This is a genomic window from Candidatus Accumulibacter cognatus, from assembly GCF_000584975.1.
GTDB classification, from domain to species: Bacteria; Pseudomonadota; Gammaproteobacteria; order Burkholderiales; family Rhodocyclaceae; genus Accumulibacter; species Accumulibacter cognatus.
Map to the genome: position 1 here is coordinate 1 of NZ_JDST02000008.1, position 57,671 is coordinate 57,671.

Annotated in this window: 44 protein-coding genes, 1 tRNA gene and 2 pseudogenes (1 of these 47 running past the window's edge); 19 read left to right on the top strand and 28 right to left on the bottom strand. The window is 60.1% G+C overall.

Going from position 1 to position 57,671, the window contains the following annotated elements; genetic code table 11:
* Positions 1-25: 25 nt before the first annotated feature.
* From AW06_RS01955 to AW06_RS01965, 3 genes are all read right to left on the bottom strand, one after another.
* Positions 26-1,123 (bottom strand): methyl-accepting chemotaxis protein, encoded by a 1,098-nt coding sequence (locus tag AW06_RS01955; RefSeq protein WP_034944785.1) that lies wholly within the window; start codon positions 1,121-1,123, stop codon positions 26-28.
* A 233-nt stretch (positions 1,124-1,356) separates the two neighbouring features.
* Positions 1,357-4,176, bottom strand: coding sequence for a response regulator (locus AW06_RS01960; RefSeq protein ID WP_273704294.1), 2,820 nt, complete (start codon positions 4,174-4,176; stop codon positions 1,357-1,359).
* Between the two features lie 16 nt (positions 4,177-4,192).
* Positions 4,193-4,648, bottom strand: a complete 456-nt coding sequence (locus AW06_RS01965) for a rhodanese-like domain-containing protein (RefSeq protein ID WP_034944788.1) — start codon at positions 4,646-4,648, stop codon at positions 4,193-4,195.
* A gap of 334 nt (positions 4,649-4,982) precedes the next feature.
* Between AW06_RS01965 and AW06_RS19685 the strand changes: the two are divergent.
* From AW06_RS19685 to AW06_RS01980, 4 genes and pseudogenes are all read left to right on the top strand, one after another.
* A pseudogene (locus AW06_RS19685) lies at positions 4,983-5,123 on the top strand (nuclear transport factor 2 family protein); the annotation flags it as partial.
* A 116-nt stretch (positions 5,124-5,239) separates the two neighbouring features.
* On the top strand, positions 5,240-6,406 hold the full coding sequence (locus AW06_RS01970; protein ID WP_034944791.1) for a nucleotide pyrophosphatase/phosphodiesterase family protein: 1,167 nt from the start codon (positions 5,240-5,242) through the stop codon (positions 6,404-6,406).
* A gap of 72 nt (positions 6,407-6,478) precedes the next feature.
* Entirely contained in the window at positions 6,479-6,862 is a 384-nt protein-coding gene (locus tag AW06_RS01975) for a YajD family HNH nuclease (protein WP_034944796.1), read from the top strand.
* 189 nt (positions 6,863-7,051) lie between these two features.
* Positions 7,052-7,900, top strand: coding sequence for an HDOD domain-containing protein (locus AW06_RS01980; protein WP_034944799.1), 849 nt, complete (start codon positions 7,052-7,054; stop codon positions 7,898-7,900).
* A 179-nt stretch (positions 7,901-8,079) separates the two neighbouring features.
* Here AW06_RS01980 and AW06_RS01985 read toward each other — a convergent pair whose 3' ends face one another.
* On the bottom strand, positions 8,080-8,589 hold the full coding sequence (locus AW06_RS01985; protein ID WP_171047380.1) for an adenylyltransferase/cytidyltransferase family protein: 510 nt from the start codon (positions 8,587-8,589) through the stop codon (positions 8,080-8,082).
* A 136-nt stretch (positions 8,590-8,725) separates the two neighbouring features.
* Here AW06_RS01985 and AW06_RS01990 point away from each other — a divergent pair, with 136 nt between their 5' ends.
* Entirely contained in the window at positions 8,726-11,665 is a 2,940-nt protein-coding gene (locus AW06_RS01990; RefSeq protein WP_034944802.1) for an HD domain-containing phosphohydrolase, read from the top strand.
* Between the two features lie 756 nt (positions 11,666-12,421).
* On the opposite strand, the gene AW06_RS02000 is transcribed toward AW06_RS01990, so the two are convergent.
* Positions 12,422-13,327 (bottom strand): LysR family transcriptional regulator, encoded by a 906-nt coding sequence (locus tag AW06_RS02000; RefSeq protein ID WP_034944808.1) that lies wholly within the window; start codon positions 13,325-13,327, stop codon positions 12,422-12,424.
* A 117-nt stretch (positions 13,328-13,444) separates the two neighbouring features.
* Between AW06_RS02000 and aceB the strand changes: the two genes are divergently transcribed.
* Entirely contained in the window at positions 13,445-15,043 is a 1,599-nt protein-coding gene (aceB, locus tag AW06_RS02005) for a malate synthase A (protein WP_034944812.1), read from the top strand.
* Between the two features lie 4 nt (positions 15,044-15,047).
* Here the strand turns inward: aceB and hemH are convergent, their stop codons facing one another.
* Positions 15,048-16,151, bottom strand: a complete 1,104-nt coding sequence (gene hemH, locus AW06_RS02010; RefSeq protein ID WP_034944815.1) for a ferrochelatase — start codon at positions 16,149-16,151, stop codon at positions 15,048-15,050.
* The gene (hrcA, locus tag AW06_RS02015; protein ID WP_034944818.1) at positions 16,151-17,179 is read right to left on the bottom strand and encodes a heat-inducible transcriptional repressor HrcA; all 1,029 of its coding nucleotides are present in this window, start codon (positions 17,177-17,179) and stop codon (positions 16,151-16,153) included. Before hrcA ends, hemH begins: the two co-directional genes overlap by 1 nt.
* A 73-nt stretch (positions 17,180-17,252) precedes the next feature.
* On the opposite strand from hrcA, the gene AW06_RS02020 reads away from it, so the two are divergent.
* A complete protein-coding gene (locus tag AW06_RS02020) occupies positions 17,253-18,179 on the top strand; it encodes an NAD kinase (protein WP_273704295.1) in 927 nt (308 codons plus the stop codon).
* A 35-nt stretch (positions 18,180-18,214) separates the two neighbouring features.
* Positions 18,215-19,870, top strand: a complete 1,656-nt coding sequence (gene recN, locus AW06_RS02025) for a DNA repair protein RecN (RefSeq protein ID WP_034944897.1) — start codon at positions 18,215-18,217, stop codon at positions 19,868-19,870.
* A 170-nt stretch (positions 19,871-20,040) separates the two neighbouring features.
* On the opposite strand, the gene AW06_RS02030 is transcribed toward recN, so the two are convergent.
* A complete protein-coding gene (locus tag AW06_RS02030) occupies positions 20,041-20,349 on the bottom strand; it encodes a transcriptional regulator (RefSeq protein WP_034927245.1) in 309 nt (102 codons plus the stop codon).
* A 253-nt stretch (positions 20,350-20,602) separates the two neighbouring features.
* Here AW06_RS02030 and AW06_RS02035 point away from each other — a divergent pair, with 253 nt between their 5' ends.
* Positions 20,603-21,883 (top strand): aspartate kinase, encoded by a 1,281-nt coding sequence (locus AW06_RS02035; protein WP_034944820.1) that lies wholly within the window; start codon positions 20,603-20,605, stop codon positions 21,881-21,883.
* Positions 21,883-21,976 (top strand) — tRNA-Ser (locus AW06_RS02040). The genes AW06_RS02035 and AW06_RS02040 overlap by 1 nt, the downstream gene beginning before the upstream one ends.
* A 541-nt stretch (positions 21,977-22,517) precedes the next feature.
* On the opposite strand, the gene AW06_RS19690 is transcribed toward AW06_RS02040, so the two are convergent.
* From AW06_RS19690 to AW06_RS02070, 11 genes and pseudogenes are all read right to left on the bottom strand, one after another.
* Complete coding sequence (locus AW06_RS19690; protein WP_273704296.1) at positions 22,518-22,745, bottom strand: hypothetical protein; 228 nt, start codon at positions 22,743-22,745, stop codon at positions 22,518-22,520.
* 53 nt (positions 22,746-22,798) lie between these two features.
* Complete coding sequence (locus AW06_RS19695; protein WP_273704297.1) at positions 22,799-22,921, bottom strand: hypothetical protein; 123 nt, start codon at positions 22,919-22,921, stop codon at positions 22,799-22,801.
* 9 nt (positions 22,922-22,930) lie between these two features.
* Positions 22,931-23,200, bottom strand: a complete 270-nt coding sequence (locus AW06_RS21420; RefSeq protein WP_337958724.1) for an Rpn family recombination-promoting nuclease/putative transposase — start codon at positions 23,198-23,200, stop codon at positions 22,931-22,933.
* Positions 23,089-23,334, bottom strand: coding sequence for a hypothetical protein (locus AW06_RS21425; protein WP_337958723.1), 246 nt, complete (start codon positions 23,332-23,334; stop codon positions 23,089-23,091). Before AW06_RS21425 ends, AW06_RS21420 begins: the two co-directional genes overlap by 112 nt.
* A 146-nt stretch (positions 23,335-23,480) precedes the next feature.
* Complete coding sequence (locus AW06_RS19700; protein WP_273704313.1) at positions 23,481-23,771, bottom strand: DUF4351 domain-containing protein; 291 nt, start codon at positions 23,769-23,771, stop codon at positions 23,481-23,483.
* Between the two features lie 77 nt (positions 23,772-23,848).
* A complete protein-coding gene (locus AW06_RS19705) occupies positions 23,849-24,169 on the bottom strand; it encodes an Rpn family recombination-promoting nuclease/putative transposase (protein ID WP_273704298.1) in 321 nt (106 codons plus the stop codon).
* A 76-nt stretch (positions 24,170-24,245) separates the two neighbouring features.
* Positions 24,246-24,428, bottom strand: a pseudogene (locus tag AW06_RS19710) (Rpn family recombination-promoting nuclease/putative transposase); the annotation flags it as partial.
* Positions 24,429-24,603: 175 nt separating this feature from the next.
* Entirely contained in the window at positions 24,604-28,680 is a 4,077-nt protein-coding gene (locus AW06_RS02055) for a hypothetical protein (RefSeq protein WP_034944823.1), read from the bottom strand.
* A gap of 314 nt (positions 28,681-28,994) precedes the next feature.
* Positions 28,995-30,353, bottom strand: coding sequence for a tetratricopeptide repeat protein (locus tag AW06_RS02060; RefSeq protein ID WP_273704299.1), 1,359 nt, complete (start codon positions 30,351-30,353; stop codon positions 28,995-28,997).
* A 220-nt stretch (positions 30,354-30,573) separates the two neighbouring features.
* On the bottom strand, positions 30,574-32,553 hold the full coding sequence (locus AW06_RS02065) for an adenylate/guanylate cyclase domain-containing protein (protein WP_034944830.1): 1,980 nt from the start codon (positions 32,551-32,553) through the stop codon (positions 30,574-30,576).
* A gap of 13 nt (positions 32,554-32,566) precedes the next feature.
* Positions 32,567-33,898 carry a FecR family protein gene (locus AW06_RS02070; protein ID WP_034944833.1) on the bottom strand — a complete coding sequence of 444 codons (1,332 nt, stop codon included), beginning with the start codon at positions 33,896-33,898 and terminating at the stop codon, positions 32,567-32,569.
* A gap of 167 nt (positions 33,899-34,065) precedes the next feature.
* Between AW06_RS02070 and AW06_RS02075 the strand changes: the two genes are divergently transcribed.
* The 6 genes from AW06_RS02075 to AW06_RS02100 all read left to right on the top strand — a co-directional run bounded on the left by AW06_RS02075 (position 34,066) and on the right by AW06_RS02100 (position 42,027).
* Positions 34,066-34,698, top strand: a complete 633-nt coding sequence (locus AW06_RS02075; RefSeq protein WP_273704300.1) for a hypothetical protein — start codon at positions 34,066-34,068, stop codon at positions 34,696-34,698.
* Positions 34,699-34,767: 69 nt separating this feature from the next.
* Complete coding sequence (locus tag AW06_RS02080) at positions 34,768-36,507, top strand: type I secretion system permease/ATPase (RefSeq protein WP_034944902.1); 1,740 nt, start codon at positions 34,768-34,770, stop codon at positions 36,505-36,507.
* Positions 36,508-36,553: 46 nt separating this feature from the next.
* A complete protein-coding gene (locus tag AW06_RS02085; RefSeq protein ID WP_034944904.1) occupies positions 36,554-38,281 on the top strand; it encodes a type I secretion system permease/ATPase in 1,728 nt (575 codons plus the stop codon).
* Between the two features lie 37 nt (positions 38,282-38,318).
* Positions 38,319-39,668: an HlyD family type I secretion periplasmic adaptor subunit gene (locus AW06_RS02090; RefSeq protein ID WP_034944906.1), complete on the top strand. Its 1,350-nt coding sequence runs from the start codon at positions 38,319-38,321 to the stop codon at positions 39,666-39,668.
* Between the two features lie 2 nt (positions 39,669-39,670).
* Entirely contained in the window at positions 39,671-40,999 is a 1,329-nt protein-coding gene (locus AW06_RS02095) for a TolC family outer membrane protein (RefSeq protein WP_273704301.1), read from the top strand.
* Positions 41,000-41,016: 17 nt separating this feature from the next.
* A complete protein-coding gene (locus AW06_RS02100) occupies positions 41,017-42,027 on the top strand; it encodes a glycosyltransferase family 2 protein (RefSeq protein ID WP_273704302.1) in 1,011 nt (336 codons plus the stop codon).
* A gap of 33 nt (positions 42,028-42,060) precedes the next feature.
* Here AW06_RS02100 and AW06_RS19715 read toward each other — a convergent pair whose 3' ends face one another.
* The gene (locus tag AW06_RS19715; RefSeq protein WP_273704303.1) at positions 42,061-44,910 is read right to left on the bottom strand and encodes a glycosyltransferase; all 2,850 of its coding nucleotides are present in this window, start codon (positions 44,908-44,910) and stop codon (positions 42,061-42,063) included.
* 344 nt (positions 44,911-45,254) lie between these two features.
* Here AW06_RS19715 and AW06_RS02110 point away from each other — a divergent pair, with 344 nt between their 5' ends.
* From AW06_RS02110 to AW06_RS19725, 3 genes are read left to right on the top strand one after another with little or no spacing between them, the layout of a single operon-like run.
* A complete protein-coding gene (locus AW06_RS02110) occupies positions 45,255-46,070 on the top strand; it encodes a hypothetical protein (protein WP_273704304.1) in 816 nt (271 codons plus the stop codon).
* Between the two features lie 4 nt (positions 46,071-46,074).
* The gene (locus tag AW06_RS19720; protein WP_273704305.1) at positions 46,075-47,223 is read left to right on the top strand and encodes a class I SAM-dependent methyltransferase; all 1,149 of its coding nucleotides are present in this window, start codon (positions 46,075-46,077) and stop codon (positions 47,221-47,223) included.
* Entirely contained in the window at positions 47,201-48,307 is a 1,107-nt protein-coding gene (locus AW06_RS19725) for a glycosyltransferase (RefSeq protein WP_273704306.1), read from the top strand. Before AW06_RS19720 ends, AW06_RS19725 begins: the two co-directional genes overlap by 23 nt.
* On the opposite strand, the gene AW06_RS02125 is transcribed toward AW06_RS19725, so the two are convergent.
* The 8 genes from AW06_RS02125 to AW06_RS02160 all read right to left on the bottom strand — a co-directional run.
* Positions 48,276-49,370 (bottom strand): acyltransferase, encoded by a 1,095-nt coding sequence (locus AW06_RS02125; RefSeq protein ID WP_034944843.1) that lies wholly within the window; start codon positions 49,368-49,370, stop codon positions 48,276-48,278. The two genes, AW06_RS19725 and AW06_RS02125, sit on opposite strands and share 32 nt — an antisense overlap.
* Positions 49,355-51,067 (bottom strand): PIG-L family deacetylase, encoded by a 1,713-nt coding sequence (locus AW06_RS19730; protein ID WP_273704307.1) that lies wholly within the window; start codon positions 51,065-51,067, stop codon positions 49,355-49,357. The genes AW06_RS02125 and AW06_RS19730 overlap by 16 nt, the downstream gene beginning before the upstream one ends.
* Positions 51,068-51,092: 25 nt before the next feature.
* The gene (locus tag AW06_RS02135; RefSeq protein ID WP_273704308.1) at positions 51,093-52,061 is read right to left on the bottom strand and encodes a GNAT family N-acetyltransferase; all 969 of its coding nucleotides are present in this window, start codon (positions 52,059-52,061) and stop codon (positions 51,093-51,095) included.
* A 20-nt stretch (positions 52,062-52,081) separates the two neighbouring features.
* Positions 52,082-53,296 (bottom strand): ABC transporter ATP-binding protein, encoded by a 1,215-nt coding sequence (locus AW06_RS02140; protein WP_034944849.1) that lies wholly within the window; start codon positions 53,294-53,296, stop codon positions 52,082-52,084.
* 186 nt (positions 53,297-53,482) lie between these two features.
* On the bottom strand, positions 53,483-54,025 hold the full coding sequence (locus AW06_RS02145) for a cyclic nucleotide-binding domain-containing protein (RefSeq protein WP_273704309.1): 543 nt from the start codon (positions 54,023-54,025) through the stop codon (positions 53,483-53,485).
* Positions 54,026-54,056: 31 nt separating this feature from the next.
* A complete protein-coding gene (gene glmS, locus AW06_RS02150; RefSeq protein ID WP_034944852.1) occupies positions 54,057-55,886 on the bottom strand; it encodes a glutamine--fructose-6-phosphate transaminase (isomerizing) in 1,830 nt (609 codons plus the stop codon).
* A 7-nt stretch (positions 55,887-55,893) separates the two neighbouring features.
* Positions 55,894-57,246, bottom strand: coding sequence for a bifunctional UDP-N-acetylglucosamine diphosphorylase/glucosamine-1-phosphate N-acetyltransferase GlmU (glmU, locus tag AW06_RS02155; RefSeq protein ID WP_034944924.1), 1,353 nt, complete (start codon positions 57,244-57,246; stop codon positions 55,894-55,896).
* A 338-nt stretch (positions 57,247-57,584) separates the two neighbouring features.
* Positions 57,585-57,671, bottom strand: the 3' portion of a protein-coding gene (locus tag AW06_RS02160) for a glutamate synthase subunit beta (protein WP_034944855.1). Its footprint extends 1,356 nt past the window's final position; 87 of the gene's 1,443 nt are visible here — the last part of the coding sequence; its start codon lies beyond the right edge, outside the window; the stop codon is at positions 57,585-57,587.

The following is a 57,671-nucleotide window of genomic DNA, read 5'->3' on the forward strand; positions in this document are numbered from 1 at the left end:
CCGGAACGATGATCGAGGCCGACAGTCAGACAACTCGCGCGCCCTCCACGGCAATGTTCTCGAGCTCCTGGAGTACCGTTTCGCTGGCTCGCTCCATCAGTTGAAGGCTGGTTACAGTACTTTCGAACTCACCGGCCAGATAGTGGCCGACGGCCTCGCGGCCGGCAGCATGGACCTGTCTGTGCGGCGCTTCGAGCCTGGTATAGGCAGCGAGCTTCGATAGGAACTGCCGTCCGTCTCCTTCGTAATACCACTTGCCGAGCCGGCAGGAGGTATGACTGGAAAAATCCCCTGCCTGCTTTTGTGAAAGTCCAATCATCACCTTGTAAATCTCCAGTTTGTAGATCAGGTGATCCACCTTGGCTACCTCGACGAAAGTGCACAGTGCCGTGGCGCTTATCGTGGTACGAGCTTGTTCGGCGAGAGCGGTCAGGGACTCCATCTTGCTTGTCGCCGCGAGAGCATCTGCCTGGAAAGACGAGGCCTGCTCGGGAGAGATCTCCATGGCCTTGCTGGCGTTGCTTGTCTCCGCCTGGATCGCGGTGACCAGATGCAATATTTCGGCAGTCGCCGTTGCGGTGCGTTCGGCCAGTCGACGCACCTCATCGGCGACGACCGCGAAACCGCGCCCCAGATCACCCGCACGAGCGGCTTCGATCGCTGCATTCAGTGCCAGGAGATTGGTCTGGTTTGCGATGTCCCGGATCAGGTCCACAATGCCGCCGATCTTGGTGGCTTCGTGACTCAGTCGGCGGACAATCTCCCCTACATGCTCTGTATTGCTCGTCATCAGGCGGACGTTATCGCAGACGGCCTTGACAGTGCCGACATTTTCAGACGCCTGGATCGATGCACTGTCGGCCGTGCTTGCCTCACCCTTCATTGCGCTCGCCAAGTCGGCCAGAGAACGTTGCGTTCCCTCCGCTGTGCGTGCAAAGTGCACGAGGTTGTCAAAGACGCCAGCATGGAAGGCAAGCTGGGCATTTGCCCGATCTCGCTCCGCTCGCAAGGCCGTGCATTCGTCGTCCAGTTTGTTCAGCCTGCTCGCGAATGTGCGCTCCTGTTCCTCAATCGTACGCTGCAATTGAGCGATTTCTTGCTTGAGCTTAGCGGTGCCGAACACGGTGCTTACTCCCTCATCGCAGTTAAGCGTCCGATGCTCCATGACCCTTGGGCATCGTCGTTCTCGAAAGAGAGACATCACAATGCGCGCAGGCCGCGAGCGGATGCTGGACCGCCATTGTCCCAGAAATCCACGTTGATGAGGTCGGTATTCTCAAGTACCGCGAAGCAGTCGCCCAGGCGAAACCTGTCTACGATTGCCCCCGAGGCCCGAAAGACAGCTGGCTGGATCACTCATGTCTCAAGGCCGGCACGTTCCGCCTTGGCGCTGCAACGGTGATCGCCGAGTGCCGCGAGTACGCGTGGCAGTTCTTCATCAAGGTCGGTCAATAGCGTCTCTGCACCGTCCACGGTGGCATTACGGCCGAGCGCTTCCAGTTCCCTGAACAGCGCCGACAGTCGCTCCGCACCGACATTGGCGCCACTCGACTTGAGGGCATGCGCCGACTTGCGCAAGGCTTCAGCATCGCCGGCGTCGACCGCCGCTCGCAGTTGCGCGATACGGGGAGGTGTGTCGGTCAGGTAGGCGTCGATCACTTTCTGCACCAGCACGGCGCCGTTGGGCCCGGGTAGTTGGCGTATGGCGTCGAGGGCACGAGGATTGATCGGCTGGTCGGTGTCCGCGGCGGAGGGGGCGTCCGGCGTAGTCGGGAGCATCGCCGGACCGTCGGCGTATCCGGCGGGCGCGGGGTCGGTCTGCGCTAGCCAGCGCCCCAAAACGCTGGCGAGTTGTTCGCGCGTGAATGGCTTGCTCAGGTAGTCGTCCATCCCGGCAGCCAGGCAGCGTTCGCGGTCGCCCTCGACGGCGTTGGCGGTCAGCGCTACGACCGGCAGGTACCGGTCCAGCGTCCCCTCACGCTGGCGAGAGCGGATCGCCGCAGTGGCGTCGAAGCCGTCCATTTCCGGCATCTGGCAATCCATCAGGACCAGGTCGAAATGTTCCTGTGCCAGTTGCGCAATGGCTGCCCGGCCGTTGCTCACCAGAGTATGGTTTACTCCAATCGAGGCCAACATGGCGGCCACTACCTCTTGATTGACCGCGTTGTCCTCGGCAACCAGGACCCGGCCGGTGAGAGCGCTGGTCGGCACTGGCAGGGGTGAGGGTGTCGCGGTGGCGGGCACTGCCAAGGTCTGCTGTGAGATCGCCGTGGCGATGGCGTCGAACAGGTCGGACTGGCGCGCCGGCTTGCTCAGGTAGTAATCGACAGGCGCCGCCTGACGGTCCGGATCGTCTCCTCCAACGCTGACCGACGAGAGCATTACCAGTGGCAGGGCAGCATGACGTGGGTTGGACTTGATTGTCCGGGCGAGTTCAAACCCATCCATCGCCGGCATCTGCAGGTCGAGAATGGCCAAATCGAAGGGTTGGTCGATCGCCGCCGCGGCAGCGAGTGCCTGCAGGGCCTCACTGCCGCTCGCGGCACCGGTGTAGTGCATTGACCATCCGCTGATCTGGTGTGCGAGGAGTTCACGATTCGTCGCATGGTCATCGACGACGAGGACTCGCAGGCCGGCGAGGCGTCCGGCAAGGTCGGCGGTCAGGCGAGCGTCTGGATTCTGTTTGCCTAGCGGCAGTTCGAACCAGAACAGCGTGCCCCGCCCTGACTCGCTATGCAGGCCGATCTCGCCCTGCATGGCTTCGACTAGACCTTTGCTGATGGCCAGACCGAGGCCGCTGCCACCAAACCGCCGCGTCGTGGAGCTGTCGGCCTGGACGAAGGCGCCGAAGAGCCGCGCTTGCGCCTCCGCACTGATGCCAATACCGGTGTCCTGCACCTGGAAGCGAAAACGCGCCTGCTCTGCGGTTTCGTCTAACAGCTTGACGGTAATGACGATTTTCCCTTCGCTGGTAAACTTGACCGCGTTGCTGATAAGGTTGGTCAAGATCTGGCGGACACGCATGGGGTCGCCGATGACCGCCACCGGCAGATCGTGGGGAACGCTGCATACCATTTCGAGCCCTTTGACCGTAGCCGGCTGCGCAAACATGTTCGCCACATCCTCGGCCAGCTGGCGCAGGTTGAAGTTGATGCACTCGATCTCCAGCTTGCCGGCCTCGATCTTCGAGAAATCGAGGATGTCGTTGATGATGTTCAGAAGATGCTCGCCAGACTGATAGACCGTATCGGCGAAACGTCGCTGCTGGACGGACAGAGGCGTGCTACGCAGCAGCTCGGTCATACCGAGAATGCCGTTCATTGGCGTGCGGACTTCGTGGCTCATCGCCGCCAGGAACTCGCTCTTGGCTCGGCTGCCGGCTTCCGCGAGATCCCTGGCGTCGCGCAATTCGGCGGCCTGGACTGCCAGGTGGTGGTTGCGATCCTCGATTGTGTCGAGCATGGTGTTGAAGCCGTTGGCAAGTTCGCCGATCTCGTCGCCCGGGTCGACCCTGGCGCGTGTCGCATAGTCACCTTCCTGCGACACCCGGGCGGTGATGGCGAGCAGGTCCGAGATCGGCCGCATGATGCCGCGGTAAGTCCAGACGAATAGTGCCAGGAGTGCCAGCACCATGAGCACAGCAGCCACGGTTGCCGCCTCGGTCAGGCGGTGCAACTCGGCTGCGATGGCCTCGCCGACGTTGACGCGCCACGTTTCCATGTCTCGGGTCAACTCGTCAGCGTCGTGGATCAGCTTGCCGAAGGTGGCCATCGCATCTTCGTTTTCCACGCCGATCACCCGAATTCTGCTGAAGGCCTCGGCCGCGCGGCTGAACGCGTGCCAGCGGGGGGCGAACGAGTGCTCGATCTGTGCTTTCAGATCGGGATCGTCGGTAGCCAAGATCAAATCCGGAAGCGATCGGTCGAAATCGACGATGCGCTGCCGGGCCAGTACCTTGGCGGACAGGGTACCTTCGGTCAGGATGATCTCATCGAGCGCGCGCAGCGTAAGGTGCAGGCGGACGGATCCCTCGGCGGCCGCCGCGGCCATCGCTGAACTGTGCTGCATCAGGCGATAGCTGCGTGCGCCGGCCGCGGCCAGAATGGCAACGATCGCCAGCGACAGGATCCCGGCAATGATCAACCGACTGCGGATGCTGCGTCTTCTGGCGAACATGCGCTGGCCGCCAGAGTTAGTGCTCGACCGGCAGAGACTTGCCGACCCAGCCGGCAAAGCCGTCGCGCATCCACAGCACATTCCGGTAGCCCGCCCTGACTGACAGGACGGTTGCCTTGTAAGCCTTCCAGCCGCTGGGTCCATCGCTGTAGATGACGACGCTTGCGTTCTTGTCGGCGGGCAGCCTGGCGAGGTCGAAAACGTCCTGCGTCGCATCGAAGTCGACCTTGTACTCGCTTTTCTCCCTGTAGGACACCAGCGTGGCACCCGGTACGTGTCCTTTGCCGAAATTCAAGGGGCTGCGCGCGTCGACTAAGTTCGTAGCCTTCCTGTCGAGCAGCTTCTTTGCTTCCTCGACGGTGACGATCCGGGCGCCCTTGACGCTGGTTGGCGTATCGGGCCTGACATCGTCGGCGGCGGCGGGCGCCACGGCAAGGATGAGGATGGCTGCGAGGCTGGCTAGGGCATTCATCAAGATTTCCCCCAAAGAATGAGTCAGGTCCTGCTCGGGCCAATTGGCCCGAGCAGGCGCGAGCCACGTTTGTCGATGGCAACCGTGCTCTGGTGAGCAGAGCGGCCTACTTGTGGTCGTAGAACCCCCCACTAAGGTCAGATGTCACCGTTAACGGCAAACAGCACGGAAACTGAATGACGAAGATAACTATATAACTATACCAAGCTCGGTCATCAGTGACTTTAACTGTCCTTTCTCCTGGCATATAGAATTGGGAACATGACTTCTTCTTGGGACTTGCGGCCATGTTGAAATTGATATGTTCGCAAGCGGATGCGCGAGTCTTGGTGACCAGGGCAAAGTCTGCCACCACCGCGATTACCGGGATACCGGGGAGGAACTGGACATGAAACTGCCCGTGCTCGGGATCTTGATGCGTGCCTTGCAAGGGTACTGGCAGCCTGAAAGGGTCGGGCTGCGAGCCGGATGCTGATCCAGGAGGTGCGCATGCGATGCCAGGAGCAGAACCTGGCCGGATGCTGGTGAGTCCGGCTGCCAGGCGCTTGCGGCAACACCCAGCGCTGGCGCTTGGCGTAGAATGGCCGGATCATGAGTGCGACTCATCTTCCCGACTACGCTGGCGGCAGCATCGTCAATCTGATGCAGAGCATCGCCACGGCCTGCGGCAGCACCAGCAGTCCATATCCATCGCTACCGGCGTTGTCGGCGGTGCAACTGGGCCGGGCGCGGCATATCGTACTGCTGGTCATCGATGGGCTGGGGCAACGGACGCTGGCCAGACACGCCAGCAGCCCACATCTCCAACACCATCTGCTCGGCAGCATGACTTCGGTTTTTCCGTCGACCACTGCCAGCGCCATCACCACCTTCATGACCGGCCTCGCGCCGGCGCAGCACGGTCTCACCGGCTGGCATATGCATCTGGACGAGATCGACCAGACCCTGGCAATCCTGCCGCTGACACCCCGATTAGGGCCGTCCCGACTGTCGCCAGCCGCGCTGCCAGCGCGCCTGTTCGAGCATCCGTCGCTGTTTCAGAGGCTGGATCGCGAGTGCTGGGTAGTGGCACCACAGAGCATCGTCGGCAGCGCCTTCAACGCCTGGCACTCGCGGGCTGCGCAGACCCGTGCCTACAACTCGGTTGCCGAGATGTTTGCCTGTCTGGGCGAATTGCTGCAGGAAACGACCCGTTCGCGTTATGTCTACGCCTACTACCCCGATCTCGACAGCTGTTCCCATCATTACGGCACCGACAGCCGCCAGGCACAACAGACGCTGAGTGCAGTTGACACCCTGTTCGGTGAGTTGCTCCGCAAGCTGCGCGGCAGCAATACCTGGGTGCTGCTCACCGCCGACCATGGTTTCATTGATTCTCCCCCCCGCAGGGTCATCAGTCTCGACGACCATCCACAGCTCGCCGCACTGTTGCTCCGGCCCTTGTGCGGTGAGCGCCGGGTCGCCTACTGCTACGTCGCCTCGGCCAATCGGCCGGTTTTCGAAGACTATGTGCGCCGCCATCTTGCCCGCGCTGCCCACCTCTACACCAGCGACCGGCTGATCGCTGGCGGATGGTTCGGTCCTCCACCCTACCATCCGCGCCTAGCATCCCGAATCGGCGACTACACCCTGGTGATGAAGGACAACTGGACGATCAAGGACTGGCTGCCGGGAGAAAAGCAGTTTGCAATGCTCGGCGTACATGGCGGCATCAGCAGCAGCGAGATGTGCGTTCCGCTGGTCGCCCTGCTGGCCTGACGGTCATGGCTTTCCCATTAACTGCCGGGATCAGCGGCTTGCCCCGCGCCTAATTTCTTGAGGAGTCTAGCAATGGCCAATGACCATGCCAAAACTGCACATACCGATCGTCTGATCGCCGACGCCATCCGCAACCGCCTTGGCCGTGAAGCGGGCTATCGCGAACAGGCCCTGAAAATCTACCCATGGATTTGTGGTCGCTGCGCCCGAGAATTCACACACCAGAATCTGCGCGAACTCACCGTTCACCACCGCGACCACAATCACGACAACAATCCCAGTGACGGCAGCAACTGGGAGCTTCTATGCCTCTACTGCCACGATAACGAACATGCCAGGGAGCTCGACGCAGCCGCGGCCCGCCAGGTCGGAATCACTTCGCTTGGCGCGACTGCCAGGGCGCCGGCGACAGCGCAGCCGTTCTCTAATCTCAAGGAACTCCTGAAAAGCCGCTGACCCTGCCTCGCGAAGGCACGCCCGGATGAACACCGATTATCTTGTCATGGAGCAGGTCTGCGCGGCGGCCCCCTTGCTCGCCGTTTTCAGGCAGAATTCGATTGCTTCGTGCTAACCCCGTGATGCTTGGCAATTCTGCCAAACCACTCGGCCACCTCATCGTGCACAGCGTATGTGAGAACAATATTAGTGAGTAATCAAGACTGCTTCCGTATCCTTGAGGACATCGCCCGCGACCTTTCGGGCGAAGTCGTTTCTTTTCCGACTTTCCTCGACATCACCTTTCAGGTACGAACCGCACTCAGAAAACCCGATTTGACCATCCACCATCTGGGTACGCTGATCAGCGCCGAGCCCCTGATGAGCACCAAGATCATCCGTTTGGCCAATTCGGTAGCGATGAACCCCTCTGGAAAGGCCATCGTCGATGTCAATAGCGCGATTTCTCGAATCGGCATGGAGGCAGTGCGCAGCGTTTCCTTTGCCGTGGCGATGGAGCAACTGCTCAATTCCAAGAAGATGGCCCCTTTCGAAGCGCTGTCGCGGCGCCTATGGGAACACACCATGCAGGTCGCCGCGCTGGCACGCGTCCTGGCACGTCGCTTGACCCAGGTCAGTCCCGACGAGGCAATGTTCGCCGGCCTGGTGCATGACATCGGCGTGTTCTACCTGCTCTCGCGGGCAGTAAATTTCCCCACACTGGTCGATGACCCGGCTGAACTGCATGCGCTGCTGGTCGAATGGCATGACAGTATCGGGCACGCACTGCTGGCCGCGATGGGGATGCCGGAAGAGCTGCTGGTGGTGGTACAGGAGCACGAACAAGATCGAACGATCGATACCCTGAAAACGCTGGGGGACGTGCTGTTCGTCGCCAACAGGCTGGCCAATCTGCAACATGGCTGGCGGGACAGCCTGTTTTGCGTGCCGCTGGATCCCGCCAAGCTGTCGCAGCTATTTGACACCCAGGCGCTCGGTACCCTGCTTGCCGAATCTGCAGAAGACCTGGCTTCGCTGAAAAACGCGCTCTGCTCCTGAATTCGCCGACAGGCGCCTAACGGTCATGGCTTTTCCAGCCGCCCCGATCATGAAAGTCATGACCGTTTCCCTCTCCCCCAACCCCTCTCCCGCGAGGTGAGAGAAGAGGCTCGTGAGTCGCTGACGCGACTTTCACAGTAACGGGCCGCAGCGCAATCGATGGCTGTCAGCGCGGTGTACTATAGCCGCCGGATCTTGGCGAGCAAGCCGGTTGTCGATGTCTGGTGAATGAACGGCAAGGAGCGCACGCAACCACCCCAGCCGCTGACTTCCTCATTGCCGACGATTCTCTCGAGCGGCCAGTCGCCCCCCTTGACGAGGATGTCGGGACGGCAATCGAGAATGCGCTGCAATGGCGTATCTTCCTCAAACCAGGTCACCAGAGTGACCGATTCGAGAGCCGCGATGACTGCCAGACGATCACTCAAGGAATTGACCGGACGGTCATCGCCTTTACCAAGACGTTGGACCGAGGCATCCGAGTTCAGCGCAACGACCAGCGTCGCGCCGAGTGCGCGTGCTTCGGCAAGGAGGCTGACATGGCCGCGGTGCAGCAGATCGAAGCAGCCGTTGGTGAACACCAGCGGACGCGGCACGCTGTCTATGCGCTCGGCAAGTTCGCCGGGGGCAACGATCTTGTGTTCGAATGCCGGCAGGTGGGTCGATGGTTGAGGCATTGGATCGGGCATCCGTGACTCCGCAAAAGCGCACATCGTACAGTCTTTCGGAACCCGGCGTCGCCGATCATTTCGATCATTGGGCGCACGAATCCATGCTTTTTCGGTATCGTTCGCTATTCGGGACTCGCCACAGGGGCGCCTCCACATGCACCATCGCTACCCACTGCATATCCATATTTCGACGCTGTTTCTGGCGCTGATACTTCTCGTATGCGGCGTACTCAGCGGAATCGGCTACCAACTCAGCAGCAAGCTGCTGGAAGAATCCGCTGCCGACCTGACGGCGCGCATCAGCCGTGCAGCACTGCTTGAGATGCGGCGCATCATCGAGCCTGCTGAGGTGGCTACTCACCTGTTGAGCCTGCAGCGTGTGACCAGCGCGACCTCGCTCAAGGAGCGTCTTGACAGCCTGGAGTTCATGCGCCAGGCGCTCGACAGTTCGCCGGCGCTGTCTTCGCTCTACGTCGGTTACGACAATGGCGACTTCTTTCTGGTTGGACGTGTTGGCCATGGCAGCGCGAGCGAGGCCGCTCGAGTGCCGGCCGGCGCGAACTACGTCGTGCAGAGCATTGAGCGGGTCGCAGCAGCACCGCCGCGCGGACGTTTTATCTATCTTGACGCAGCCCTGCAGACCCTGCGGGACGACGATCGTCCGGACTACGCCGCGGCCTATGATCCGCGTGACCGCATCTGGTATACCGAAGGACTGGCCTCCCCAACGCAGGTCAAAACGCCTCCGTACCTCTTTTTCTCGAGCCGGCGGGTCGGCACGACACTGGCCAGTCGCGCCGGCGGCGGACGATCCGTGGTCGGTGCAGACATCCTGCTCGACACGCTCGGCAAGTCACTGGCCAGACAAAAGGTGACCCCGGGAAGCGAGATGGTGCTCGTCAACGCTCAGGGCTACGTGCTGGCCCACGAGGATGTTTCGCGAATGGTGCTGGCCTCGCCGGAAAGCAATGGCAAACCGTCGTTGGCGAGAATCGACGAGCTGGCTGTGCCGGTGCTGGTTCCGCTCCTGACCGTCGTCAGGCAGATGCAGGGCCAGGAGGCTGCCCATGCCCTTGGCGTCAAGGTGGGTGACAACGAGTGGAGAGTCTCGGTTAATCGCCTCATCCTCGAAGGAGTGCCACCACTCTACCTGGTCACTGCCATCCCGGAAAACGAGCTGATGGCCGGGGCGCGGCAAGTGATACGTCAATCGGCGAAGGCCACGCTGCTCGTTCTGCTGTTGTCGATTCCGCTCACCTGGCTGCTAGCACAGAGCATTTCGCGGTCGCTGCGCCGCCTGGCCAGCGAAGCCGAGGCGATTCGCCATTTCGAATTTTCTCGCCCGATCGTCCTGGAGTCTTCGATCAAGGAAGTCACCGAACTGGCTTTGACCATGGACGGGATGAAGAGAACCATCCATCGCTTTCTGGACATCAGCCAGACCGTCGCCGCCGAGCAGAATTTCGACCGCTTGCTGCCGCGCCTGCTCGCCGATACGCTCTCGGCCGCCGAGGCGCGGGCCGGAGTGCTTTACCTGGCCGAAGCCAGTCAGCTCAACCCAGCCGTGGCACTCGACGACAGCGGTTCGGCACTGGCCGGCGACTTGCCCTCGCTCGACGTCGCGCACACCGGCCCGTTGCTCGGCGCCGCATTGGCCGAAGGCATCGCCCGTGCCGGCCGACTACAGCCCGAAGATCTGGATAGCCTGGGGCTGGCGACTGCGAACCTGGCCCAGGCTAGCCACGCCATGGCCGTTCCGCTGTGCAACCGCAAGAACGAGCTGGTCGGGGCAATGATTCTGCTCAGCGAGACGGAAACCGACAGCCACCGCCTGAGTTTCGTCAAGGCGCTTTCCGGGTCGGCCGCCGTGTCGCTCGAAAGCAAGGCACTGATCAAGGCGCAGAAGGATCTGTTCGAAGCGTTCATCCAACTGATCGCGGCGGCCATTGATGCCAAGAGCCCCTATACTGGCGGTCACTGCGCACGCGTTCCGGAACTGACCAAGATGCTGGCACGCGCGGCGTGCGCTGCCAGTTGTGGTCCCTACCAGGACTTTCAGTTATCCGAGGATGATTGGGAAGTATTGCACGTGGCCGCCTGGCTACATGACTGCGGCAAGGTGACGACGCCCGAATACGTGGTGGACAAGGCCACCAAGCTGGAAACCATCCATGACCGTATTCACGAAATACGGATGCGCTTTGAAGTGCTCAAACGTGATAAAGAAATCAGCAGCCTGCAGGCCATTGCCGCCGGCAAGGACGCCGAGACGGTGCACCGCCAGCTTGCCGCCGAACTGCAACAGCTCGACGACGACTTTGCCTTCGTTGCCCGATGCAACGAAGGAGGTGAATTCATGGCGCCGGAAAGCATCGATCGCCTGCAGGCGATCGCCGCGCGCACCTGGCTGCGCACACTCGATGACCGCATCGGCATCTCGCAGGATGAGAGGCTGCGCAAGGCGCGCACATCTTGCTCCACACTGCCCGTTGCCGAAACGCTACTCGCCGACAAGCCAGAGCACTTCATCGCCAGGCGGGCGCAAGATCGCATGCCGAAAGACAACCGCTGGGGATTTCGCATGCAGGTCCCGCCGCTGCTATACAACCGGGGCGAGCTCTACAATCTTTCTGTCGCACGTGGCACCTTATCGACAGAGGAACGCTACAAGATCAACGAGCATATCGTGCAGACGTTGGTCATGCTTTCGCAACTACCTTTCCCAAGACACCTCCGGCAAGTACCAGAAATCGCCGGTGGGCACCACGAAAAGATGGATGGTAGCGGCTATCCGCGGCAACTCAGGCGCGAGCAAATGAGTCCGCTGGCGAGAATGATGGCCATCGCCGACATTTTCGAGGCTTTGACAGCGGTCGACCGACCCTACAAGAAGGGCAAGACGCTGTCGGAAGCACTGGCCATCATGTCCCGGATGCAACAGGAGCAGCATATCGATCCGGAGTTGTTCGCACTCTTCCTGCGCGCCGGCGTATATCTCGACTACGCACGACAATTCATGCAGCCAGAGCAGATCGACGCGGTCGACGTCGAAGCTTTGCTGACCGCAACGCCTCCCTTTCCAGCCGCCGTTTGACGCGGCCCTTGATCCGCGCGGATGCAGGTTTCGTCCTCCAGGAGCCGCGTACGCAACCGGGTGTGACATCGTCGAGCGCGGCGTTCGCCACAGACTGTCAGAATCATTCTGCAACCGCAGCCGATCAATCGCCGGTAGCGCCAAGGAACTGCCGCCCAAGCCGCTGTTCAATAAATACAGATTATATTAAGGCATAGTATTTTCTTATTCATCCCCCGCCAGACTGACACTTCAATTTTCTCGATTGGCTCTTGCCAGCGGTGCTGCACGATCCGGTGGCGCCTCCCGAAGGCTCTCCTGATGACAGATCATCATGCTGATATGCAGGACTTTTTATGTACTTGAGTGTTCAATGGGGCGAGGGGATGGTCTCGACGAAAGGTTCGAGGGAAATGACAGGGTGCATTGAAATAAATTGTGCCATTGGTCACGGATCATTTAATTAATTAATTTTATGATCTTCATATGTGGCACCTAATCCTTCTGTCTTCCCTAACCTTCACGTTCTCCCATGACTACGAAAATCTGCGTCAAGTGCAAGCAAGAAAAATCGGTACTGGAATTTCACAAGAATTCACGAAGTGCGGATGGCCTTCATTCCTACTGCAAGGAGTGCAACAAGGCTCAGGCACTCGCGCACATCCGGGCAGAAAAAGCCAGGAAGGCGCTGCTGCGAGCCGCCAAGCGAGCCGCCAGCAATGCGGGGTGATCCGGTGACCGGCCTGATACGCTGTTAGTTACGCGACAGACGGCAGTTCAGTGACCAAGCCCCCAATATTGCGGGTCACCGAAAGTCGTCTTGAGCTGATCGATGAACAGCCGAACACGCAAAGGCAAATGCCGGCGTTGCGGAAATACGGCGTAGATGCCGACACTGGGTGCCGCATGCTCGTCGAGCAGGGGAACGAGTCGGCCACTCAGCAAATCGTCACCTACCTCCCACATCGATCGCCAGGCCAGACCCTTGCCGGCCAGTGCCCAGGCGTGTAACACCGCTCCGTCATTGCACTCGAAGTTGCCCGACACCTTGTAATTCTTCACCTCACCTCCCACGTACTGGCGCAGAGCCCAGCCACGTTGTTGGCCAAGCGACAGGCAGTTGTGCAAGGCCAGTTCGGCCGGCGTACCAGGCGCACCGTATTCTGCCAGGTAGGCTGGGCTGGCAACGATGACGCGACGCATTTCGCCAAGTTTGCTGCTCGCCAGACTCGAATCGGCCATTTCGCCGATCCGTACCGCACAGTCAACACCCTCGTTGAGCAGATCGACGAGCCGATCGGTCAGGTCAAGCCGCACGGTGACTTGTGGATTGGCCTGCATGAAGGCAGCCACCTGCGGCGCCACATGCCGGCGCCCAAAACCTGCCGGGGCCGACACCTTGAGGTGACCGCTGGCACGAATGCCACCCAGTGAAACCGCCGCTTCGGCATTCGCGAGTTCGTGAAGGATGCGCTGACAGTCCTCAAGGAACGCCTGTCCTTCGAAGGTCAGTGAAAGCTTTCGCGTCGTGCGCAGCAGCAGCTTGACGCCAAGGCGTGCCTCCAGAGCATCGAGCCGGCGCCCGATCACTGCCGGCGTGATCCCTTCAAGCTGTGCCGCTGCCGAGAGGCTGCCACGTGTCGCTGCGTTAACGAAGGCCTCGATTTGCTTGATATGGTCCATCTCTCAGATTCGATACCAGAGGTAAAAGATAATTTGATTCCAATCGCTATTATCTTTGAATGCAGCCTCTAATAGAATCGTTGCATTGCATCATCAACCATCGACAGGAGTCATCGCATGAGTCTTAATCTACCCGCCGGCATGCAAATCAACGCACCGATCCAACCCGGTTACGAAACCATTCTCACCCCCGAGGCACTGGCTCTGGTCGCCAAACTGCACCGATCTTTCGAGGATCGCCGCCAGGAACTGTTGCAGGCACGCGTTGCTCGCCAGGAACGGATCGACGCTGGCGAGATGCCTGACTTTCTGCCGGAAACCCGGTCTATCCGCGACGGCGACTGGAAAATTGCACCGCTACCGAAGGCGCTCGAGCGTCGCCGCACCGAAATCACCGGCCCGGTCGAAGCCAAAATGATCATCAACGCCTACAACTCGGGTGCCGATTCGTACATGAGCGACTTCGAGGACTCGAACAGTCCGAAGTGGGACAACCAGATCCAGGGCCAGGTTAATCTCTACAAAGCCATTCGGCGCCAGTTGTCATTCACCAACGAAGCCGGCAAGAAATATACGCTCAACGACACCATCGCCACTCTGCAAATTCGTCCGCGCGGCTGGCACCTCGACGAAAAACACGTCACCGTCGATGGTCAGCGCGTTTCCGGCGGCATCTTCGACTTCGGACTCGTCTTTTTCCACAACGCCAGAGAGCAGATTGCGCGCGGCGCTGGCCCCTTCTACTATCTGCCGAAGATGGAATCGCATCTCGAAGCGCGCCTGTGGAACGACATCTTCATCCTGGCGCAGGAGCACATCGGCCTGCCGCGCGGCACCATCAAAGCCACCGTGCTGGTCGAGACCATCCTCGCCACCTTCGAGATGGAAGAAATCCTCTACGAACTGCGTGAACACTCGGCTGGCCTCAACGCCGGACGCTGGGACTACATTTTCTCGTGCATCAAGAAGTTCAAGAAGAACCCCGACTTCTGCCTGGCCAACCGTGGTGCGATCACCATGGAGGTTCCCTTCATGCGCAGCTACGCGTTGCAACTGGTCAAGATCTGCCACAAGCGCGGCGCGCCGGCGATGGGCGGCATGAGTGCGCTGATTCCGATCAAGAACGATCCGGTGGCCAACGAAAAGGCGCTGGCAGGCATCCGTCACGACAAGACACGCGACGCCAATGATGGCTTCGACGGCGGTTGGGTGGCCCACCCAGGGTTGGTGGCGATCGCTGCCGAAGAGTTTCAGAAAGTGCTCGGCGATCGCCCGAACCAGTGGGAAAAGAAGCGCGACGAGACCTTCAGGGCAGCGGACTTCCTCAACTTCCAGCCTTCACAACCCATCACCGAAGCCGGTGTGCGCAACAACATCAACGTCGGCATTCACTACCTCGGCAGCTGGCTAGCCGGTAACGGCTGTGTACCGATCCACAACCTGATGGAAGACGCCGCCACAGCCGAGATCTCTCGTTCGCAGATCTGGCAATGGGTGGTTTCGCCCAAAGGGGTCCTCGATGACGGCCGCAAGGTTACCGCCGAGATGGTGCGCGGCATGATCGCCGAAGAACTGCTCAAGGTCAAAGCCACCATCAGTGCTCAGGGAGAAGATACCGCCACCTACGATCAGGCAGCGGTCATTTTCGACAAGATGTCGCTGACACCGGAATACCCGGAGTTCCTGACCCTGCCGCTGTACGAAGCCATGGAATAGACCCTCAGGACAAGGCGCCCATGGCGCGCGCGCGCAAGGCGCCGAGTTCACGGCTGGCCGGATCCGGAGAGCTGCGGGTCGGCCAGCCCTGCAGATGGCTGGCGGCCAGGTCGGCAAGTGCGTGAATCCAGTCGTCACGCTCGTTGAGGCAGGAAAGGTAGTGGAATTCCCTGCCGCCGGCCTGCATGAACGCACTCCGGCCCTCGATGGCGATTTCTTCGAGCGTCTCAAGACAATCTGCCGGGAATCCAGGGCAAATCACATCGACCCGTTGCACGCCCTGTGCTGCCAGCGCCTTGAGGGTTGGTGCGGTATACGGCTGCAGCCATTCGGCACGGCCGAAACGCGACTGAAAGCAGACCTGGTATTGTTCCTGACCGAGACTCAGCGCCTCGGCAAGCAGGCGGCCGGTCTTGTGGCACTCGCAGTGGTAGGGGTCGCCCTTGTCCAGCGTGTAGCGCGGCAGCCCATGAAAGCTCATGACCAGACGATACGAACGGTCCGGCCGGGCGTGACTGCACCAGTGCTCGCGCACACTGGCTGCCAGTGCCGCGATGTAGCCAGGGTGATCGGCAAAATTCCTGACCGTACGTATTTCCGGCTGATTGCGCACGCGTTGCAACCAGGCGCCAGCCGCATCGAATGCACTGGCCGTCGTGCTCGCCGAGTACTGTGGATAAAGTGGTAGCAACAGAATGCGTGTGCAGCCTTCGGCCTTGAGACGGGAGAGCGTTGCCGGAATCGACGGCTCACCATAACGCATGGCGAAATCGACGAGCACCCGATGTCCAGCCTGCCCAAGCAAGCCACGCAGCAACTTGGCCTGTCGTTCGACATGCACGCGCAGTGGCGAGCCTTCGGCCATCCACACCGCGGCATACTTTTCCGCCGACCGACGCGGTCGAATGTTGAGAATGATGCCGTTGAGAATCAACCACCAGGCAGCGCGCGGGATCTCGACGACGCGCGGGTCGGAGAGGAACTCCTTGAGGTAGCGGCGCACCGCCGCAGCCGTCGGTGCTGCCGGCGTCCCCAGGTTGATCAGCAGGACGGCGCTGTTCGCGGATGAATCGTGACGGTAGGCCGGTTCCGGGAAATAACCTGGCATCAGTATCTGGCCTGATAGGTCAGCGCTGAAGAGAGCAGTCGGGCGGTAATTTCGACGATTGGAATGACCCGCTCGTAGGCCATGCGAGTTGGACCGATGACGCCCACCGAGCCGACCACTTCACCGTCCACTGCATAAGGTGCGGTGACCACGCTGCACTCATCAAGAGGAGCCAGTCCCGATTCGCCGCCGATGAAGATTTGTACCCCTTCGGCACGCTTCGAGAGATCGAGCAGTTGCATCAGCGAGGTTTGCTGTTCGAAGAGGTTGAACAATTCGCGCAACCGTCGCATGTTCGACGAGAATTCCTCGACTTCAAGCAGGTTGCGCTCGCCTGAAATGACATAGCGGTTGTCGGATTCACGCATTGCCTCGTCACCGGCCATCAGTGCAGCGGCCATCAGCGTCTGCAGATCGCCGCGCAGTTTCTGCAGGTCTTCCTGGAGGCGGCGACTGATATACTCAAAATCCTGGCCAACAAAATGCTGATTCAGATAATTGGTCGCGGTGACCAGTTCGGACGGTGTATAGGCGCGCCCCGGAAAGAGCAGGCGATTCTGCACATCGCCGTCAGAAGTGACCAGGATCAGCAGAATGCGCTTCTCCGACAGGCTGACGAACTCCATCTGACAGATCTTCGGCGTCAGACGGCGTGGTGCCAGGACGATGCCGGCAAAATGGGTCAGCCCGGACAACAAGTGCGAAGCCTTGCTGATCAATTGCGAAGGCTGCGAGGGAAGCAACTGTTCCTCGATGGCGTCGAGCTTGTCCTTTTCGAGCGGCTGGACAGTCAGCAGAGTATCGACAAAGAAGCGATAGCCGCGAGACGTCGGCACACGCCCGGCAGAGGTATGCGGGCTGGCAATCAGACCAATTTCCTCGAGATCGGCCATGACATTACGAACGGTTGCTGCCGACAGGTCCAGGCGCGAGTACCGGGACAGCGCACGCGATCCGACGGGTTGCCCTTCGGCAATATAGCGTTCGATCAGGGTCTTGAGGAGCGTTTTGGCGCGGTCATCTAGCATGGTTCGATTCTACAAAAATTCCATCATTCACGGGGCGCCGCGGAAGCAGGCTGAATTGTGGTTTAATTCGCGCATGAACAATGCCTTTCCAGAAGATTCGGCTGATTGCGCGCCGCCACCCCGGACGATTGCGCTAGTCGGAAAGTACCACAGTCCAGAGATTGCCGAGTCGATTCGCCTGCTGGCCAATTACCTGCACGAACGCGGCATGACCGTCTTGATCGAGGAAGAGACTGCCTGCAACGTCATCTCGCATCTGGAACTCGGGAGCTGGGCGAGCGGCAGTTTCACCTGGCTCGGTGCCCATGCCGACATCGCCGTCGTCGTCGGTGGCGACGGTACCATGCTTAATGCCGCACGCCAACTTGCCCGTTATCGGGTGCCTCTGGTCGGCGTAAACCAGGGGCGTCTCGGTTTCATGACCGACATCGCACGTAGCGACATGCTGACCTGCATGGACGACCTTCTGGACGGCAAGTTCGTTCCGGAGACACGCATGCTGCTCGATGCCGATGTCGTGCGTGGTGAGCGCAGTGTCGTTTCAAACCTGGCGTTGAACGATGTGGTGGTGGACAAGGGCGCGATCGGACGGATGATCGAACTCGAATTGTTCATCGACGGCGAGTTTATTTACCACCTGCGCTCGGACGGCCTGATTGTCGCCACATCCACCGGCTCGACGGCCTATGCGCTCTCGGCCAATGGCCCGATCCTGCATCCACAGGTTTCGGCCATCGCCCTGGTTCCGCTCTGCCCACACGCACTGACCAACCGGCCAATCCTGGTCGGTGATCGTAACGAAATCGAGATCAGGATTGTGCACGCCACCGATTCGCGTGCCCACTTCGATGGACAGGTGACGGTTGACCTTCGGAACGAGGATTCCGTACGTATTCGTCGCTCCGAATATTCGATCTGTCTGCTGCATCCGCCTGGTCACAGCTATTTCGCCATGCTCCGACAAAAGCTGCACTGGAGCGAGCGACCCAAGGAACATTGACCCACTGCCGTGACGACGAGATTGACGATCCCCTTATGCTCTGTCGTTTGACGATTCGCGACTTCGTGCTGGTCGACCGGCTGGAACTCGAGTTTCAGCAAGGATTTAGTGCGCTGACTGGCGAAACCGGTGCCGGCAAGTCGATTCTCGTCGACGCCCTGGCATTCGCCCTGGGTGAGCGCGCCGACGCGGGCCTCATTCGTGCCGGAAGCGAGCGCGCGGAGGTGAATGCCGAGTTCGACCTTGCGGCTTCGCCGGAGGCCACCGCCTGGCTACAGGCGCATGATCTGGATACGCCAGGCGTCTTGCTGCTGCGCCGCGTCCTGGATGCAAGCGGCCGTTCGCGTGCCTATCTGAATGGTTCGCCAGTGACCGTCCAGCAGTTGCGGGAGGTGGCCGAATCATTGGTCGACATCCACGGTCAGCATGCGCATCAGTCGCTGCTGCGCAGCGAAGCGCAGCGTGCTCTGGTCGATTCGCATGCCCGGCTCGAATCCCTGCTCGCCGAGGTGGCCACCGCATGGCGCAACTGGCGCGCGGCCAAGACGCTGTTTGATACCGCCAGCAGCGGCAGTGAGGCCTTGTCAGTCGAACGCGAGCAACTGGAATGGCAGGTTCACGAACTGCAAACACTCAACTTCTCGACCAAAGAATGGCAGCTTCTGAACGAGGAGCACAAACGTTTGGGCCATGCAGCCAGTCTGGTCGAAGGAGCACAGTTCTCCTTGCAGATCTTGGACGAGGGCGACGCCGCTTGTGAGGCCCAGGTCGCCGCCGCGATCAATCGCCTGGAGGGGCTTTGCGAGTACGATCCGGCGCTATCCGAAATCACCGACCTATTGCAATCCGTGCAGGCCGAACTCGGCGAAGCGGCCTCTGCCTTGAATCGTTACACCCATCGAATCGAACTCGACCCACGGCGTCTGGTGGAAGTCGAACAACGCATCGAAGCGGTCCTGGGTTGTGCGCGCAAGTTCCGCTGTGCACCCGATGACCTGACAATGCTACTGGCGCGCTGGCAGGAGCGGCTGAGCGTTTTGGGTGAGGCCGCCGACCTTGCCGCCCTGGAGGCGCGCGCCACGGCTGCCCGTGCGCAGTATGAACAGCTCGCGCAGCGTCTCTCCGGCAAACGCGCCCAGGCAGTCGAGGTACTCGGCCGCGAAGTCAGCCAGGTCATGCAACAGTTGGCGCTTGCTGGAGGCCGCTTCGAGATTGCCCTGTTGCCGGTCGAAGGAGGGAATGCCGCAGGGTTTGAACAGGTCGAGTTTCGTATCGCTGGCCTGGCCGGAAGTGAACCGCGGTCGCTGGCCAAGGTCGCTTCCGGTGGCGAAATCTCACGGATCAGTCTAGCCATTCAGGTGGTCACTAGTCAGGCGGCAAGCGTACCGACGCTGATCTTCGACGAGGTGGATGTCGGAATCGGCGGGGGTGTTGCCGAAGTCGTAGGCCGTTTGCTGCGTGAGTTGGGAGGCAAAAGACAGGTTCTCTGCGTGACACACCTGCCCCAGGTTGCCGCACGTGCCAACTGGCAATGGCAGGTCAGCAAGACGATTCGAGCAGGAGCGGTTCGCAGCCACGTTGCCACCCTCGAAGGAGATGCACGGGTCGAGGAAATTGCTCGCATGCTCGGCGGCATCGACATCACGTCGATCACCCGCCAGCATGCCAGGGAAATGCTGGGACTGCCTTGAGCAGCCTCAAGACGATGCGCGCTTGTCAGCACAGGGGCGACAAGCCAATGGCACGGCCACTGTCAGAAACCTCCCACAATCTCCTGTTTGACCACGGATATGCCGGCGCGCCGTCGGGCCCTGCCTCCCTGGAACAGTCCAGGAACCCGCAGAACATTTAGGCCGAACGTTCAGGCAGGCTTCTTGAGCTTGCTCTTGGCCGCTTTCTTGAGGGTCTTGAAGAGTTCCGGATCTTCCGCCTTCACGTATTCGAGAACCTCGATGTCTTCTCGTTTGAGGCGCTGAATGTCGATCTGCTCGACATGAACGAGCCTGAGCAGCTCACGCACCGGCTTGGGCATATTGCGGCCACTTTCATATCGCGAACCGCCACTCTGCGTCACACCGATCTTGGACCAGAACTGCTGCTGATTCAAACCAAGCCTGCGACGAATTTCGCGAGGATCAACCTTCTCAACGACTTTGTTGACGGTGCTCATGACTCTCCTTTCTTACCTTCACGCAAAGTGGACCAGCAGGAAGTCGACTTCCTGCCATATCTTCATACAATATGACTTTGGTAATACACGATGCACTATAAGCGATTCCCCCGAAATTTTGCAAGTGGCATTGCCATAGAACATCAGGCTAATGATGATCAGCTTGTCGGAAGTGCAGAAGTGCTTGCCTTTTGCGGCAAGGTCAAGCCAAGCATTAGAATACCGGCTTTTGCGTTTCTCAACTGGATTTGGGATGGCACTGATCGTTCAGAAGTTTGGCGGCACGTCGGTTGCTTCGACGGATCGCATCAAGAATGTTGCCAAGCGAGTCGCTCGCTGGCGGGCGCAAGGACACGACATTATCCTGGTTCCTTCGGCTATGGCCGGAGAGACCAACCGGCTGATCGGCCTGGCCAGGGAAATTTCTCCTGCACCGGATCCGCGCGAACTCGACGTGATTGCCTCAACCGGCGAACAGGTCACCATCGGCTTGCTGGCCATGGCCATGCATGCCGAGGGACTCAAAGCAAAGAGTTTTACCGGTTTCCAGGTCGGGGTGTTGACCGACAGCACTTTTACCAAGGCACGGATTCTGAAAATCGACCAGCACCGGATTCGTAAGGCCCTGGCCGATGGACACGTCGTGGTCGTGGCAGGCTTTCAGGGTGCCGATGAGCATGGCAACATCACCACCCTGGGTCGGGGAGGATCGGACACCTCAGCCGTAGCGCTTGCGGCAGCAATGAAGGCGGATGAATGCCAAATCTACACTGACGTTGACGGCGTCTATACGACCGACCCGCGCGTCGTTCCGGAAGCACGCAAACTCGACAGCATCACTTTTGAAGAGATGCTGGAGATGGCCAGCCTCGGGTCCAAGGTGCTCCAGATCCGCTCGGTCGAGTTTGCCGGCAAGTACAAAGTCAAACTCCGTGTGCTTTCCAGTTTCGAGGAGGAAGGCGAAGGTACGCTGATCACTGTTGAGGAAAAAGGAAATATGGAACAACCGATCATCTCCGGAATTGCTTTCAATCGCGACGAAGCCAAACTGACCGTACTGGGCGTTCCGGATCGTCCCGGCATTGCTTACCAGATCCTCGGGCCGATCGCCGATGCGAACATCGACGTCGACATGATCATCCAGAATATCGGCCGTGACGATACCACCGACTTTTCCTTCACCGTCAATCGCACTGACTACAGCAAGGCGCTTGCCATCCTGGAAACCGTCAAGGAAAGAATTGGCGCACGCGACATCACCGGTGACAACACCACCTGCAAGGTCTCTGCCGTTGGCGTTGGCATGCGCTCACATCCAGGCGTTGCGAGCAAGATGTTCGGTGCACTGGCCAAGGAAAACATCAACCTGCAGATGATCTCGACATCAGAGATCAAGATCTCGGTAGTCATTGAAGAAAGATACCTCGAACTTGCGGTGCGCGTCCTGCACAAGGCCTTCGGCCTGGAAAAACCTCCGAAGTCGAAGTTTGGTTTGACCGGCCGAGGTGAAACCGATATCATCACACCTTCCTAGGAGACGTGGCCGAGAGGTCGAAGGCACTCCCCTGCTAAGGGAGCATGCGGGCATAAACCTGCATCAAGGGTTCAAATCCCTTCGTCTCCGCCAGGACACCGGTTGAAAACTCTCTGCAGCAAAAACGAACACCCCGCTGAACGACCTGTTTTGCGGGGTTTTTCGTGTAAACCTCCTGACTCCGGGAATTTGGTTCGCTTTTTTCAAGTGAACGTTTCGATGTGACGTTTTACAGCGCTTCACTTAAATGCAGGAGATGAAGAGGGGGAACGACTGTGCTCGCCAGGAACTGAATGACTGCGGCAGGTTGCCCACTGGCATCAGGACAAAGGATCGTCGAAGACCTTCGTTGCCACTCACCAAGAAGCACCCGATCGTATCTGCGCTTACCACGCGCTCACGCTTACCGAACTTGAAAACCGCCACCTGCCCGAACCCTGGTGCAAGAAACTGCCGCGTCGCATTCCGGGTGTGCGCTTGACGTCTGGCCGCTGATCGGCAATATCAAGGCACGGGTCTCGACGAATTCCTGTGGGTGGATGCCCTGACGCGAGCGCAACGAATCTTGAATCCACACTGAGGGCGGCGGCATCGGTCTGTTCGTTGATGCCATCAATGAGCGGACAGCGACCTACTACCAGCGCTTCGGCTTCGTGCCATTACCGGATAACCCAATGTTGATCAGGGTGATGGTGTGAATGACGGATTGACGGCCCGCCATCCCAGAACAAGAATAGGGGGAACTCGTTGTCCGCCATCCCTCGACACGGAAAGTTGCGCCCGTATTGACCAGCGCCTTGGCCTGCACCTGCTGATTGGTGAAATGATTGGTTAATCGTAGCGCCGCATAGATAAGTCCCATCTCGCTCCCCAGAAACCTCGGTCATTTTTTCGTGCTTGTGTGCATCGGCAGGCTCAGTGCTGCGTCGGGCCGAAGAGGTCTTTCAGACCGGGGACAGTCAGAATACGGTACAGCCAGATTTCGATTTGCGCGGCCGCAGTGCTGGCAATCTCGCGGCTCACCTCGAAGTCGTCCATCGCTGCGGCTCAGTGCTGACTACCATTGTATAGAACGATGGGAAGAATTGGTGGCAATCGACCGTCGGCCAGAATCTCCCCTCGCTTGATCAGATCCTGGTAGAGCAGACCCTGATAGACCATCCTGCGCAGCGCCATGTATTTGTCGACGCTGCTCTGGAATTCCATCAACAGGTAGAGATAGACCCATTCGCCACCGAACTTGACCCGCCAGACAATATCGTCAGCGCGACCGCGGAAATCTTCGTCGGTGACGTAGTTGCCCGGGACTTTTTCCAGGGTGGTGTAATCCAGGATGTACAGCCGTCCGGGTTGTGCAGCCAGTCATCCTGAATGAACCCGATGAGCAGGTCGCGCACCATCTCCGGATGGGAAAACAGAAACTTGTAGCCGGTGTCGTGATCGTTTGCCATCGGGCCATTCTATTCTACCTGCCTCGATTCCGGTCTGAGCGGCAGCTACGGCAGAAAGCACTCCAGTGTTGCGGCTTACCTCGTGCCTGACCCTTTTTTCGGCCTGTACTCGACCGTCCTCCATGGCAATCGATGCCTTGGAAATGTCAGTGCTCAGTCGGCCCGAAGACATCCTCCATGCTGCGAGCATCAAGCACCCGATCCAGCCACGTCTCAATCTCCTCTCTCGACGCAGCGGCGATGTGGGAAGCCAGATCGGGAGGAAGCACGCCGAAGCGTCTGACGAGCAGGCGCTGCAGAGCCATAGCTACGCGTTTTTCCTCGCCTCTCGCCCCGTAGCCATGCGCCCATTCTTCAAGTCGTTCAGCCAACATGACTTTCAGCTCCTGTAAGACGTCGATCTCGGGTAAAAGGGTACGGTATTCTCCCTTGCGCATCAATGTCGCCCGGATCCAGATGGGGAACATCCGGCGCAGGTCGGGACGGTCGACGAGCCTCTCTTCGAGCAGCGCGATCAGGACGCCGAGGCTTCCTGGGAAGCCGGGTGTTCGATGCGGAAGACGGCCACCATGAGGTTCTTCAGCGAGGCCAGTTGGCTGTCGGTATAGGCGTTCTCGTCGACCAGCAGGTAGGAGAAGCGGGTCTTGAACTGCTCGACCAGGTCCGGTATCGGCGGGATCAGGTGGAAAACGTCGGTCCCGGCGGTCCAGCGCGGGCCGCCGTTGTAGAGAACGATCGGCAGGACCAGCGGCAGGCGGTCGTCGGACAGGAGCTGGCCCTGCTTGATCAGGGCCTGGTAGAGCAGCCCCACGTAGACCATCATGCGCAGCGCCATGTGCTTGTCCGACGGTACTCTGCTGGAACTCGATCAGCAGGTAGAGATAGACCCACTCGCCACCCACCCTGACCCGCCAGACGATATCGTCGGCCCGCTGGCGGAAGTCCTCACTGACGTAGCTGCCGGGGACGATCTCCAGCGTGCGGTAGTCGAGACTGTGCAGCCATTCGTCCGGAACAAAGCCAAGGATCAGGTCGCGCACCAGTTCCGGTGTCGAGAAGAGAAATTTGTAGCCGCTGTCGTGTCCGTTGGCCATCGGCGCATTCTACCTACGGTGCAGGTGCCTTGGCGTGATGGCCTTGCAAACCATTGAATCTGGTCCTCCTCTTCCGCTGACTGTTAAAAAAAGAGCCCCCCTGCCTTTTGGGCAGGGGGGCTCGGAGGCTTTCACCTGCACCCATCACCGAGGCGAAGGGTGTCTCTGGAGAGATTTAAGCGATAGCGGTGATGTCACCGGCCACAAAGGTGAGACCAGCAGCGAGACCTGTAATACCAGTCAGTTGGACCAGAACGTCGTTGGCACCCAGGCCAGCCACGCCGTCAGAGATAAACAGGTAGCTATTGACGCCGTTGTCATACACCGTGGAGGCTCCAGCCGCTCCCGCCACGCCACCAACAGCAGCGACGAAGGCAGCTAAGTTAGCCGCACCTGCAGTCACCAGACCTGCAGCGTTGATGGTCAGGCCTGAAGTCCCGGCCGTGGCAGCAGCAAGAGTTGTTGCGCCAAAGTCGATAATGTCAACAGCCGTGACATAGTCGGTGATGGTATCGAAGTTGGTAGCCGTCGGCAGGCCCGACGCACCCGCAGCGAACACGAAGGTGTCAGCACCAAGACCACCAGTCATCACGTCGGCACCAGCACCACCGGTGATAACATCAGCAAAGGCACCGGGATCACCGACGATGATGTCGGCACCGGAACCCCCTGTGATGTTCAAAGCAGCGCCACTAGTGTTGGTGATCGTCGTACCCGTGGAGGAGGTGGCAATCGTCAGCGTGGTCACACCGGTCACGGCGGTACCGTAGGTGATGGTATTTGCTGCAGTAGCCGGAGCAGTACTGGCGGTATCAACATACGCACTGAAATCCAGGATCTCGGTGTTGCTCACGTTAAAGACCTGTGTAGCCGTACCTGTCGAATCAGCAAAGGTAACGGTCGCGGCTGCAAACGTCACGTTGGCTGCAGTACCGCTGAAAGCCAGCGTATCCGTACCAAGATTCAGGTTGACGGTTTGTGCTGCGCCACCCACATTGATCCCCAGCGTAACGGAGTCGTTAGCAGCGAACCCGGCATCGCCAGTAATCGTCAAGGCAAATGCACCGGATACCGTACGGGCATCCATGAGGATACGAGATGGAGCGACTGGAGCCAGCGCAGTGCCCGCAGCATCGGTCATCAGACCATCGTTAGCCGTGACCAGCAGCGTTTCGATTTCAGTCAATGAAGCCGTGTGGCCGGAATCACTCAGGGCATCTGCAACAGCAGAGTTCAACGTCAGGTTGAGGGTCTGCAGAACAGCCTGATCGTTGTTGATGACGATGCTGCCAACGTTGGAAACGTTGGCAAGGTCAGCCGTGGTCACGGTTGCCGTGTTACGGACTTCCATCACATCAAGGGAACGGTTACCCACCAGCTGACGGGTCACGCCGGTCGAATCGACACCGACAGTGAGAACGATGTCACCACCGTCGATGATGTTGCCACCGTTCGTATTTTGATCGTTCACCACGAAGCGGTCAGCCGTTGCGCCCGCGCCTTCTTCACCGTCGTAAGTGAAGTGTTGGTTGGCTGACAGTGTCGTTGCATCCAGACGAAGTGCCGTGTTGGAAGTACGAACATCCGCGTTGGTTGCAGTGGAGACGGTAGAGTCATCATCGTTGTCGATGACGATCATGTTCCCGTTGGTACCGTTGGCGGTGATCATGTCGTTATCGATCTGCAGGAAGTACTGATTGCCTGCGCCATTACCCGCCAGATAGACGGTCTGGAAGCCAGAGACATTGTCCCACTCGGACTGTTGCAGAATGACATTGACACCGTTGCCGTCGATTACCAGAGTGTTATTACCGGCACCGCCGACCACTGTATCCGCATTGGTCAGGCCGGCTTGTGAACGGGTTGGTGAAGCAGCGGCGATATCGTCGAAAATCACCGTATCGTTACCAGCACCCATGGTGATGGCCTGACCACCGTTGGTGTTGGCCGCGGTGGTGCTGACACGAATGGTAACGTCGGAGGCTTCGTTGGCCGCATTGATGGTGCCCGCAACGAGGCGCACCATGTTGGTACTGGCACCAACATCCACCCAACCGAAGCCATCGACGGCAGTGCCGGTGACATCGACCTGCTTCAGACCGGTCACATTATTTGCCGCGATGATTGCTGCTTCCAAAGCTGCCTTGTTGGCAACCGTCGGATTTGCATCATAGGTCGTCTTGGCTGCCGCCAGCGCTGTCAGCAGTGCGTTGGGGACCAAAGCGCCACCAACAGCAATAGCCTGAGCATCGGCGGGAGCCAGCGTGGTATCCACATCCAGGTTCAGGAAGGTGCCCGCCACACCACCAGACAGGGTAATGGTGCCCCTGAGTCCAGCTGCAGTTGCCAGTTCGAGTTCCACGGTATTGGATTCCGTGTCGGAGTCGGTGACAGTCAGGCTTTCGACGCGTTCAACAGCGGCTGTTGCGGGCAAATCGCCGTTGGTTTGCAGGGTGAAATTGAAACGCGGATCGGTGTTGACGCCCTCATTGATGGTAATGCCCACCAGGTCGTTTGCGTTGGTTGAGGACTTGAGATTGGCGACCACGGTGGTGTCGATGATGCTACCGTTATTCGTGGTGCTGTGCTGAATCGACAGTCCGGCGCCCTGTGCTGCCGTCAGGTTGTTCAAGGTAACCGTGTAGTTGCCATTGTCCCAGGAAACCGGGGGATTGTTGATACCATTAACGTTATTCGAAGTATTGTCAATATTACGGATATTGATCGTGGCCGCATCGGTGATCTTGTCCATATCCATGGTCACGTTGCCCACAAGCTGGATATCCACCGCTTCAACTGCCGTCACACTACCCGTCGACACCCCACCGGTGTAGACCACGATGGTGTCAGTACCGAGACCACCAAGCAGGCTATCGCCAGCTTGTACGGTATCGTACAGATAGAAGGTATCGTTATTGGCTGTACCGGTAATGGACACGTTCTGTGGCAACCCGGAAGTACCTGCCTTGCCGGTGGTCAAAGTACCTGCAGCAATGTTGAGAGTCAGCGAAGCGGTACCGGTCATCCCGGACGCATCGATCGAAGCCAGGCGACCGTTGGCCTGCAGAACGCCGCCGCCATGGCTGATGGCTTCCACAAGAACGTTTGAAGCCTGATTGACCACGTTAGCGGTAGAAGCCAAGGTCAGCGATTGATCACCCGTGATGGTGATCGAGCCAGCAGTACCGGTATCCATCGGCAGGTTGAGCGTTCTCACGGTATTTGTGGAGCCATTGCTGACCAGACCAAGGGTCTCAATACCATTGGTGGCCACACCTAGCCCAGCGATGGTGACATTCTGACCGATGTTGAGTGTACCCAGGTCCACGCTGTTCAGCGTCATCGTGGCCGCATTCAGGCCCGCCAGGACGCCGCTCGCGTAGGAGAACTCGACCGTGTCGGCCTGGTTGGCGTTGGTGTTGGACAAGGAGAGGGCACCTACAGGCTGCTTGAGGTTGCCAACCTCGGCATTCTTAGCCTGGGCAACGCGAGTAATATTGACGGCATTAACGCCAGTAGCATCCTGCATGTCAAGGGCGGTGACGTTAGCACCCGAACCCGTGAAGGCGACGTTCACCACTTCAATGCCGGTCAATTTTGGCGTGATGATCGGAGCGCCATTGTCGTTGGCGTTACCCAGCGTAGCGTTGAGGGTTGGGGCGGTGCCCGTACCGGTCAGTTGGTCTTCGTCCTGCAGGGCGTTGATCCGGTCGTCACCGCCGGGGGTGTAGACCAGGCCTGCCGTGAAGATGTTGGCGGTGGCGATGTCGGTGCCGTTGGTGAGCGTAAACGAATCCAGGTTGGCACTGGGAACATCGGGGAAGGCGATGGTAGCCGTGCTCGAAGGGTTCTGGGCGTACGCAACCGCGTTACCAACCCTGGCGTTCCAGGCCGTGGCAAAGGAACCGAAGGTCGGGTCTTCGGTCATCAGTGAAAAGTTGTTCACGATCTGGGCGATGACCGCGCCCCGCTCAGTAAAGACGGTGCCGGTGATCCAGCCGGTGAGAAAAACGACGGCCGCATCAAAGGCTTCACCGGTCAGCCCCAGATTGGTGGCGACGATGGTTGCGACGTCGCTGGTCGCCATATTGGAAAAGTCGCGGATGAACAACTGGTTCTCAAGATCGGTCATGGCACCGGGAGTCGAGGTCGAGGCCAGAACCTGCTGGGTCGTGCTGTAGTTAAGTGCCTGGTTGTACATCGCACCGGCGAAGCGTGCAGTGACGACACTATTGGTGGAGGGTGTGATCATCAAACTTCCTTTCAAAGGTTAAAACAAATTTTGTGCACAAAGCCGAGGCCTGGTTTTTGGACACTCGCCAAAACAGTCTGAGGCTAAGTGCTTCATCTCGTGTCCGGTCTGCTTTCGCTGCGTTGCTTCCCCGGAACCGCTTGGTCTCGGGCGATCCTGCTTTTCGCCAGAGTTGCCACACCATCAGACGAGCACATGGTAGCTTGCCGGAATCCCGCCTGTTTGTGATTGCAATCACAAAGATCTAACTCGCGGTTCGCTGCCCTGTCTATGACAAAACCATCGGTCCCACGGCCGCAAGAAAAAACCCCGGATCAGCGCCCGTGAAACTTGAGGCCGAAGTATATCGCATGATTTTCCATATTGAACAGGGCTATGTTGCTTTTTTGCAACGTATTTTCGAGATATGCCACAATAGACCACTGATCCGCCAGCGGATGTTCGTAGGAGAGGCGTCCTGCCAGGCGGTCGACGCGGCGCGGCTGCCCGCCGAGCAGCGAGCTGTACGGGATGTCGTCGAGGTCCCGGCCGCGCTGGACCCACAGCGACACGGTGTCCGACCCCAGTCTGCGGGCGATGCCCAGGGTGATGTCGGATCGCCGCTGGTCGCCGCCCAGCCGGTCGGAGTCGCGCGCGCGGTCTTTGCGATCCTGCAACAGGACGTTGAAATCCCAGACCTCGCCCCGACAGAACAGCCAGGCCTTGGGACCGGCGTAGCGGCCGGCCTGCAGCGGGGCCGCCGGAAAATCCCGGTTTTCGATGCTGTAGCCGAGATTGCTTGCACAACCGGCAGGTGCAAAGGGCGGCGGGAGCTGGTAGAGCAGACCCCAGCCGGTGCTGGTGTAAGTCGGCTGGTTGGCCATCCAGAGCCGGGTCTGGCCGAAACGGAGGCCGATCTGCCCGTCGAGGAAGGGATGAAAGTAGGCGGCGTTGGCACTGACGATCGCCTGGTTGGTGTCCGACTTGCCGGGACTGTTGCGGGTGCTGATTTCGCCGTTCAACAGGACCATGCCTCCGCCCCAGGCGCGGGCGGCTGAGCCGACCCAGGTGGTGCGCGCCGCGCCACCGGGAATGCGCTCGTTGTCGGCCAGTTGCACCGGGACGCTGCCGCCGGGCAGGGTCAGGGTCAGAAACTGGATGCCGGGAGCGCTGTTGAGATTCGATTCGGCGCCCCCCAGGAACTCGATCGACCAGTCCAGAAGCCAGCCGTCACCCTTCCAGACATCAAGTTGCTCGGACAACCACGCCTTTAATGCAAATGGAATATCAGGGTGTTGCGAAACCTCGCTGGCCAGGCTGATGGCGGAATCCCGTTGGCCCATTTCTGCAAGCGCCTGCGCGTAGTCGAGCTGTGCGCCAGCCAGGCCGGGATTGAGCAGCAGGGCTTTTTCCAGCGACAGGGCCGCTTTCTGGGGACGCCCGAGTGTCAGCAGAAGCACCCCCTGGTAGGCAAAATAGTCGGCCCGGTCCTGGCAGGACTCTTCCAGGCCAGAGAGGCGCGCCACTTCCGCCTCGCGCTGTGCTGACTGGATGGGTGGCTGGACTGGGAAGGAGGTGGGGCAGGTAACAGCCAGAGAGGATGCCGTCACCGGGCCGACGGCCGCAGCCGACAGCGCAATCCCGCAGAGGATCATGGCGCCGGGGGAAAAATGGAAAAAGGTCGACCGGCTCATGGCGATGGGGTGCAAATAAAGTGTTGGGTGAATGGCGATGTGCCCCCTCCACCCTATGTAACTCCCCGCCCCCGCAAGGGGAAGAGGGGCGGTCAGCGACCTTCCGGACCCTCCTGCAGCCTTCGACCCGCCTGCTCTCCTCCCCCCTCGCGGGGGAGGGGTTGGGGGAGAGGGGGTCTGGGGTCTGTACTCGACAGCAGCCAACGCCGCTGCATCGAAGTCAGCCGCTGGTCTGCTGCTCGCCTTCCGCGTCGAAGACGAGGCGCAGATGACCCTTGGGATATTTTACAGGGATCGCATACACCGTGCGCGGCTCGGTCATTCCGGCCAGCAGGAAATCGCCTAGCCGGTGGGTGCGTTCAGGATCGGTATCGGCAACCACCGAGCCGATCAGAATGGGATGGGCCAATTCGCCGGTGAGCGCTTGCAGGCGTGTAGCGATGGTGACGGCTTCACCCAATACGGCATGGGTCCGTCTGGCGGCCGGCCCGAAAGATCCGATCAGAACCGTGCCGGTTTCAACTCCAATGCCCAGATCGAGCGGCGGCACATGCCGTGATGCGATGCGCGGCAACTGTGGCGTGCAGACCCGCCACAGTTCCTCCGCGGCATCGAGGGCGCGGGCGCCATGCCCGGCACAGGGCGCCGAGCCGTTCCAGACCGCCAACAGGCTATCGCCAACCATTTGTTCCACCACCCCGCCATGCGCTTCGACGATGCGGCTGGCGGTGGTGAAGAACAGATGCAGGACCATGGCGGTTTCCTCCGGCGGGCGGCCTGAACAATAGGCGGAGAAATTGCGCAGGTCGGCGTGCAGCACGGTCGCTTCGCAGCGTGTGGCGCGTACCTGCGCACACGGCTCCTGTGTGGCCACCTGACGCGCCACCGGTTCAGGCAGGTAGCTGGCCAGATGGGAGTAGAGGCGCTCGCGTTCGCAGCGCAGACGGGCAAATTCGCCGGCACTGAGCAGCATGGCGGCGAACACGGTGAACACGCCGGGAGCGACCCAGCCCAGCCAGAGGTGCTGCTTGAGCAGCAACAGGGTGCTCAAGCCAAAAATCACCAGGAGGTTGGTCAGGGCCACCATGGGCAGGACGAGTGCTGCGCTGCGTGGTGTCAGGCGCAGAGCGACGAGCAGCAGCAGCGCGCTCAGGCCCCCCAGCAGCCAGGACCACAGGGCAGCGCCGCGTGGCCGATAGGGCGTGCGATCATCGAGCATCGCCGAGAGCAACTGCGCGTGCACCTCGACGCCACTGACCGCGCGCCCCTGCGGAGTGGGAATGGCGTCACGGGCGCCGAAAGCGGTGGCCCCCACCAACACCCAGGCGCCCTGCAGCAGGTCGACTGGCGCCCGGCCCTGCAGTACGTCTGCAGCCGGGATGGCCAGCAGGCCGGCGCGCGGCATCTGATAGGAGACGCGCAGGTGACCCGCTCCGTCAATCGGCAGACGCAGGCCGCCGAGGTCCAGCCACCAGGGCGGATCGAGCAGCGCTACGCCGGGGTGCAGTTCGGGAATGGACTGACTCGCGGCAATGACACCGGCAATCGCCAGCGAGGCATAGGTTCTGCCATCGTGACAGATCAGGGCCGGCACCTGGCGGATCGCGCCGTCGGGGTCCACCAGCGGTGTGATGTGGCCGGCGAAAGGCGAAGTGCTCAACTGAACGTCGTTGGCCATGTAGCCATAAGCCCGCTCGGCCGGCTGGGGACAGGCGACAAATGGCAGCGCGCCCGCCAGTTGGCCGCTGTGCACTGCCGGCTCGGGCGACAAGGAGAAGAGTTGTGCCATGACTGTTGGCACCGCGCTCGCCAATGCTTCAGACAGGCGGGCATCGTCCGGACTGGGGCCATCGAAGAGGATGTCGAGGATTTTCAGGCTGACGCCCGCCTGGTCCAGTTTCTCGAGCAGCTCTGCCTGGCGAGCGCGTGGCCACGGCCAGGCGCCGATCGCCTGAATGCTTTTTTCATCGATATCGACGACCACGATGCGGCGTTCGGTCGCCTGCTGGTCGGCCATTCGCCAGGACAGGCCAGCCGAAAGCTCGTCCCATTGGGACAGGTCCGACAGGCTAGTGGCCAGCAGCGTCAGGACCGTGGCAGCGAACAGTGCGGCGAGTCGCAGTCGTGCCGGTTTTTGCAGCAGACCTGCGGTGAATGCCGGAGGGATGCGACGAAAAATCCCTCTGAGATGGTCAATCATGGGGGTGGATCTTTCAGCGACGCCAAAGCGTGGCACCCATCAAGGCGCCATTCCCGACGGATTTGCTGAAGAAATAGCCGGCCTGGCTGGTATCCAGTGAAACTGCGCCGGATACCCGGTCGGTGGCGCCGTTGCTAAGAAAGACCCCGGTAGTCCGATCGATCGTTCCGGTCGCGGCCACCGCCTGAGTCCCGACGCTCTGAGTGGTAACGGCAAGCTGCGTGGCAAAAGTATTGCGGCCGAAATCAATGCTCAGCGAACCGCCGTCGACGATCGCCGCCGATACCACGTTGAACGGATCACGGTAGGAGGCAGTGCCACTTTCGAGGCGGAAATTCGCCAGGCCGCTGGCATTGGTCAGGGTATTGGTGATGGTCTCATTGCGGAACAGGAAATAGTAGCCGTCGCCGACCGTCACACGGTTACCACTGAGCGCTTCCTTGAAGGGAACGGTCAGGTTGTCGCCCGGTCTGACGCTGTCGCCCCAGCGTCCCCAGATCAGGCTGTTGGTCTGAGGGATCACATTGCTTTCCGCTGCTTGCCGTGCACGGCGGAGGCTGTCCATCGCCGCAGCCGCCTCCTCTGACAAGGTCCGTCTGTGGTTTTTGCCGTCCGCCACCACGGTCGCCGTGCTGGCACTGCCTATCCGTTCCTGGAACAGGGTCGGAGTAATCTTGTCTCCTCCCTGCAGCGAATTGACCGGCTGCAGCAGCGGTTCGCGGGCCGCCTGGCGATACACCAGCGCCATGCCGTCCATGGTCGCCGCCAGTTCCCGTGCACGGGGGGTGGCACAGGGCCCGAAACCGTCAACAAGACAGGTGTTATCGAGCGGGGCGAGGACGATCGCCCCCTGGTTGACCAGGACGACCGCTCGCTTTGCATCCGCCTGGGTGACGAAGTCGGTTCCCTTGACGCCGATCGCCACCAGCGGCGTGTTCAGGCGGAACTTGTCACGTGCCGCTTGTGCCGCCAGCCCCGAGATACCTCGCATCGTTCCCGTTTCGAGGGAGAACTTGATCAATGATGCCGAGGGATTGGCCGGATCATAACGATACTCGACCACTTGCAACACCGAATCCGGACGGACGCTGACCAGTGCACCATCGACGAATCTGACATGCACGTGCCCGTTGGCGGTGGTGCGAATGACATCGCCGGGAACGATACTGTAGCCCTTGGTGACGGACTCGCTCCGGCCTTCGCGCTGAATCTGGCTGCTTCCGATACAAAGGGTTACTTCACCCACAGAGGTCGACGCCCGCACGGCTGATGCCAGCGCCAGTAGCACCCACATCAGCAGCAGACAGCGCAGCATCCGGGTATGGCGAAGCAGACTGCTCATCATCGTGACCCCTTCATGTTCAATGCCGCCAAGTATAAGTCCTTGATCAGCCAGCGCGGTGTGCGTGGAATCACAAACGGTCGGCGGGCCGCAGCTGCGTCTTTGACAATAAATTACGGTTCCGGTGTTTTCATATAGGAGTTTATGGTATCATCTCCTATATGACATCTATGCTGCATATCATCCTCAATACCACCGCCGAGCAAACGGCACGCCTGCAGGCTTTGCAGGTGGCGTTTGCCGAAGTATGCAATGCGCTGGCGCCAGTAGTGCAGCAGACCCGTTGCTGGAACCGGGTAGCGCTGCACCACATCACCTACCATGACCTGCGTCAGCGTTTTCCGCAGGTGGGATCGCAGATGGTCTGTAACGCGATCTATTCGGTCTCGCGTACTTGCCGGCTGATCCTGCAACACCCCAATAGCCCGTTCAACATCACCAGCCATCCGGATCGCCCCTTGCCTCTTTTGCAGTTTCTACCGAGTGCCCCGGTCTATTTCGACCGTCACACCCTCAGCCTCAAGGAGGGCCTGCTCTCCATGTATACCCTTGACGGGCGCATGCGTTTCCAGTTGACGCTCAAGACCGAGGATGAGTTGCGCTTCCAGCGCGAAAAACTACGGGAGATCGTCCTGGCACGTACCCCGCAGGGATACCAGCTTTCCTTCTGGTTGGCGGCGCTGGATGTCGACGAGGACAAGCCGGCCGGTCTTGAAGCTGAAATGCCGGAATATGTGGTGGTGCACGCAAGCCAGCCGAAAGAATCTCCCGCGATCCAGCAAGCCACGGCGGCGCTGTTTTGAGCACCGATTTCTACCCAACCGCTGATGAACCGGCCATTCGGCAATTCCTGGCACTCCGAAAGTATCCTCATGACTTCTGCTGAAAGCCGCTCTGAACTCCGTGCAGCGATCCTCGAACTGAAGCCCTTCTTCAGGAAGGCTGCTTTCTTCAGCGTCTTCTGCACCTTGCTGGTTCTGGCTCCGACCGGTTACATGCTCGAGGTATACGACCGCGTCATCAACAGCCGCAATTCCAGTACTTTGCTGATGTTAACCCTGATCGTACTATGGTTCTATGTGATCATGGAGTTGCTTGAATGGGCGCGTGGCAGCGTCATGCATCAGGCCGGCCAGGCGCTCGACCGGAAGCTCCGGGAACGGGTCTTCAGCGCGATTTTTGAAGCCAACCTTCGTCGTATCCCCGGTGGCACCAGTCAAGCCCTGAACGATCTGCGCAGCATCCGCGAATTCCTGACGACGCCTGCGCTCACGGCGCTCATGGACGCACCGGTTTCCCTGCTGTTCCTGATTCTGATCTACATGATCAATTCGCTGCTCGGCTCGATTGCGGTGCTGGCTGCCCTCCTCCAGGTCTTGCTGACCTACCTCACCGAAAAGAACACCCAGCCTCCCCTGGTCGCTGCCCAAAAGGACGCCATCGCCGCCCAGAACTACGCAAACGGCACGTTGCGCAACGCGCAGGTGATCGAGGCAATGGGAATGCTGCGTAGTATCCATCAGCGCTGGATGAGCAAGCAGCGCAGCTTTCTGCGCCTGCAGGCGGAGGCCTCCGATCATGCGGGCAGCAATGCCGCGCTCTCCAAGATGCTGCAGACCACCCTTTCGGCGGCGCTCCTCGGACTGGGCGCCTGGCTGTCGGTCAGGGGAGAACTGGCTGGCGGCGCTGGCATGATGATCGTCGCCTGGGTACTCGGGCCGCGGGTACTGGCACCGCTGGTGCAGGTGGTCTCGCTCTGGAAAAGCGTCGTCACGGCCCGGGATGCCTATCAACGCTTGGACAAGCTTCTGCAAGCCTTGCCCGAGCGCCAGAAAGGCATGCCCCTGCCTGCGCCCAAAGGCAATCTCACGGTGGAAGGGGTCGTCGCCTCAGCCCCCGGTAGCCAAGTCGCGATCATCCGCGGGATTTCCTTGACTTTGCCGGCAGGACAGATTCTGGCCATCGTCGGCCCTTCTGCATCCGGGAAATCGACCCTGGCACGTCTACTGGTAGGTATCTGGCCGGCAGCGAACGGCAAGGTACGGCTCGATGGCGTCGATGTCCACCCCTGGAACAAGGAAGAACTGGGGCCTCACATCGGCTACCTGCCGCAGGGCATTGAACTCTTCGGCGGATCTCTTGCCGAGAACATCGCGCGTTTCGGAGAAGTGGACATGGCCAAGGTCGAGGCGGCAGCGCGTGCTGTCGGACTGCACGAGGCGATCCTGGCCTTGCCGGATGCTTATGAAACGCTCATCGGCGACGAGGGTTGCTTCCTTTCCGGCGGCCAGCGTCAGCGCGTGGGGCTGGCACGCGCCATTTATGGCCATCCCAGATTCGTCGTGCTCGATGAACCGAATTCCAGCCTCGACGAGGCCGGCGAAGCGGCCCTGGTGAATACCTTGCTGGCGCTCAAGGCCCAGGGCACCACCCTGATCGTCATCACCCATCGCACCAGTGTCCTGGCTGCGGCAGATCTGATGCTGGTGTTGCGCGATGGACAAGTACAGATCGCCGGGCCGCGTGACGAGGTGCTGGCGGCCCTGCACAAAGCGGCTGCTGCACCGGCTGCTGCACCCACGGCTGGTCTTGCTGCTGCCCCTGCCGCGTAACGATCCGCAAGCGACTCTCAGATTCCTTCACGATCTACGGCTCACCATGAAAACACCTTCCTTTTTTCAGCGCAGCGAACTGACGGCCACGCTCTGGTCCTTCCGACGGGAGTTTCTGGTCGTGGGGATCTTCAGCCTGGTGGTCAATCTGCTGATGCTGACGCCAACCATCTACATGTTGCAGGTCTATGATCGGTTCATGACCAGCCGCAACGAATCGACCCTGATCGCGGTCTCCCTGATCGTCCTGTTTCTCTTCGCAGTGATTGCTTTCGCCGAGTGGTCACGTTCCCGTCTGCTGGTTCGCCTGGGCGTACGCCTGGACGAAAGACTCAACAGCCGGGTGTTCAATGCCTGCTTCGAATCCCACCTCAACCAGAGCCGAGACAACCCGGTAGAGGCTTTCAGCAACCTCACCAACGTTCGTCAGTTCATCACCGGTAATGGCATCTTCGCGTTCTTCGACGCGCCCTGGAGTCCGATTTACCTGCTGGTGCTGTTCATGCTGCATCCGTCGCTGGGCGTCCTTTCCCTGGTGTTCGCCGGCATTCTGACCGGGGTGGCGATCTTCAGCCACCGGGTGACCCAGACGCCGACTCAGAAAACCACGGAAGCCGGGGTCAAGGAGGCGGTGTATCTGCACAGCAAGCTGCGCAACGCCGAAGTCATCGAATCCCTGGGCATGCTCGGCAACCTGCGCCAACGCTGGCTGGGCCACCATCAACGACATATGTCGCTGTACTCGGCGTCACAGGATCGACAGCGGCGCATTCAGGCCTTGAGCAAGTTCATCCGCTACAGCCAACAATCCCTGATGCTTGGGGCCGGCGCCCTGCTGGTGATCGAGGGCGAACTGACCACCGGCGGGATGATTGCGGCGAATGTCCTGATGAGTCGCTGCCTGCAACCGATCGATACGATTGTCGGTAGCTGGGCCGGCTGGCAATCGGCCCGCAAGGCCTTCGAAGCGCTGGAGTCCCTGCTGCGGGACCATCCCGAGCGGCCGGCCGGCCTGATCCATGAGGCCTTACGCGGCGCAGTGCGCATCGAGAACCTCGTGGCGACGGCGTCGAATCGTGTACAGCCCATCCTTGCGGGGCTCACTGCCGAATTTCCCGCGGGGGAAGTGATTGCCATCGTCGGCCCCTCCGGTTCCGGAAAATCCACTCTGGCGCGTTGCCTGGTGGGTATCTGGCCGGAAGTCCAGGGTCGAGTTCTGCTCGATGACAGGCCGATCGAAAGCCTCGACCGGGAAGAACTGGGGCCATTCCTTGGCTACCTTCCACAGGATGTCGAGCTTTTCGAAGGCAGTGTCGCGGAAAACATCGCCCGCTTCGGAGAGATTGACTCGACCCAGGTCATCGAAGCTGCACAGCGGACGGGCATCCATGACATGGTTCTGCGCTTCCCGCGCGGCTACGACACGCCCATGGGGGAAGCCGGCAGCTTCCTTTCCGGAGGACAACGGCAACGCATCGGTCTGGCACGGGCACTGTATGGCAATCCCAGCCTGATCGTCCTCGACGAGCCGAACGCCAATCTGGACGACGTAGGCGAAGCAGCGCTGATTCATGCCATCCTGGATCTGAAGGCCCAGGGCAAGACGGTGATCTTCATTTCCCACCGCATGAACATTCTCGCCGTCGCAGACCGGGTACTGGTTCTGGACAACGGTGTGATCCAGACCTATGGCACGCGCCAGCAGGTGATGACTGCTTCGCAGCCGCGGACACCCATCCAGAGCGCCGGCGTTCCCACTCCTCAACCCGCTTGATTTCTGATTCAGGACCATCGTTATGGCTATTCGCAATATGTTGAATCGTCTCCAGGGGCCCAAGGCCTTGCCCATGACCCTTGAAGGGGAAGCTGATCTGCCGATGGATACCGGCCATCCGATGCGCGTCGGCCTGTGGGTGCTCGGACTGGGCTTCGGTGGCTTCCTGCTGTGGGCTGCCCTGGCCCCGCTGGACCAGGGTGTGCCGACCAGCGGGCAGGTGGTGGTGACCGGCAATCGCAAGACGGTGCAAAACCTCGCGCCAGGAATGGTCGACGCCATCCTGATCAAGGACGGGGACGAAGTCAAGGAGGGCGACGTGCTGCTTCGACTCGACCCGACCCAGGCACGCTCGCAGTACGAGGTGGCGCGCGCCCAATGGTTGGTGGCGAAAGCCGTCGAAGCGCGACTGCTGGCCGATGTCCAGGGCCGTTCGGAGATCACTTTCCCCGAAGATCTGTTGAAGGACAAGGACGATCCGCGAGCAGCCAGTGCAATGGCCATCCAGACGCAGTTGCTGCGTTCCCGCCGCGCTGCCCTACAAGCTGAACTTGGCGCCATGGAGAATACGTTGGCGGGCCTGCAGTCCTCCGCTACCGGTCTGGAGGCCACCCGACGCGCCAAGGAACAACAGTCGAAGCTGCTGCTCGAGGAATTGAAGGGCCTGCGGGAGATGGCAGCCGAGGGCTACCTGCCACGCAACCGCCTGTCCGAGCAGGAGCGGCTACTGGCACAACTCGGTGGTGCGATCTCCGAGGACCTGGGAAATCTTGGGCGTACACAGCGGAGCATCGGCGAAATCCGGATGCGGATGCTGGCGCGCCAACAGGATTACCACAAGGAGGTCGAGAATGGGCTGGCCGAGGTTCAAAAAGAGGTCAGTGCTCTCGATAGCCGCCTCAAGGGACTGGCCTTTGAACTGGCGAATACCGAAGTCCGGGCCCCCAAGGAAGGTATCATCGTCGGTCTGAAAGTGCACACCATCGGCGGTGTACTGGCCTCGGGCACCCCCCTGATGGAAGTGGTGCCGAAAAACGAGCCCTTGCGTATCGATGTCATGATTCCCACCACCTTGATCGACAAGGTCAAGCCGGGTTTGCCGGTAGACATCATTTTTCCAGCCTTCAATCAAAAGGTGACGCCCAATATCCCGGGCGAACTTGGGCAGGTGGCTGCCGACGCAACGACCGATCCGCAGGGCAGAATGCCACCATACTATCTCGGACAGGTGGTGGTGACCCCGGAAGGGATGAAAAAGCTGACCACGCACGAGATCAAGCCTGGCATGCCTGCCGAGGTGATCATCAAGACGGGTGAGCGAACACTGCTCAACTATATCGTCAAGCCGCTGCTGGATCGGGCGAAGCCCGCATTGACCGAGGAATGAGCATGAGAAAATGGACTGCCAGGCTGACCGGCTGCGCGCTGGCGCTGATGGCTTCGGGGGTACTCGGCGCAAGCCTGCTGGACGCGTATCAGGCGGCCCGGCAAAACGACCCGACCTTCCGGGCCGCCCGCTACGAGCGGGAAGCCGGCCAGTACAACTATGACGTAGGTCTGGCCGGTCTGTTGCCGAATTTCTCGATTGCAGGCTCTTACTCGAAGACCACTGGCGATCGATCGTCGACCGTGGTCAATTTGACCCAGCAACTGGATTACCACTATACCTATACCACCGTTGCACTTCGGCAGCCCCTGTTCAATTATGAGAGCTTCGTACGCTACCAGCAGGGCGGCGTCCAAGTCGCCTACAGCGATGCGGTGTTTGACCGGAAAGCTGCGGAAATGGCCGTCAAGCTTTCGGCCGCCTATTTCGATGCCTTGCTGGCCATTGACAAACTGGCCCTGGCAGATGCGGAAATCACGGCTTATGGTGCTCAGCGCCAGCTTGCCGAGCGCCGTCGGAAGGGTGGCGAAGGCACCGTGACCGAGGTTGCCGAAACGGATGCCAGGCTTCAGCTTGCGCGCGCGAACCGTGCCGACGCGCTCGACGGGGTCGCGGTGGCGATGCGTAAACTCGAAGGCATGACCGGCATGCCGATGGGAGAACTCTGGATTCTGCGACCGGATTACCTGCCGAACGGCGTACAGCCGAGTCAACTGGACGAATGGAACACACTGGCACAGGACAACAATCCGGAGATTCGCGCTCAACGCAAGGCATACGAGATGGCCAGCCTGGAAGTGAATCGCAATCGCGCCGGCCATCTCCCGCAGGTCGACTTCGTTGCCCGTAACATACGAACAGAAAATCAAACGGTCGACACGCTCAACCAGAAAATCAACACTAACTCGGTAGGCATAGAACTCAACATTCCGCTGTTTGCGGGAGGGCGGGTCAACGCACTGACCGGGCAGGCAGTGGCCAACCGCGAGCGTGCGCTGGCTGAACTGGATGCTACCGTGGACAACGTGCTGGTTGAGGTCAAGCGCCAGTTCATGGCGGTCGAGACGGGTGGCCACAAGGTGAGAGCCTACCAGAAAGCAGTCGAATCCAGCGAGGTGGCGACCGAAGGAACGAAGCGTGGGATGGCGGCCGGAATTCGAACCAATACTGATGTCCTCGACGCCGAACGTCAGATGTTCGTTGCCAAGAGGGATCTTGCACAAGCCAGGTACCAGCTCCTGGTCAGCACGTTACAATTGAAAACGGCTGCCGGTGTTCTGTCGGAAAAGGATATCGTCGAGATCGCAGGGCTGCTCCTACCGCGTCCATAGACCTGGATTTGACCCTCTTGAGCGATCGATCGATACGCGCAGAACCGCTTGCCGTGCGGCCAAGCTCGACTCCGGTGGAGAGTGAGTATTGCCCGGATGTCGTGGCGGTATTGGTCACCCACAATCCGGCCCCGAAGACCTTGCTGCCTGCTCTCGAGTCCGTCGCACGTCAGGTTTCCGCGATTGTCGTTGTCGACAACGCGTCTGAACATTCTCCCCTGAACTGGATCAGTCACGCCAGCCGGCACTTTCAAGCAGAGGTCGAAGTATTGGTCCAGGAAGACAACCTGGGACTGGCCGCTGGTTACAATGTCGGACTGGATAAGGCGCGATCACGCGGAGCCGTTTTCGTGCTTCTGCTTGACCAGGACAGCGAGTTGGAGTTCGGAACGGTCGCCAAGCTTCGGGCCGCTCATCTCGATCTCGCCCAGCGAGGGGTGATGGCGGCTGCGGTCGGACCACGCTATCGCGACGCCAGCGACGCTTCACTTTCGCAATTTGTCCAGGCCGGTTGCTTCAGATTCAAGCGCGTCGGCTGTGGGGAGAACGGGGGCACCGTTGAAGCCGATTTTCTGATTTCATCCGGTTCCTTGCTGCCCATGGCTGCCATCGAAACCATTGGAAAAATGGACGAGGGACTTTATATCGACCACGTCGATACCGAATGGTGCTTCAGGGCTCGTTCCCTCGGCTTCGGGATATTCGGTGTGTGCGACGCCATCATGCGCCACGCCCTCGGCGAGCGCAGAGTGGCAATCTGGTTCCTGCGCTGGCGCAGAGTCCCGGTTCATTCGCCGTTCCGCTATTACTACATTGTTCGCAACAGCATTCTGCTTCGTCGTCGATCGTACATGCCGAAAAGGTGGCGACGTGCGGATTTGTCTCGATTGTTCCAGATGCTTTTCTTCTTCGGCCTGTTGACCCCTAACCGCCTGGCCAATCTGCACATGATGTGGTTCGGCCTGCGCGACGGCATGAACGGCGTGGAGGGCAAGCTCTCCCGCTTGCGGGCGCTAGGAAATTCGTGAGTCGCTGATACGACTTTCACATTAAGGACGGCATCAGGAAAGATCGGCAACGCGGGGTGGCCATGCCAGGCTGAAAGCAGGGGCACCGAGACTGAGATTCGGCGAATAAGCCGGGTCGGCGGCCAATTCGTCTGCCCACCGGTCCTGCATGAACGCCACTTCGGAAGCCAAGCATTCCTGTTGTTCAGATGTTGACTCCTGACCGTGGCTGGCGGACTCGTCATGGCGCATTTCTGCATAAGGCGTCCAGACGTTCCGATAACCCGCCTGCCGAAGCCTCAGACAGAAATCGACGTCATTGAATGTCACCGCAAGCCGCTCGTCGAATCCGCCCATTTCTTCGAAAACGGATTTCCGTACGACCATGCAGGCTGCGGCAACCGCGCTCAACGACTGATGCAAGGCCGCCCTGCCGAAATAACCGATATTTCCCCGCTCGCAATTCGGAAAGGAAGGACCGGCCACGCCGCTCAGACCCAGGATGACCCCGCCCCCCTGCAGCCGTTGGTCGGGATGCCACAAGCGCGTACCGACGGCACCGACACCGTCCTGCACGGCGAAGGAAACCATCTCTTCCAGCCAGTCCGGAGTGATGATTTCAATGCCGATGTTCATCAGGCACAGCACCTTGCCCCGAGCCTGGGCCGCCGCCTGGTTAGTGAAGCGTGAAAAGTTGAATTCCCCACGCTCCTGAAACACCCGGATGCCGCTCTGGCGGAAGCGATCGAGCCATTGCAAGGTGTCCGCATCTTCGCTGCCGTGGTCGATGACGATGATTTCGTAAGGCGCGTAAGTAGTGAGTTCGCGGATGGAGTCGATGCACAGACGCAGCAGATTCGCCCGATCCCGCGTGGGGATCAGAATGCTGACCAGCGGTGCAGGTTTGGGCACCGGGAAACGGACTCGGGTATGCAGGGAAATCTCTGGTGCAGGCATGACTTCGGCCGTAATCCCTCGTCGCTGCAAGTGCTCGGTGAGTGCCCGCTGGGCGGCTGTCAGGGCATAAGGCTTCTCGCCCATGGAACTCGCCGTGCTCCCCGCAACGATCCGCCAGTGGTAGAGTACCCGAGGAATATGGACAATCTGCTCCGGACGCAGGCGTTCCATGACACGCAAGGCCAGATCATAATCCTGGGAACCTTCAAATCCCTCACGGAAACCTCCGATTTCCTCGAGGAGAGAGCGCCGGTAACACCCCAGGTGAGAGAGCATGTTCTGTGCCAGTAGTAATTCATAATTGAAATCACATTTGAAATAGGGGCCGCAGCGTTGGCCGTCGGCTGACAATTTGTCTTCGTCGGTGTAAATCAAGCCCGCATCGGGACGCTCGATACAGCACTGGGCGACAAACCACAAGGCCAGCGGATGCAAGAGATCGTCGTGGTCCAGAAGTGCGACGAAATCGCCGCTCGCCAGCGCCAGCGCCGAGTTGCTGGCGGCGGAGATATGGCCGTTGACCCGGCGAAAAACCACCTGAATACGAGGATCGGACGCGGCGTGTCGTTCGAGCAGCGCCTTGACCCCCGGTGAATCGGAGGCATCGTCGGCGACGCATAATTGCCAATGCGGATAAACCTGGCCCAGCACGCTGTTGATGGCTGCTTCGAGTAGCTCCGGATCAGAGTTGTAAGTGGGCATCACCACCGAAATGATCGGTGGCTGGTGCCAGGAGTCGGCGATCTGCCGCAGCCGCGGATAGCACTCGGAAGCGGGTTCGAAGCGGCTGATCCAGGTGCTGTAGTCGCCGTCGGCTCTGATTTTTCCATCAAGTTGTTGCTGCAGCCCTGCCCAGTCGCGCGTCTTCCCTGCTGCACGCCTGAGAAATCGCCAGGCCCGCACCGGATTGCGCACAGCCTGGTTCAGCAACGGCAGGTAGGCGATCACCTTGCTGACCCCGCGCAGCGGCCTGGTGACGCGCCAACTGCTGCTCCTCCAGATCGCCTCGATATGTTTTTTCCTTTCGTCGAGCAGTTGATCTTGTCTTCGGAGTTGCAATTGCAGTGCCGAAATACGGTCTTCGAGCCGGATGATGAGGCGTTGCTGCTCGGTGATGCGATTTCGCTGCTCGGTGATGAGCACTTGTTGCCCGGTCATGTGCTCTTGCTGCTCGGTAATCCGCTCTTGCAATTCAGGGTAGTTCCACACCTGGGCCATGATTCCCGCAAGTTGCCCTTCGCTCCACAGGTGCCGCCATTTCCCATAGATACGGGCATAGGCGGGACCGACAGAAGGCACCATCGCATGCACTCCTGAACTTGCATGAATGCGATAACAGGCGGAAACGCCGGGGACATGGACGAAGCGGGAGTGGCAGGCAATCTGGAGCCAGAAATCCCAGTCCTCGAACAGATCCAGGTTTTCGTCGAAACGGCAACCCAGATCAATGACCTGGCGCCTGAAAAGTACCGCATGCAATGGCATCAAGTTACCCGCCAGCAGGCGGAGCGCGTCGAACGGCATATCGATGGGGCCACCCTTGGGTTGCCCATCCTCATCGACCGGCTGGACACCGGTATAAGCAGCCAGCAAATCAGGAGCCTCCATCAGCGCCGCCGCCAGCTTCTCAAGATGGCCGGGAAGGAGCCAGTCGTCATCGTCCAGGAAGAGCAGGTAGGAGCCGTTTGCCGCGTCGATCGCCACGTTGGCGGCGCGACAGCGATGCCGTGGACAGTCGCTTGAAATCAGGTGTAGCGGATGCGGGCCACAGGCTGCCGGCATGACCGGATGGTCGGGTACGGCCGCCACGACCAGGATTTCGATCCGGGAGTAACTTTGCTGGACAACCGACGCCAGCGCTTGCTGTAGCAGAGGAAGCCTGTTGATGCTGCGTATCAGGATGGAAACCAGAGGGGGAAAGCATTCATTTTCGGACGAAGGGATCATGTGCGACAGACTGGGTAACAGGCGCGATGGCCAGCATTTTAACCAGTCGTGTCCATTCCGAGCTGATTAATCGCAGCACGAGACGCGCTTCAACGTGTTGCGTGGACTTGATGTGAAAGTCGAGTCAGCAACTCACGAATTTCCCCTCCCTCACTCGTGGGGTGGGAACGGTCATGACTTTCATGATTGGAGAGCCAGAAAAAATTATCACCGTTAAATTGCCAAGTCGCCTTGTCGCTGGTGATGACTTCGGATCACACCTCGAAGCGCACGCCACCCTCACCATCGCTGAGGTGGAGGCAGTACAATCGCTTATTTTAGAAATGCAGGGAAAGACGGCTGAAATGCAGCAGATGCCCATTCTTGATCAGTCACTGGCCTTTGTGGTGTGCGCATCCGATGCGGAGCAGTTGCAGCGGCGTTTGCTGATGTCCGAGTGCTTGCAGTCGCGGCGTTACCGGTTGGCGATTTATTTCGACAGCCCTTCCGCTGCCAGAGCCTTCAACGAGGAGATGGACCACAGTACCGGTGCAGACTGGCTGGTCTGGGTGCATCAGGATGTCTTCCTGCCAGATGGCTGGGATCATCAATTCCTGGCTGCCCTGGCCCAGGCCGAATCGCTGATACCGAGGCTGGCCGTAGTGGGAGTCTACGGGATGGATCTGCAGGGCCGGAGGGCTGGACATGTCCTGGACCGGGGCAGGCTGCTCAGGGAACCGCAGCCATTGCCTTGCGAAGCATCGAGCCTGGACGAAGTCCTCGTGGCAGTACGGACGGATAGTCGGCTAATCCTCGATCCCGAACTGCGATACCATTTTTACGCCACAGACTTGGTGCTCGCTGCCAGGCAGCGGGGTTGGGCGGCCGCTGTCGTCGATTCCTGTTGCGAACACTGGTCGGACACGCCGACAAGCGGGCCGGTCGCGAGGACCTTCACCGATGCTCTCATCGCCGACGCCCGTGTCTTCGAAACGAAGTGGCTTCACCATCTGCCGCTAGCCACCTCCTGTTTCAACATTTGCAAACCTGGCGATGTGGAGCGTTTTGTGCAGGCGAATTTTCCGGTGGCAACGGATGCGACACAAGCCGGTCTCCCCCCGCCCGGACGAAACCGGAGTATTTCCGGCACTGGCGGCTCACAAGCAGTTGATCAGGAGTAGGCCATTGTTCGATGTCTTGCTGTTCGATGGCGGCACCCTGCGCCTGTCCGAGGAGTTCGCTCTGGGTCAGCGGGAACTCCGGCGGCGGATTCGTGCCGATCGCTGGTGGCATGCCGGCCCTGGCAATCGACCGATATCGCCGGCCCATTTCCTGAAGTTCTGCCATGCCGATCGGGTTCTGATCATTCTCGACCCGGCCGTGCTCGTTGCCGACAATCTGATCGATGAACTGCTTGTCCTGACCCCTGACGGCCAGGTCGCCTGTGCGCTGCCGGCCGATCCGAGAACTGCCGGAGCAGTGGCCGTCGACTATGCCAGCCGCCCCGGTTTCGACCGCCATGTCGCCCGACGCACACGGCTTCCGGCTGCAGCACCGTATGCCGGTCAGTCCCCGTGGTTGTACATGATTACCCTTGAAGCACTGCGTCAGGTCGTCGCCGGTGACGCAGTCATCAGCTGGGAACGCATCCCGGAAAGCCTGGGTTCCCGTACCCTGCTGGCACAGCGCACGTTCATTCATTCCTGGTCCAACTACCAGCAGAACACGCGCGCGGAAATGCTCGACCTGCTACCTGCCGGGACGAGTTCGCTGCTGGATGTGGGAGGGGGCGAAGGCGGATTCGCGGCGGCATTCGTCGAACACTTTGGCGGACAGGCCACCGTGGCCGAGTTGAACCCAGCGGCAGGAGAACGCGCGAAGGCGCGAGGGCTGACCGTCCATTGCGGCCCCTTCGAGCAACTACAGCACATCGCTTCCTTCGACTGCATTGCATTCCTTGACGTACTGGAACATCTCGCCGACCCCCTGGCAGCGCTTTGCAAGGCGCACAGTCTGCTCAAACCGGGGGGACATGTATTGCTTGCCGTTCCCAACGTCGGTCATTGGTCCGTTGTTCAGGACCTGCTGCAGGGAGAATTCGACTATCAGCCAGTGGGTATTCTGTGCGTCGGACACCTGCGTTTCTTCACGCGCAGAGGCCTTGAGAAACTGATCGAAGATGCGGGCTTTCAGGTCGCTCGGTGGCGTGACTCTCCTTCCCCCTTACCTGGCAATTTCCTGTCTTTTCTTGACCAGGCCACCGCTTTTCAGCAGACCGTTGATTTTCAGAGTCTCGCCACCGACAGCTTCCATGCCCTCATCAAGGCACGTTGATGTCATCATCGTCAACTACCGGGCGTCGGCAGACGCCTTGGTAGCAGTGCAATCCCTCATGCCGTGGCGCTTTGGCACGCTCTGGCTGGTGGACAATAGCGAGGATCCGGCGGAAGCCGAGATGCTGGCGCGCCACACCAGCCAGCTACCCTGGACCAGGCGCTTGCTGCCGGGAACAAATCTTGGATTTGGCCGAGGATGCAACCTCGCCTTCGGCGAATCGAACGCTCCCTATTGCCTGCTGCTGAACCCGGATGCCCTACTCTCGGCAACGGATCTGGAAACCCTGGTCGAGGCCCTCGAGGCCGATTCCAGTTTGGCTGCAGTTGCTCCGAGAACCTTTTGGGATCGCAACCATCGTTTTCTGCTGCCCCCTGCCTTCCCCCAATCCCCACTCGCGGAAATATCCCTGGCGCTGGCCAGCCGCTCTCCCCGACTTGGCCGAGTGGCCTCCCGTTTCTATCTCTCGCGGATGCAGCGGCAAATGACCAGCCCTCGGCCGGTGGAAACCCCATTTCTAGCCGGCGCATTGCTTTTGCTACGGCGGGAAGCGGTACTGGCGGCCGGGGGCTTGTTCGACCCGGACTATTTCATGTTCTACGAGGACGCGGACCTTGCCTGGCGTCTGCGACGGACTGGCTACCGGCTGGCAGTGGTCCCTGCCGCCACGGCAGTACACGAATATCGCCACAAGCCACTGAAGGGTTCGCTGATGGTGCAAACCCGGACGATTTTTTTCCGCAAATGCCACCCGCTATTCCACCGCTGGACGCGCCAACTGAGGCTGCTGGAGCAATTTCGCCAACCGCTTCGTTGGGAAGAATGGGGCGATTGCCTGAAGTCTCCGATCAGCAGCGTGGCCGAACTCGATGCATCCCTCGATGGCGCGCGCATCGTCGCCTGGAGCCCATCGCCCATGATGATGCCCGCGGCTTTCCGCCCGCTATCGGCCAGCGCCGTGTCGTTCTCGCCAGCGGACTGGCAGTTGCTTGAGCCTGGCCGCTATATGCTGGCCGTCGAGCATCCCGCCTTGCCGGGTAAACTGCGCTACCTCAGCTTCGAACGGAGAGCAGGCAGCGGCTGAGCTGCCGACCAAAATTCCTCAAGGGACGTTCCAGCCCATAGTGAGCCAGCGTCGCCATTCCGATGGTGAAAACCAGGGCTGCCAGTGCCAGCCAGGCACCCTCCAGACCTGGCCAGAGCCGGCGCAACAGGGCCGGCATCATGTTGTGAAAGAGATAGATGCCGTAGCTCAAGGAGCCGGCCACGAGCAGGAGAGGCGTAGCCGGCCCCCAGGCTTGCGCCAGCAATTTCGACAGAGCCGTCAGCACCATCGCATAACCCAGCGCGGCGGCCAGCCCGATATTGCCGCCGATCCACACCGGTACCGCACCGCTTACCCCGGCATCGACCACGAAGGCCTTGAAAACCTGGGCCACCAGCCAGAGATGACCGATTCCGGCAAGCAGCAGCCACCACTGCACGCTGACCGACAGGCGGCGCTGGCTAACGGCGTAGGCCACCCCACCCAACAGAAATTCCGGCAGCAGACCAGGCAGGTGAACGCCGGCGATCTGAGGCCAGGAGCTAAAGTCGGCGCTGCCCGGAAAGAGAAGCAGCGCCATGTGGATCAAGAGCGACCCCCCCAGCACTGCGGCAAACCACCCATTTCTGCTCAAGGTGGCTAGTAATGGCAGAAACAGATAGAACTCCACCTCTGGTGGCAAGCTCCAGAACGCCGGGTTGTAGTAGAAGGCCGTCTCCTTCGAGACGACCGTGTGGAGCATCAACAGGTGCTCAGGGAAGTGCTCCCAGGCCTGGGCCGGCGGTTCATGCAACAGGATGTACCCAATCAGTGCCGCAACATAAAGAGGATACAGCCGGAAGAATCGACGCACCAAGTGGGGCAGAACTGGCAAGGGTTTGCCCAGCAGGTAAGGGCCGAAGACAAAACCACTGAGGACGAAGAACAGATCCACGCCCGTTGTGGCGAAGCGAAATAGCCAGGTCTGTGCTGCGAACAGGTGTGCGTAGTGGGCTGCCAGGACCATCAGGGCCGCCAGCCCGCGAGAACCTTCAATGATCGCGTCCTCGCGTGCATTGGCAAGGCCGATCAGTGCGCCGTCCCTGCCTATTTCCTGCGCCATTCCTGCCAACCGGCGGACAGGCAGCGCAGCAGACGGGTCATCCTCCAGCTATGGCTGGCGAGCATTTCTGCCTGCTGTCGTTGATGATCCAGGAGTTGCAATCGCATTTCCGCGATCTGCGTGTCCCGGCCGTGGAGATCGGCGCGCAGCTTCTCGACGGCACGCCGGCACTCGGCCAACTCATGCTCCCGTGCGGCACTGATCTGGCGTTGCTCCGCCATGGCCTCCTGCAGCTCGGCCTCATGGTGGCGGAATGCCGCCAGCTGCGGAGGATCGCATGCTCGCTGCAGCAGCGACGCAAGTTGTGCCGGCGACCAGCGCGTCCGCCAGCGTTCGTACATCGCTTGCAGGGAAGTGGGTTCAGGGGCTTCCTGCACATTGTCCGGAACTGCCGGAAAGGGGGCGGCGCACGCTACCCGAAGAAAATCAGTGGCAAGACTCAACTGCAACAGGAAGTCCCAATCCTGTTGGCTGTCAAGTGACTCGTCAAAGCGGCAGCCATCGTTCACGTTGTTCACCAAGCAAAGATCGAACAGTACGGCCCGCAGAGGAATATCAGGACGGCACAGAAGGCGGATCGGGTCACAGTCGACACTCCCGCTTGCCTGGTCGTGATCGGCCTCCCGTTGTCGGCCGACGGCATAGGCGGCGCGGCAGGACGATTGCTTGCGTAGCGCGGACACCAGACTGGCGATATGGTCCGGCGGGATCGACTCGCCTTCGTCAAGAACCAGGCCATACGCACCGTAAGCTTCGTCCAATCCGGCATTGGCCGCAGCGGCGACTGGCTGGCGTCGATTCGTCACGATCTGGCGCAGCATGTAACGACCGCAGTGACCAGACAACGCCGGGAGACCCGGGACAGTATCCACGATGAGCACCTCGATATTCGGGTAGGTCTGCAAAGCCAGGCTGTCGAGACTCAGCCGCAGGCCCGACCCGGAGAGGTGACGGACAACCACCGAAACGAGGGGAACGTCCTGGCTGGAGCAGGGAAATCCCAGTCGCGTCTGGAAGACGTATTCCGGCTCAACCAGATCAAGCAGCGCATTCTCGCGCAGGGCAACTGCCGAAACAAGGGTGTAAGCTTCGGCCGACGCCACCTCTACCGGCAAGGTATAGGTACGGAAGCGATTCAGCCCCAGGATGTGCTCATCGTAGCGCTGCTGTCGCAGCTGAGAGACGAAACACGCCATTGCCTGCCGCTTGCGATCCAGGAATGGGGTGATGTCGACCAACAGATTGGGACGCAAGGGGACACCCACTTCATACTGGGCAAGACGAAGCCCTCCTCCCACACGGCGTACTGCCTCGACAGCAGCCATGGCCAGTTGCCGATGATCCGGATGGATTTCCCGAAGAGAGGGTGCATAGACCAGATCGGCTGTGCTGGCGGTGATGGCTGCAACCAGACGTGTCACGAGTGGCTCGCCATATTCGAGGCCGCGATCCGGGAAATTCCAGCATTCCGGCTCGCCGTAGCCCAACAGTTGGCCAGCGATGCAACTTTCACCCAGGCGCTTGTCCGGGTCGCCGAACAACGCGCCGTTGGTGAGAATGACGACGTGCACGGGAACGCCCGCAGCGGCATGAGCGGCAAGCGCCCCTCCACAGCCGAATACCTCATCGTCCGGGTGAGGTGCGAGCACCAGCACCCCGGCCGCAGCGATCAATTGCTGCGCATGGTAAGGGAGCATGTCGCTTTCAGTTGCTCTCACTTCTTCACAGAAAATCGGTGTCTCCCCCCATCCACCACCATTTCCGCCGGCTGGCATCCTCTTCTCGCAACATTGAAACACACGGAATCCCCACCCAGGCGACCGTCGATTCCTCCGAAGGGGGGACTTTCAGAGATTCGCAAATCGCGTTGGAAGCCCATAGCGTCATCGCTTGAGCGCCCGCGGCGGCGGCCTGGATTTGCGCGATGCGTGCAGCCAGACTGATTTCCTCCGGAGGTCCGATCCAGTCCAGCCAATGGGCCGTTTCGCCCTGGAGGCGCAGGACGAGGATACCGGATGTTCGCCGCGACCAACTGCGGCGAATCCTGAACAGGCGGTAGGCATATCCGGGCCGCGCCAGGAAACGGTGCTGCAGGTAGGTGACATCCCGGCAACCGGCGCTCAGACCAGACAGGCCTTCCTGCATGGCCTGCCAGGCCTCGGTCGCTGCCCGCTCGAATGACGCCGGTTCGAGTGGCTCGCAGCGCCAACCCCAAGGCGGATGGCCCGCCAGATCCCACCACTGAATGGACTGCAAAGTCCCCTCATTCCAGGCCAGATGCAGGGCGATGGCCAGCCGCACATGGCGCTTGCTGGCAAAACCGAAGCCGACCTGGAAAGGCCGACCGGCGCCGATACGCGACTCGTAAAAATGCCCGGAAACCTGGAAGAATGGCCCACGGCGGGTCAGCAGGCCGCGGACTTCGGGCGCAACCATGACGTCGCCAAGCTGTATCGCGGCCACTGCTTGCCCTGCGTGCAGCAAGGTACGCGGTGTTCCTCCGCAGAGTGCCAGCAAGCGGCCACGCTCGTCCCAGAGGCCGGTCGCCTGCGCACCACCATCGCCGTATTTCCACCGGAACCAGGCGGCAGTGGCGTTTGCACCGAACACCCGGTTATGTAGCGCCAACACCTCGGACTGGTCCTCGGGAACGATATCCCTGCGATTGAACGACAATTCGCCAATGCGCATGCGATCTCCGCCCGCCCGCGTCATGCCGGAAGCCATTCGTGCTTCAAGGCGACGACGCCCTGTTCAACACCGTTCTGCGTCACCTCGAGGCAGATACTCTGGTCTGCCAGATCATAGACGTGCAATCCCCTTTCACAGAGCAAATAGGAAGTAATGGAATAACGTCCTTTGAGCAGCGGCAAAGCCGGAAAAATCACCACGCCGCGGCCACGGCCCTGTGCATCCATCGACAGCGTCACCCCGTCGTTGTGCGAACTGGCACTGGCGACGACCCGGTGCGCCGAATCACCGAAGACGACCGCCACGCTGGGAGGAAAAAGGCCTGGGTCAATGGCAAACTCGATGGTCACGGAGAGGTCGCTGAGGCCGGATACGGCGCTGACCCTGGTACCGCATACGCCTCCAACACAGGCGGAGGCCCGGATGATGCGCGCCCCACCGGTGAGCATCGCCAGCCTGGTGCGTCCTGGCTCTTCGCCGATCATGGGACTTTCGAGGCTGGCTGCGTAGGCCGAGGTCACTTCTGCCGCAGAACCTTGCATGCGCAACTGGCCATGCTCGATCCAGAGAGCCCGGTTGCATAGCACCTCCACCGAGTAGATGGAATGGGAGCAGAACAGGATGGTCTTGCCCGCCTCCTTCATACCCATGATGCGCTCAAATGATTTGCGTGCGAAAGCACCATCCCCCACGGAGAGCGCCTCATCTATCACCAGGATGTCCGGGTCCACGCTGGTCGCCACCGCGAAAGCCAGTCGAACGAACATCCCGCTCGAATAAGTCCTGACCGGTTGGTCCACGAAATCACCGATGTCCGCAAATGACAGGATATCGTCCAGGCGTGCATCGACTTCGCGGCTGTTCAGTCCGAGGATGGCGGCGTTCAAGTAGACGTTCTCCCTGCCCGAGAAATCGGGATTGAAACCGGAACCCAATTCCAGCAGCGCTGCTATCCGCCCGCGCACTGCCAACTTACCCTCTGTTGGCTCCAAGGTGCCACAGATCAATTGTAGCAAGGTGGATTTCCCGGCACCATTGCGGCCTACCAGACCAACCACCTCCCCCGTTCTGATCCCGAGATCGACACCCCGTAACGCCCAGAATTCCCGGTGGTAGGAACGAAAACGTCCGAACAGCAATTGCTTCAGACGATCAGCAGGGCGCTCGAACATGGCATAGCACTTGCCAAGACCCTGTGCCTGAATGATGAATTCAGAGGACGGCAGCGAATTCATGTTACGCCGCGCGGAAAAACGGTGCCTCCAGCAGGGTCCCTGCCAAGTATTCGCCCATTACTGTCAGTTCAGACAAGATTGATGTGAAAACCGCGTCAGCGACCCAAAAATATCCTTTCCCCTAGAGGGTGAGAGGAAAACGGTCATGACTTGCATACTCGTGGGTGTCTGGACAGATCGTCACCGTTAGACGAAGCCACTGCCCTGGTCAACCAGCCCGTCGTACTGACTACCCATCTCGTCGAGGCTGGCGAGCAGTTGCGCGCTGGTCGTGCGCAACCTCTGCGACAACATCACCACCAGTGCCATCAGGATCTTGGCACCAAGAATCGGCTGTTCGAGAATGATGCGTGCTAGGTTTTCACGTGTCAGGACACCGACCACCGTACCTGCATCGGCAATACAGGTAGCGGAACGCGGATGACCGTCGATCAACGACATCTCGCCGAGTGTCTTGCCATTGGCAACGACGGCTATCAGGCGTGGCGGATTGCCGCCGGCCTGTTTGAAGACCTCGATGCGCCCTTCGATCACGAACAGCATGAAGTCTCCCGCGTCACCCTCACGCAGCACTTCCTGGCCGGTCTGTGCCCGGTATACCTGCATGAATGGACTGATCAGGCAGACCTCTGCAAGACTCAGGTCCTCAAACAGAGGGGAATAGGGAAGCAAGGCGTGCACCTGCGTAGCGAACGGCGTCGCATCGCCAAGATATTCAAGTTGTGTCAAGCTTCGGTCAGCCAAAGGTTGCACGTACGGATCACTCAACGGTGACCGACTTTGCCAGATTGCGCGGCTTGTCTACGTCGGTTCCGCGCACCAGCGCGACATGGTAAGCGAGCAGTTGCAGCGGCACCACGTGCAGCAAGGCCGAGAGTGCGCCGTAGTGCTCGGGCAGTTGCAAGACTTGAATCCCATTCGATTCCTTCATCTCACTGTCCGCATCGGCGAACACATAGAGTTCCCCGCCACGGGCGCGCACTTCCTGCAGATTGGACTTGAGTTTTTCCAGCAGGGCATCGTTTGGAGCGACAGCGATGACCGGCATGTCGCGATCGACAAGCGCCAAGGGGCCATGCTTGAGTTCGCCGGCAGGGTAGGCCTCGGCATGAATATAGGAGATCTCCTTGAGCTTGAGCGCACCTTCCATGGCAATCGGGTAATGCCGGCCACGCCCCAGGAACAGGGCATGCTGCTTCATCGAGAAGCGCTCCGCCCATTCACGAATCTGTGGTTCGAGTTCGAGGATCTTCGCCACCGCCATCGGTAAATGCCGTACCGCATGCAGTTCCGCAGCCTCTTCCTGCCCGTCGAGACGCTGGCGAACCTTGGCAAGCACCAGCGTTAGCAGGTAGAGCGCAGCGAGTTGCGTGGTAAACGCCTTGGTCGAAGCAACACCAATTTCCGGACCCGCACGGGTAATGAAACGCAGGCTGTTTTCGCGCACCAGTGAAGACTCGGGGACGTTGCAGATACAGAGCGTGTGCTGCATGCCCAAGGCCTTGGCATGTTGCAGCGCAGCCAACGTGTCGGCGGTTTCGCCTGATTGAGAGATGGTCACTACCAGAGTCTGCGGGTTGGGCACCGAGTCGCGATAGCGATACTCGCTGGCCACTTCAACCGAACACGGAATGCCGGCGATCGATTCGAGCCAGTAACGGGCAACCAGACCAGCATGATAGCTGGTTCCGCAGGCGACGATTAAGACCTGCCGGACCTTGCCAAGGATCGTTTCGCTTTCGGCACCGAAAATCCCGGGCTGGATGCTGCGCGCCGCACCGAGCATCTCAAGCGTGTTGGCCAGCGCGACTGGCTGCTCGAAGATCTCCTTCTGCATGTAGTGCCGGTAATTGCCCAGCTCGATCGCCTCTGCCGAGAGTTGAGATTCGCTCTCTGGACGTTCCACCGGCATCCCATTGACCCGCGTGATGCGGTAACTGCCGCGCATCAATTCGGCGCAGTCCCCGTTATCCAGATAGACCATGCGACGCGTGACCTGCACCAGTGCCGAGGCATCTGAGGCTGCGTAGCAGGCGTCATCGCTGAGACCCAGCAGCAAGGGCGCGCCTTCGCGCGCGACCACCAGTCGGCTCGGGTCCGATTCACGCAGCACGGCAATCGCGTAGGCCCCTTGCAGTTGTGCGATCGCCTGACGAACAGCACTCAGAAAGTCCGGGGTGGTCTTCAGTTCATGAGCAATCAGGTGCGCCACGACTTCAGTATCGGTATCCGACGTGAATTGGTAACCCAGTGCCTTGAGGCGTCCACGCAAAGATTCGTGGTTTTCGATGATCCCGTTGTGCACCACCGCCAGACCTGCGGAGATATGCGGGTGGGCATTGCGTTCACAGGGAACGCCATGCGTGGCCCAGCGCGTGTGTGCGATGCCGGTCTCGCCGGCAACATGCGACTCCTCCACCTGCGCGGTCAGTTCGGCAACACGGCCGACCGAGCGCAGCCGGTGCAGACCGCTAGCGTCGATCAGGGCGAGACCTGCCGAATCGTAGCCACGATATTCGAGCTTGCGCAGCCCTTCGAGAAGAACAGGGACGATATTGCGGTCAGCGACCGCAGCAACGATGCCACACATGGTCAGATCACTTCTTCTGTGGCCGTTTCCAGCCGGGGATGGAAATCTGCCGGGCGCGCGAGATGGTCAGCGTGTCTGGCGGAGCGTCCTTGGTCAGCGTCGTCCCGGCACCCAGTGTGGCGCCACGACCCACCGTGACCGGTGCGACCAACTGCGTATCGGAGCCGATAAAGGCATCGTCCTCGATGATGGTCTTGAACTTGTTGGCGCCATCATAGTTGCAGGTAATCGTGCCGGCACCAATGTTGACCCGGCTGCCAACGATTGCGTCGCCGACATAGGCCAGGTGATTGGCTTTCGAAAGTGCGGCGAACTTGCTGTTCTTGAGTTCGACAAAGTTACCGACATGGACGCCGGCGGCGAGTTCAGTCCCCGGACGCAAACGGGAAAAAGGGCCGATCACGCCATCCGGACCGACAGTCGCGCCCTCAATGTGACTAAAGGCGGCAAGACGGGAACCGGCGCCAATACGGGCATTCTTCAGCACACAGGCAGGCCCGACCTCGACGGCTTCTTCGAGAACCACCCGGCCCTCGAAAACGCAGTTCACGTCGATGAATACATCGCGCCCACAGAGCAGTTCGCCACGCACGTCGATGCGTGCCGGGTCAGCGAGGCGAACGCCCTGTTCCATCAGATGTTCGGCAGCTCGACGTTGGGCAACCCGCTCGAGCTGGGCAAGCTGCCCCTTGCTATTGACTCCCAGCACCTCCGATTCGCTCTGCGCTAATGTCGTACGGATCGGCACGCCTGCGGCAACAGCCATCCCGACGATATCGGTCAGGTAGTACTCCTGCTGGGCGTTGTCGTTCGAAAGCCGGCCAAGCCAATCGGACAGGTAGACCGTTGGTAGAGCGACGATACCGGTATTCACTTCACGAATCGCTCGCTCCGCGGCCATGGCGTCCTTCTGCTCGACGATGCGCACCACCTCGCCAGCCGCGTTGCGGACGATTCGACCGTAGCCATCGGGATCAGCAAGTTCGACGGTCAGGATGGCCAAGGCGTCGCGCGCCGCATGCAGCAACTGCCTGAGCGTTTCCGTTTGAATCAGGGGCACGTCACCGTAGAGTACCAACGTTGTCCCGGCGGAGCCCAGATGCGGCAGAGCCTGCATGACGGCATGACCGGTCCCGAGTTGCGGCTCCTGCAGGACCCAGACCAGGTCCGGATCATCGATCGTCGTCCGCACGGCGTCACCGCCGTGCCCATAGACAACACAGAGGCGCTGCGGCTCGAGGCTGCGAGCGGTATCCAGCACGTGTGCGAGAAGTGCCTTGCCGGCCAGTGGATGCAGCACCTTGGGCAAATTGGAATGCATGCGCTTGCCTTGCCCGGCGGCGAGAATGACGATATTCATGAACAGGAACCCGGTAGAACGCGATGGTTGGAGCCTCTCCTGCTGCCTGACCATGCACGGCAACAGTACGCCGGTGGACAAGCCAGATCCGGAGCCGATCGGCGTCACAACAGGCGCCAATCGGCTTGCCATATATTATTTCAGTTTCAGACGTGAACAACTCACAACAATGTCACGCTTTGGCGCCGTTCATGACCTTTTCCCTCTCCCTCGAGTGGACAGGGGGGAGATTCGTGAGTCGCTGACGCGACTTTCGCATTAAATAACGTCATTGCCGCGGCAGGCAGCAATGACGGCGCGAATTGCATTCGTCACAGAATGCAATTCATGATGACGTGTCACCGCGGCAAATCGGAATGGCCCATCAGGAAAGCATCTACTTCTCGCGCGCATTGCCGACCTTCGCGAATTGCCCAGACAACGAG

Excerpts from the sequence above, each read along its gene's own strand:
- AW06_RS02075 (WP_273704300.1), top strand. The coding sequence starts at position 34,066 with ATGCTGCATATCATCCTCAATACCACCGCCGAGCAAACGGCACGCCTG.
- AW06_RS02125 (WP_034944843.1), bottom strand. The coding sequence starts at position 49,370 with ATGGCGCAGGAAATAGGCAGGGACGGCGCACTGATCGGCCTTGCCAAT.
- AW06_RS02070 (WP_034944833.1), bottom strand. The coding sequence starts at position 33,898 with ATGATGAGCAGTCTGCTTCGCCATACCCGGATGCTGCGCTGTCTGCTG.
- AW06_RS02020 (WP_273704295.1), top strand. The coding sequence starts at position 17,253 with ATGAACAATGCCTTTCCAGAAGATTCGGCTGATTGCGCGCCGCCACCC.
- AW06_RS01965 (WP_034944788.1), bottom strand. The coding sequence starts at position 4,648 with ATGAATGCCCTAGCCAGCCTCGCAGCCATCCTCATCCTTGCCGTGGCG.
- AW06_RS01985 (WP_171047380.1), bottom strand. The coding sequence starts at position 8,589 with ATGCCCGATCCAATGCCTCAACCATCGACCCACCTGCCGGCATTCGAA.
- AW06_RS01990 (WP_034944802.1), top strand. The coding sequence starts at position 8,726 with ATGCACCATCGCTACCCACTGCATATCCATATTTCGACGCTGTTTCTG.
- AW06_RS19715 (WP_273704303.1), bottom strand. The coding sequence starts at position 44,910 with ATGATCCCTTCGTCCGAAAATGAATGCTTTCCCCCTCTGGTTTCCATC.
- AW06_RS02055 (WP_034944823.1), bottom strand. The coding sequence starts at position 28,680 with ATGATCACACCCTCCACCAATAGTGTCGTCACTGCACGCTTCGCCGGT.
- AW06_RS02140 (WP_034944849.1), bottom strand. The coding sequence starts at position 53,296 with ATGAATTCGCTGCCGTCCTCTGAATTCATCATTCAGGCACAGGGTCTT.
- AW06_RS21425 (WP_337958723.1), bottom strand. The coding sequence starts at position 23,334 with ATGGCAAACGATCACGACACCGGCTACAAGTTTCTGTTTTCCCATCCG.
- AW06_RS02030 (WP_034927245.1), bottom strand. The coding sequence starts at position 20,349 with ATGAGCACCGTCAACAAAGTCGTTGAGAAGGTTGATCCTCGCGAAATT.
- AW06_RS02000 (WP_034944808.1), bottom strand. The coding sequence starts at position 13,327 with ATGGACCATATCAAGCAAATCGAGGCCTTCGTTAACGCAGCGACACGT.
- aceB (WP_034944812.1), top strand. The coding sequence starts at position 13,445 with ATGAGTCTTAATCTACCCGCCGGCATGCAAATCAACGCACCGATCCAA.
- recN (WP_034944897.1), top strand. The coding sequence starts at position 18,215 with ATGCTCTGTCGTTTGACGATTCGCGACTTCGTGCTGGTCGACCGGCTG.
- AW06_RS02060 (WP_273704299.1), bottom strand. The coding sequence starts at position 30,353 with ATGAGCCGGTCGACCTTTTTCCATTTTTCCCCCGGCGCCATGATCCTC.
- AW06_RS19695 (WP_273704297.1), bottom strand. The coding sequence starts at position 22,921 with ATGGACGACTTCGAGGTGAGCCGCGAGATTGCCAGCACTGCGGCCGCG.
- glmU (WP_034944924.1), bottom strand. The coding sequence starts at position 57,246 with ATGAATATCGTCATTCTCGCCGCCGGGCAAGGCAAGCGCATGCATTCC.
- AW06_RS19705 (WP_273704298.1), bottom strand. The coding sequence starts at position 24,169 with ATGGCGCTGCGCATGATGGTCTACGTGGGGCTGCTCTACCAGGCCCTG.
- AW06_RS01960 (WP_273704294.1), bottom strand. The coding sequence starts at position 4,176 with ATGTTCGCCAGAAGACGCAGCATCCGCAGTCGGTTGATCATTGCCGGG.
- AW06_RS02080 (WP_034944902.1), top strand. The coding sequence starts at position 34,768 with ATGACTTCTGCTGAAAGCCGCTCTGAACTCCGTGCAGCGATCCTCGAA.
- AW06_RS19725 (WP_273704306.1), top strand. The coding sequence starts at position 47,201 with ATGCCCTCATCAAGGCACGTTGATGTCATCATCGTCAACTACCGGGCG.
- AW06_RS02095 (WP_273704301.1), top strand. The coding sequence starts at position 39,671 with ATGAGAAAATGGACTGCCAGGCTGACCGGCTGCGCGCTGGCGCTGATG.
- AW06_RS02135 (WP_273704308.1), bottom strand. The coding sequence starts at position 52,061 with ATGCGCATTGGCGAATTGTCGTTCAATCGCAGGGATATCGTTCCCGAG.
- AW06_RS02085 (WP_034944904.1), top strand. The coding sequence starts at position 36,554 with ATGAAAACACCTTCCTTTTTTCAGCGCAGCGAACTGACGGCCACGCTC.
- AW06_RS02065 (WP_034944830.1), bottom strand. The coding sequence starts at position 32,553 with ATGATTGACCATCTCAGAGGGATTTTTCGTCGCATCCCTCCGGCATTC.
- AW06_RS19730 (WP_273704307.1), bottom strand. The coding sequence starts at position 51,067 with ATGCTCCCTTACCATGCGCAGCAATTGATCGCTGCGGCCGGGGTGCTG.
- AW06_RS19700 (WP_273704313.1), bottom strand. The coding sequence starts at position 23,771 with ATGCGCAAGGGAGAATACCGTACCCTTTTACCCGAGATCGACGTCTTA.
- hrcA (WP_034944818.1), bottom strand. The coding sequence starts at position 17,179 with ATGCTAGATGACCGCGCCAAAACGCTCCTCAAGACCCTGATCGAACGC.
- hemH (WP_034944815.1), bottom strand. The coding sequence starts at position 16,151 with ATGCCAGGTTATTTCCCGGAACCGGCCTACCGTCACGATTCATCCGCG.
- AW06_RS02090 (WP_034944906.1), top strand. The coding sequence starts at position 38,319 with ATGTTGAATCGTCTCCAGGGGCCCAAGGCCTTGCCCATGACCCTTGAA.
- AW06_RS01975 (WP_034944796.1), top strand. The coding sequence starts at position 6,479 with ATGGCCAATGACCATGCCAAAACTGCACATACCGATCGTCTGATCGCC.
- AW06_RS19690 (WP_273704296.1), bottom strand. The coding sequence starts at position 22,745 with ATGGGACTTATCTATGCGGCGCTACGATTAACCAATCATTTCACCAAT.
- AW06_RS01970 (WP_034944791.1), top strand. The coding sequence starts at position 5,240 with ATGAGTGCGACTCATCTTCCCGACTACGCTGGCGGCAGCATCGTCAAT.
- AW06_RS02035 (WP_034944820.1), top strand. The coding sequence starts at position 20,603 with ATGGCACTGATCGTTCAGAAGTTTGGCGGCACGTCGGTTGCTTCGACG.
- glmS (WP_034944852.1), bottom strand. The coding sequence starts at position 55,886 with ATGTGTGGCATCGTTGCTGCGGTCGCTGACCGCAATATCGTCCCTGTT.
- AW06_RS02110 (WP_273704304.1), top strand. The coding sequence starts at position 45,255 with ATGCAGCAGATGCCCATTCTTGATCAGTCACTGGCCTTTGTGGTGTGC.